This is a genomic window from Rheinheimera sp. A13L (genome assembly GCF_000217935.1).
Taxonomy (GTDB): Bacteria; Pseudomonadota; Gammaproteobacteria; order Enterobacterales; family Alteromonadaceae; genus Pararheinheimera.
Genome location: NZ_AFHI01000020.1, coordinates 1 through 57671 on the forward strand (window position 1 = coordinate 1; position 57671 = coordinate 57671).

Below are 57671 nucleotides of genomic sequence, written 5' to 3' on the forward strand. Positions count from 1 at the left end.
CGCAGGCTTGTCCCCGCCCGTCTCAAATTCCAATCCAATGTGGGTAAGCGCCAAGGATGGTCGCGAATAAAAAATCGTCTGGAACGATTTTTAACAACGCAACGCGTTGGCCCCTTGGGGTGAGCGCCAAGGATGGCAGCGAATAAAAAATCGTCAGGAACGATTGTTTCACCTGTAGGGGCGCGGGCTTGTCCCCGCCCGTCTCAAATTCCAATCCAATGTGGGTGAGCGCCAAGGATGGCGGCGCATAAAAAATCGTCAGGAACGATTTTTAACAACGCAACGCGTTGGCCCCTTGGGGTGCTCTGCAGGAACGCAGAGCATAAAAAAACCGGTCAGAGACCGGCTTCTTCGTATTCAAAGCAACTAATTAGTTAGTGGCTTGTTCCAAAGCAACTGAAGTGCGTGCTTTAGCTGCAGTACGGGCATAAGCATCAGCGGCCTGAACACGCTCTAACTCTAAAACTGCATTGCCGTTTAAATCAATTTTGCGCATGTAGGTTACGAATACAAAAGCGTTAACCATAAAGAATGCGATAGCTGCGATTAAAAATAAGTCCATAATTCACCCCGTCTTTACTACTGTTCATTTCAGCGTTTTGCTGAGCCTGCCGGTAAATTAGGTAAGAGTAACAACACCGTACCTCTTACCTAATTTACCGTTACGAACTAATAAATGCAGACTTCATGCCAAGGTTTTAAATTAATTTTTAATCATTTAAAATCAACAACTTGAACATAATTAATTTCGTTTTTTTCTGAAACTGAACAGAAACTCCAAAAGATCTGTCGCTAATTAGCAACAGCAAAATAGGGCTTAAATAAATACCTATATATTTCAATGACTTAATATGTATGCTTTTTGCGACAGTTTTATCAAAACTTATTGATAAGCTAAAATTAAGTTAATTTTCAATGACTTACACAAAGACAAAAATTCAGAATCTAGAGCAAAAAGGGAGCCGAACGCGGGGAGTATCTAATTCGGGTCAGAGTAAAGATTTAATTTTACTCTGACCCGAATGAAGCAGCTTAGTTAATAAAGCCGTATTTTTGTGCAACTTTATCGAAGTACTCCAAACATTGTTTAGCGTACTGGCGCTTTTCGACATAGCTGCCCGGAAAGAAGCTTTTCTTAAAACCGTAAGCCACCATGTCTTTTAAACGTTTCAGCGGAATGTCGAAGTTATCCAGCGCCAGTTTGTATTCGCGGCTGACCGTGGTATTTGATACCAGCCTGTTGTCAGTACAAATCACAGTGACAATGCGGTGATCCAGCATATCCCCCAGCTTATGCGCCTTAATGTCGCTAATACCTGGATTGGTTTGCAGGTTGCTGGTCAGACAAACTTCAATGGCAATACGTTTGTCGGCGATGTAAGACGCCAGTTCGCGGATGTACTTTTGTTTATCTTTGATGGCCGGATCCTGGATCATCTCCGGCACAAACAACGAATAACCATGGCCTATACGATCGGCATAACATTCGGTGATGGCCTCAAACACACTCTCAGCGCCATAAGCTTCACCGGCATGCAGGGTTTTCAGTAAAAAGTGCTGATGAGCAAACTCATAAACTTCTTTAAATTTGCTGGCCGGATAACCAGACTCCTGCCCTGCTAAATCCAAAGCCACTATAGGAATACCAGCTTCATCACGCAGCCGCACGCTGGCGCGCACTAATTCCATAGCAGCCAGCTTAATAACTTCAATAGGGCTGAAGTCGCGCATCAGCTGGAATAAGTTGGTGTAATAAGGAGAAAAACCTTTGTCGCCAAACATCCGCATAGCACAGTTGATAATGCCGTAGGCAAAAGGCGGTTTGTCACCGCTCAGAATAGCAGCCTGACTGTTGTATTCCTGCTGCGCTCTTTTCAGGCCATTGTTTACCGCATGCATGACACGGTCAAAATCTATGCCCGTTGGCAGGTCGATTAATAACTGAGGAGCAAAACGCACTTCGATGTAATTCACGCCTTCAAGCTGGTTGTCGATGGCAAGCTCATAAGCAGCACGCTCCAGATTGTCCATGTCGCGCAGCACTGCACAGGTGTATTGGAAACAATGCAGGTATTCACCCAGGTTCTGATAGCTGTCTTTAAACACCAGCTCTTTTAAACCTTCCACTGTCTGACTGGGTAGTTTCACACCGGCTTTGGCAGCCATTTCAATCAGGCTGTCTAAACGTAAGCTGCCGTCTAAATGCAAATGCAGATCGGACTTGGGCATTTCTTTAATAAAATCAAGAGAGTAAAAATGCATAACAGATAAACCTGCAAAATAAGCAACATGTTTTAGTTATAGCAGTTTAGTGATAGAACAGAAATTTAAAAGGGATTGAGTAAGGTATAACAGAAGAGAAATGGTGCCCGGGGCCGGACTTGAACCGGCACGCCCTTTCGAGCGAGGGATTTTAAATCCCTTGTGTCTACCGATTTCACCACCCGGGCATGAGCAGAGCGTGTTTGACAACACTGGCAGAACGGGGCGCATTTTATGCTGAATAACAGGCGTTCGTCATGTGTTTTTCATAAAAAAACTTAAAAAATGCATCAACCGCCTAATTTTTCAACAAAAACAACTCTATTTCACTGTTATTGTCGCAAAAAACATCAGGTAGTGACTCTTACTCAAACAAAAATACTTAGATATTTAGCCGTCTATACTGTTGCAAAGCCAAAAGTGCCGTGATATTACTAATAGCAGTTGTATAAATTAAACCCAATGAAGACTTAAACAACAATGAATTCAAACCAGCGTTTCGCTAACCTGCTCACTCTCCTCGTGCTCCTCAACAGGCCACGGGGCTTTGTGCATTGGTAAAACGACTGTACCAGTAAACCAAAAACCCCGTGCCACAGGCCGGGGTTTTTTGTTTTAACCAAGGCCACCAGAACGGGTTTAAATCAAATAATGAGGAATATGTGATGAGTGGTCAGGACAAAATCTGGATTTTTGATACCACCTTAAGAGACGGCGAGCAGGCCTTGCGTGCCAGTTTAAGCCATAAGCAAAAAATTCAGCTGGCTCATGCTATTGCCCGCTTAAATGTTGATGTGATGGAAGTGGGTTTTCCTGTGTCGTCCCCTGGTGATTTTGAATCGGTGCAAAGCATAGCCACCCAGGTTAAAGGCCCTATTATTTGTGGTTTAGCCCGGGCTGTCAGCGCTGATATTGAAGCGTGCGGCCAGGCCTTGGCTAATGCAGAACGTCGCCGTATTCATACTTTTATTGCCACTTCGCCTTTGCATTTACAGTACAAATTACGCCGCACTTTAGAGCAAGCCACTGAACAGGCGGTTGCAGCCATTCAACTGGCGCGCCGTTATACAGACGATGTCGAGTTCTCTTGTGAAGATGCAGGCCGCACTCCTATTGATGATTTATGCCGTATTGTTGAAGCCGCCATTAAAGCCGGTGCCCGCACTATTAATATTCCGGACACTGTGGGCTACACCATTCCAAATGAATTTGCCCGCATCATTACTGAACTGCGTAATAAAGTGCCGAATATTGATCAGGCCATTTTAAGTGTGCATTGCCATAACGATTTAGGTTTAGCTGTGGCAAACAGCATCACAGCGGTTCAGGCCGGTGCCCGTCAGATTGAATGCACAGTCAACGGCATAGGTGAACGTGCAGGTAACTGTTCATTAGAAGAAGTGGCGATGATTATCAAAACCCGCCCTGATGTGCTGCCTTTTTACACCGACATTAAAAGTACTGAGATTTACCGCAGCAGCCATTTGGTCAGCCAGATTTGCCATATGCCAATTCAGCCGAATAAGGCGATTGTCGGTGAAAATGCTTTTGCCCACTCTTCCGGCATTCACCAGGATGGTGTATTAAAGGCGCAAAACACCTACGAAATCATGTCTCCTGAGCAAGTCGGTATTCGTCAGAACGAATTAAACCTGACCTCGCGCTCTGGCCGCGCTGTGATCCAGCATCGCTTAAGCGAAATGGGTTACACCACTGAAGATTACAACTTAGACGAGATCTACCAAGCTTTTGTCACTTTAGCCGACCAAAAAGGCCGCGTCTTTGATTACGACTTAGAAGCGCTGGTGTTTTTCCAGAACTTACAGGACACCAACGAGCCGTACAAACTGGAGTTTTTAAGTTCTTCCACTCATACAGGTCATGTCGCCAGCGCTACTGTTGGTATCAGCATTAATGGTGAAACCCGCACTGAAGCAGCTACAGGCAATGGCCCTGTAGAAGCGTCTTTTCAGGCCATTCAGCGTATTGTTGGCTCTGACGTCAAGATGGTCGACTTTAACTTACAAGCCAAAGGCAGTGGCGAAGATGCCTTGGGGCAAGTGGATATTATTGCCGAACATCAGGGCCGCCGTTACCACGGTGCAGGTTTAGCCACCGACATAGTGCGCTCTTCGGTATTGGCTTATGTGCACGTCTTAAATTTAATTGAACGCAGCAAACAGGTAGACGCCGCCAAGCAGGCCCGCCGTTTATCTGAATCACAAACAGAGAAGTAATAATGAAAAACTATAAAATTGCCGTGTTAGCCGGAGATGGTATTGGCCCTGAAGTGATGGTTCAGGCGTTAAAAGTACTGGATGTAGTGTCAGCAAAATTTAACTTCAGCATTCAAAGCACAGAAGCTTTAATTGGTGGTGCTGCCATTGATGCGACAGGCGTGGCCTTACCTGAAGAAACACTGGCTCTGTGTAAAAACAGCGATGCCATTTTATTTGGTTCAGTAGGCGGCCCTAAGTGGACCAGCCTGCCACCGGCTCAGCAACCAGAACGCGCCTCTTTATTGCCTTTGCGTAAAACCTTTGATTTGTTCTGTAACTTACGCCCAGGCCAGATTTACCCTGCTTTTGCCGAGTTATCGCCTTTGCATCCAAAAATCAGCAGCCAGGGCATGGATATTTTATGTGTGCGTGAACTGACAGGCGGTATTTATTTTGGTGAAAAAGGCCGCACCGAAGACGCAGCTTTTGATACACAAAAATACAGTGTCAGCGAAATTGAACGCATCAGCCGGGTGGCTTTTGAAGCAGCCACTAAACGCCGCAATAAAGTGACCTCGATCGACAAAGCCAATGTGCTGGCGACCAGTGTGTTATGGCGTGAAGTGGTGGAGCGTGTCGCCAAAGACTATCCGCAGGTGCAGCTGGAACATATGTATATAGACAATGCCGCTATGCAGCTTATTCGGGCACCACAGCATTTTGATGTGTTGCTTTGCGACAACCTGTTTGGCGATATTTTGTCAGACGAAATTGCCGCCATTGCTGGTTCTTTAGGTTTATTGCCTTCAGCCAGCTTAAACGGCTCCAACTTTGGTTTGTATGAACCAGCAGGTGGCACAGCACCAGATATCGCAGGCAAAGGCATTGCCAATCCAATAGCGCAGATTTTAAGTGCAGCTTTAATGTTACGTTACAGTTTTGCTGAAGAAGCAGCAGCCCGCGCTATTGAACAGGCTGTGGCCAGCACCTTAGAGCAAGGCATAGTAACGCGGGATATTAATTCAGCATCCAGTTATGGCACAGCAGATGTAGGCGCAGCAGTCATTGCCGCCTTAAACGCTATTGATACAAAGAGAGCTTCATGATGGCCAAAACCTTATATCAGAAGATTTACCAAAGCCATATAGTGGCTCCGGTTAATGGCAGCACCGACTTGTTATTTGTTGACCGCCATTTAATTCATGAAGTCACCAGCCCTCAGGCATTTGCTGGTTTGCGCCAGGCCGGCCGTACTGTGCGCCGTCCGGATTTAACTTATGCCACTATGGATCATAATGTCTCTACTCAGCTGCGTAGCATAGATGCAGCAGGTGAAACCTCACGCAAACAGCTGGAAGCTCTGGCGACGAACTGCAAAGAATTTAATGTGCCTTTGCTGGATTTAATGCACCCGGATCAAGGCATAGTGCATGTGATTGGCCCTGAACTGGGTTTAACTCAGCCGGGTATGATTATTGTCTGCGGTGATTCCCATACCTCTACTCATGGTGCTTTTGGCGCTATTGCCTTTGGTATTGGTACTTCTGAAGTAGAGCATGTACTGGCGACTCAAACCTTGCAGCAGCAAGTGGCGAAAACCTTAAAAGTGGAAGTCACAGGCTCTTTATCACCTTTTGTCACACCAAAAGATGTGATTATGGCGGTGATAGGCCAGTTAGGCACAGCGGGTGGTAATGGTTATGTGGCTGAATTCTGTGGCTCTGCTATTCGCGGCATGAGCATGGAAGGCCGCATGACGCTGTGTAATATGAGCATCGAAATGGGTGCTAAAGCAGGTTTAATAGCACCGGATGAAGTGACTTTTGCGTACTTAAAAGGCAAACCTCATGCACCACAAGCAGAGCATTGGGATGCGGCCGTCAGCTACTGGCAAAGCCTGTATTCAGATGCGGATGCCGTCTTTGATAAAACAGTGACTATTGCCGCAGAAAACATCAGACCCCAAGTGACCTGGGGTACGAATCCTGAGCAGGTGATAGCTGTGGATCAGCCTATTCCGTCTCCAGAGTCGTTCAGCGATTTAATTAAAGCCGATGCAGCGCGCCGTGCTTTGACCTATATGGGCATTGAAGCGGGCCAGAAATTAACTGATCTGAAAGTCGATGTGGTCTTTATTGGTTCCTGCACCAACAGCCGTATTGAAGATTTACGTCAGGCTGCTGCTGTGGTGCAAGGCAAACAAGTGGCTTCCGGTGTACGTGCTTTGATAGTGCCAGGCTCTGGTCAGGTCAAACGTCAGGCTGAAGCCGAAGGGTTAGCCGATATTTTTAAAGCCTCTGGTTTTGAATGGCGTGAGCCTGGCTGCTCTATGTGCTTAGGCATGAACGACGATCGTGTTGAAGCAGGCCAACGTTGTGCGTCCACCTCAAACCGCAACTTTGAAGGCCGTCAGGGCCGTGGCAGCCGCACTCATTTAGTCAGCCCCGCTATGGCCGCAGCTGCAGCTATTGCCGGTCGTTTTGTAGATATTTCTTATGTAGAGCGCGCTGAAGGGAGTTACTCATGAGCCAGATTTTCGCAGAAGGGCTGGTCTGCCCTTTAGATAAAAACAATGTCGATACCGACCAGATTATTCCGAAGCAATTTTTAACTTCAGTCAGCCGCGACGGTTTTGCCGAAGCTTTATTTTATGACTGGCGTTATCTGGCGAATGAACAACCGAACCCTGACTTTGTATTAAACGAGCCAGCCTATAAAGGCGCTTCTATACTGCTGACCCGCGCTAACTTTGGCTGTGGCTCCAGCCGTGAGCATGCGCCCTGGGCTATTCAGCAGTATGGTTTTAACGTAGTGATTGCCGAGAGTTTTGCCGATATTTTCTTTAATAACAGCATCAACAACGGCATGTTATTAATCAGCCTGAGCGCATCCAATATCGAGTTTTTATTCAGCCGTTGCCAGCAAGGCACACAGGAATGGAAAATTGATTTAGCAGGCCAGCAGATTATTCTGGGCAATAACGCCGCTGTGGGTTTTCAGATAGACCCTGATATTAAGCAGCGTTTATTAAGTGGCCTGGATTTTATCGGTGCCAGTGAGCAGTTTGAACCGCACATCAGCGGCTACGAAAAACAACGTGCCACAGCACAGCCCTGGTTAGGGTAATACCGCTGTTGTTCAGACCCTAGGGGTCGCGGCTTGTCCCGGCCCGTCCATGGGCACCGCAACATCCTATAAACGGGGACAAGCCGACTAGCATCTGATAGGAATTTGGAACGGGAGGGGCAAGCCCCTCCCCTACACAACACCTTGTTTCATAACCCAATGTTCACATAACCAACACAACGCCTTCACCTGCCAGCCATCTAGCCGTAAACTACTGATTTATATCGACTACTTGCTTATCAGAAAATGCAGGTAATACTTGGCAAAGCAGTATCAGACAGTATATAGTTTCATTATTATCAATTTTACCAGTTCACCTATTAACCTCTAAGGGGTATTTTTATGAAAAAGCTCGTTACATTAGCAGTAGTAGCAAGTGCGTATTTCGCAGCAGCACCAGCAGCTGTAGCACAGGATCAATGGGCCACCTCTTTATGTGAATACACTAAAGCAGACGATAAAAACCGCGTTCGCAAGGTACTATCAGATAACAAAGTAAACGTTCGTAAAATTTATGATGCGATTCAATGTAATGGCGACTCACTAATTAAGTTTGCTATGCGCAGCGATGCTTATGAAACAGGGTCATTTTTTGTAAAACAGATGCCAGCTAAAGCTTTAGTGGCTGAAGATTTGGAAGCCTGGGCAGCAGCAAATGGTTTAGGCTCATCTCCATTAATTAACGATATCAAAGCCCGTATCGGCCAGGATTAATATATAGCCTTCGTACGTGAAACGTTCGGGCAGGGATAAACCCAGCCCCTGCGTTTCCTGCGCTCTTCGCCCGACATCGGTTTGATGCCGAGACGGGCTGAATAAACCCCGCCCTTACAATTGAAACCTACTTTTACCTCTGTCAAAACTTTAGCTACCGCTTCTGCAGTTCACAACGGAAATGGCAAAGCCAAAGCTAACACCAGTCTGGACAATTTCATCATTACACTCAAAAGAATAAGAATGGATCGCATTTGTGAGTGCGAACTATTCTTATGTCAAGTTGAATAAAACATGAGTCTGGTTTTAGTTTGAATTTGCTTTCAAAGTTAAACTGGCGAAGCTGATGAAATCTTCTGCCGTATCAATTCCAGCCATGGCCGAACCATCCTGCATTTGAGAAAAGCTGGGAGGTTGCTGGAACTGGAAGCTGAGTTTTAAACGTTGAGGTTGCTGCAAAAAGCTCAGTACGGGCGTACTAATCTGCTCCGGAATTTGTGGGTTTTGTTGCAAAGCAGCAGTTAATTGCTGTTGTATTCCGGCATAATCAGCCGTTATTTGTGATTGAGCTAGTTGATCAAAAAATTGCTCTAAGAAGGCTTTGTTTTCCAGTTCAACAGAACCATTGGCTATGCTTATCAGTCCTACCTTTTTCATTAAGTCAGGTAAATAGTCAGGATGCTCAGATCGTTGTTGTTGTTGCTCAGGAGTCAGTTGTTTCACTTCTTCAGCAAAATGCCACAGATCCGTTACCCCGGTTAAAGCAAAACGGTAGTTCAGGCTAAAGTGATGATTAACACGTAATTCTTGCTGAAAAGACAGCTCTCCCGTTTTTGCTTTGTATTTGTACTGATAACTCAGCTCCATCAACAAAGTCCCCAGATAGGTCGCTAACTCAGGTGGTAAAGAAGCCAGAGCCTGTGGAGCCAGTTTTAAGTCTTTTAAGCGGGCGGCACCATCTTCGGGTAAACCATCACGCTGCAAACCAATAAGCTCAACCTGACCTATAGTGACTAAATCTCCCATACCAGCAATGCCTATATGCAAATTCTGGATTTTATAACTTGAGGTAATAATGTTGGCGGACAGTTTGCTGTAACTCATATGGATAGGCGGCATATCGCCATGTTCAGCCAATTGCAGGTACTGCTGATTACTGCGCTCTATATGCCCAGCCATCAATTGCTCCGCATGATGGTTAGCATAAAAAAAACCTGCCAAAGCACTGACCGATACACAGAATGCAGTCCCAAGCCAAACCTTTTTACCCATATTCCCTTTTCCTTCCACAAAACTAACGACGCCATACTAGCATGAGCAGAAAATAAAACACCTGCCTGAAGCTGTGATTCAGTGTAAAAGCCTGTTAATTTGACGTTATTCATCTCATTTTTTAGGTGTGCTATGGAGCTCTATTTCCATTGGTTTGATTTATTGGGTATAGCTGTATTTGCTATCTCCGGCACTTTAGCGGCGTGGCGAAAACAAATGGATGGCTTTGGGGTCATAGTGCTGGCTACTGTAACAGCCATAGGGGGCGGCACTTTACGCGATCTGATCCTCGACTCTCCCGTCATTTGGCTGACTGACAACAGTTACTTTTTAGCTATTTTTTCTGCCGCTGTTTTGACCATTCTATTGGTACGTAACCGACTGGTGATCCCGAACAATACCTTACAAATTGCAGACGCTGTAGGTTTGGCATTTTTTGTCATTATGGGCACCCAAAAAGCACTGGATCACGGCACTTCTGGTTTTGTCGCCATTATGTTGGGCACTATGAGTGGTGTTTGTGGTGGCATGATCCGCGATGTGTTGTGTCGGGAGATCCCTATGGTATTCCGTGGCGAATTGTATGCTATCACCTGTATTTTTGGCGGCCTGGTGTATGTACAACTCCTGGGATTTGGTATAGAACAAATGCCCGCTATGTTGGCAGGTATGGTGGCCTTACTGGCGTTGCGTCTGGCAGCCATTCGCTGGCATCTGACCATTCCGGTCTTTGGTAAAAAAGCCAACGACCTACGCTGAAGAAGCGGGTGATGGATAGAAGCTGTCCATCACCCAAAGCAGCTTTATTCTGCTTTTTCTTCCGTTATCGCTTTGTGTAACTTCACCGCATTACGACTTTTACGCATGCGGATATTGATCATCTCCACTGTCATAGAGAAAGCCATGGCAAAATAGATATAGCCTTTTGGTACATGCACATCAAAACCTTCAATCATTAAGGTCACCCCCACCAGAATAAGGAAAGACAGCGCCAGAATTTTGATGGACGGATGTGCGTCGACAAATTCCCCAATAGACTTAGCTGCAAACAACATCACAAGCACAGCTGAAATAATAGCTATCGCCATAATTTCAATGTCGTTTACCAAACCCACAGCTGTGATCACAGAATCCAGCGAGAATACAATGTCTAAAATTGCGATTTGGATCAGCACCATAAACAAGCTATTCGCCACTACCTTAGGGCCAGTTGTTTCTTGTTCAACACCTTCCAAACTATGGTGAATTTCCTGAGTAGATTTAGCCAGCAGGAATAAACCACCGCCTATGAGGATCACATCCCGACCTGAAATATCGTTACCAAGCACAGTAAACCAATTTTCGGTTAAACCCATTACCCATGAAATAGAGAATAACAATGCCAAACGGGCGAACATAGCTAAACCTAAACCGACACGACGGGCAAATTCCCGTTGATGTGCAGGTAAACGCCCCACCAGAATAGATAAAAAGATAATGTTGTCTATACCCAACACTATTTCCAAAGCAGCAAGAGTACCTAAGGCAATCCAGGCCTCCGGACTTGCGATCCATTCAAACATACAACCTTCCCGAAGTTTAATTCATTGTGGCTAGTCTAACGACTTTGCTGGCGAACTTCAGCTGTGAGCTCTGATATATCTCAGGGCGTTGGCAATTGTTCTTTATATTCAACCAGACCATAACGTTGTTTTAACTTTTGGATCTGATCTTGTTGTTCAATCAGAAACTGATTAAAGCGACGGATTTGCTCCGGATGTTTTTGACTGGATAAGTGAAATGCCAGATTGGTAAAAGGTAAATGTTCCGCCATCACTAATGCGCCCGGCAACTGCATTTGTTTTAAATGGTACTGTGCCACATTGTATTCAACATTAGCAGCATCCACCCTGCCCCGGATCGCCATACGTAAAGCCGATTCAGCATCAGGTACATCCAGTATTTTAAACTTATGTGTTTGTTTCAACTGAAGCCAGAGGCTGGGCGAAAATCCATGAATATTGGCTAACACCTTAAAGTCAGTCAGTTGCATTAAACGTTTTTCCGGCAAAACCAGTGTGGAGCCCAAAGTATAAATCACCGGAGCGCTGTAGTATTTGGCTTGGTTCTGATCGATATCTAAATGAGGTTGCCATGCAAGGTTATCCGGGTAAACAAAGTCGGTCAGCTCTGCTGAGTCTTTGTACAAGCGTTTGACCGGTAAAGCCTTAAAGCTGAACTCGTCACCGCTCCACTTGCTGTAAAGCCCGATCAAATCAAAAAAATAACCACGCGGCTGAGGCGATAAAAAATCGTAATGTGGATAATAATCCAGTTGCTCTATACCTATCACATAGGTTTTAGCCTGCAGGCTCCAACAAAAACAGCTACTGAACAACAACATCAGGACAAGGCGCATGCAACTCCAACTTCTTCAATGATACTTTTATAAGCCTAGTAGATTCAGAGCTTATTTACCTGCATACCTTTGTTCTGGTGGCAAATAACCCGGAATACTGTTCAGATCGATGTGATCCATCTGACCCGGTTTTAAAAATTGCTCTGCATACTGCAGATACACTTTCTGATCGATAAAAATATCAAACAAGTCCGGATCTATATGCTGGTTCTCTTTCATTCGTCCCATAATCATCAGGCATTCACTTAAAGGTTTACCCTCTTTGTAAGGACGGTCAGAAGCGGTAAGGGCTTCAAAAATATCAGCTATTGCCATCATACGGGCTGGCACTGACATTTGTTCTCTGCTTAATCCTTTGGGATAACCCGTACCATCCATTTTTTCATGATGACCACAAGCAAACTCAGGCACCCTTTGTAAATGTTTAGGGAATGGCAAAGATTCCAGCATATCAACCGTAATATCCATATGGCGGTTGATGATCTGCCGCTCTTCAGCGGTTAAGGTGCCCCGGGCTATGCTCAGGTTATAAATTTCGTTTTCCGATAGCAGATCCTGTAACTGATCTGCGATGCGGATCTGTTGCTGACGACCAAAATCAGCAACACGCTGTTGATCGTTTTTATCCATAAACTCGCCGCCAATATTGGCTTTACGCAAAAACTCGCGTTGAGCATCCAACTCAGCCAGACCTTGCGCCAGTTGTTGTTGCAATCTGGCAACTTGCTCCAGATCCTGCTGATGCGAGGCCAGATACAAAGGACCAGCCAGACTCAGTTCCAGATCTCTTTTGGCAATCTCTATTTTGGCGTCGACCAGTTCTATCCGATCAAAAATAGTCTGTAACTTGCTGGCTTTATCCATCACATATTCAGGAGTCGCTATTTTTCCACAGTCATGCAACCAGCCCGCGACACTTAATTCATGCCGATCAGCTTCAGTCAGATTAAAGTCAGCCAAAGGCCCGCTATTGTGACGATGCACAGCATCTGCCAGCATCATGGTCAGTTCAGGAACCCGCTTGCAATGACCGCCGGTATAAGGAGATTTTTCATCTATAGCTTTAGCAATAAGCCGTGCTATGCCCTGAAACAATTCCTCCATGTTTTCAATCAGTTGCTTATTAGTTAATGCCACAGCGGCCAAAGAGGCAAGTGAGCGCACTAATTCCATTTGCTGCGCGGAAAATGCACTTACTTTTCCATCCACTGTGGCGTTAATCAGCTGTAATACGCCGTTCAGTTCACCCTCATGATTTTTCATCGGCACAGTCAGAACCGACTGAGTGTGATAGCCGGTGCGCTGGTCCATACTGCGGGCTGCACTTAAGTCATACTTCTGACAGGCATAGGCATCCGGAATATGGATCATTTCACCTTCAGCTGCGGCTATAGCCACTATAGCGTGTTGATTCACTTCGCCATCTTTGTAGATAGGAATAGAAGGGAAAGGAATAGGTTGGCCTGAACTGCCGCCCATATACATATTCAGCGAATTGTTGATCAGGGTTTCAAATTTCAGACTTTTGTCGGCGGTGATTGAATAAATGGTGCCGCCATCGGCCTGAGTTAAGGTTTGAGCACTGGTGAGAATACGTTCCAGTAAGCGGGTAGTATTCCGCTCCACCGATAATGAAATACCAATTTCAATCAGATGCTTTAATACTGAAGGTTCAGTCATTTGTCTTCCCTGCCCTATTTTTCCGCATGGGTATATACACCATCCCAATCAGCGCCTGGTGGTTGCTGACGGTAATAATTTATACGATCCAGATACAAACTATACAACTTATGGCCGGAGTCTTGTTGCAACCTGATCCAGAGCGCTTCAGCTTCAGTCCAGTGTTGCTGCAAATACAGAATCAGCGCCTGCTCATGCTGCTTCAAAGCGGCAACATAATGTGGATTCTCCAGCTGCTGTGGGTCTATAGGTTCATATATAGTGACAGCTTCAGTTTTGCCTTTTACTTTGACTTTATCCACAGTACGGAAGCTTAAAGTCGGGCATTGCTGCACTGTCACCTGACTGACTAAAAACCGGACCCCATAATATTTGGTCAGACTTTCCAGCCTTGAGCCTAAATTCACTGCATCGCCCAGTACTGTGTAAGCGCGGCGGTATTCAGATCCCATGTCGCCTACATTCATTTCACCTGTATTAACGCCAACACCAATATCAATAGCAGGCAGACCATCAGAGACAAAATTCTTACTCAGTTCATCGGTGATTTTTAGCATAGAAAAACCAGCTTTCACTGCCAGCTCAGCGTGAGCTTTTACATCCAGAGGCGCATTCCAGAATGCCATCACCATATCACCCACATATTTATCTATGGTGCCCTGATGTTCAAATATAGTTTTAGTGATAGGCGAAAAGTAGCGATTTAATAAAGATTTTAATTCTGTGGCTGTCAGCTTTTCTGACAAAGTAGTAAAACCACGGATATCAGAAAACAACACTGACATTTCCTTACGTTTACCATCCAGGCTAACGCTTTCAGGGTGATTCAGCATTTCATCAATGTGAGCAGGAGGCACATACTGGTCAAAAATAGATTTAATCCGCGCTTTTTGCCGTGAAGCACCAAAAAAACCATAGATTAAATTCAGCAAGGTCAGACCTAAAATCAGTAACAAACTGGAGGTCAGTGGTAAATCCAATTTTAACACCTGCCAGCAGTACAAATTGCCCCCCAGGGTTAACAGCAACAGACTGCCGCCTGTTAACGCCAGACTGACAGGACCAAGCACAGGGAATAACACACTCATAATTAAACCCAGCACAATTAAAAACAAAAACACCAAAGCTTCAGCCCAATCCGGATGGGAGTGAATCAACTCCGGATAAATTAAACCTTCAAATACATTGGCATGCACTTCAACACCTGGGTATTGCACCCCAACAGGAGTGGAACGCAAATCCGCATGGCCAACCGCAGAAGTGCCCACAAAAACCACAGCATCTTTGAGCAAGGTTTTATCCACCATGCCATGCAACGCATCTGAAGCGGAAATATAAGGGAAACTGCGGGCTGGCCCGCGATAAGGGATAAGCACCCTGCCGTATAAATCTGTATTGATGCGGGTATTACCCACAGTGACACCGACTATGGTATTGATCTGCTCCAAAGGCGCAGTTTCCACTATTAGCTCATTTGCCAGCGCATACAAGCGGGCGGCTTCCAGCGCCAGCGAAGGGTAAACTTTGTCCTGATAACGGATCAGTAAAGCCGCCTGACGGATAAAACCATCGGGATCAGGAGAAGAGTTAATAAAACCTGTACCTGAACTTTGTTGTTGCAGCACTGCAGTATTGGCGACATAACCTGCAAAATTGCTGGCTGAACTTTGACTGGCCTGACTGTCCATAGCGACATAACTTTCAGGCAACTGACCTACAGCCAGTTGCTCTTGCTGGAACAAAAAACCCAGCACCACATCTTTATTTTCCAGACTCCTGGCAAACTGCTGATCGGCGTCCAGAGCCGGGGCTAATTGCTGCAACTCTTCCGTCATTTCTGCCGATAACTGCTGCTTTCCCCCCTGTAATACTTGCTGTACCGGGTTACGCTCGGGCTCGGAGAAAATCACATCAAAAGCCACCACAGAAGCACCTGCCGCAGTTAACTGCTCAAGCATTTGCGCTACCATCTGGCGACTCCAGGGCCAACGGCCCACCTGCTGCAAACTTTTTTCGTCTATATCCACAATAACGACAGGCAGGTCGGTCGAGGCTCTGTAAGGCAGAGTCAATTTTAATCTGCTGTCATACAATAACCCATCAAGCCGCTTTAACACCGACTGCTCTGAATAGACCGCACTGAGCTGAGCCAGCACCAGCCCCCCACTAAACAACAGACTGCACAGCAGTACCCAGTGATGACGACGCCAGTAATTCAGCACCACAACTCCATTCCTTCCAACGCCATCACTACTTCAGGCTGCTGGCCGCTCCATTGCTGCGCCAACAGATCCAATTGCTGATCGCTTCGGGCCGGATCATGGCTGAAGATCACCAGCTTTTTCACTTTAGCTTCCACAGCTAAAACCACAGCTTCAGTCACCAGCGAGTGACCCCAGCCTAATTTGTGAGGCATATCTGTTTCCAGATACTGACCATCATGGATCAGCAGATCAACTCCAGCGACAAACTCCAGCCATTGTGCTCTGGGAGTCAGCTCTTGTTGTGGCGGGAACAGTTCATTGTCTGTGACATAGGCCAGGCTCTGCCCATCTGCAGTAATACGATAAGCACTGCCGGAGCCGGGATGGTTCAGCCGGCAACGCCGGATATGAAAATCGCCAAGTTGCCACTGATCTTCTGCCATAGGGGTAATGCGTATAACAGAGGGTAACTGATTGGGCGGTACAGGAAAAAACTCACCACACATTTGCTTTAAAATAGCGTCGTGCTCACCATGCAACGTATGACCCGGAATAATGCGGATCTGCCGCCCGGCCTGATAGGCTGGTGCAAAAAAAGGAAAACCCTGAATATGATCCCAATGGTTATGGCTCAGCAGCAACACCAGTTCGGTATTGTCAGCCATCAATTCATGGCCAAGTTGCCGGATACCAGTGCCTGAATCAAGAATTAATTGCTGACCACTGTGGCTGGTCAGCAACACACAAGGCGTGTTGCCACCATAGCGCTGTGTATCCGGCCCAGGCGTGGGAATTGAGCCACGCACACCATAGAATTTAATCTGCATAATGACTCACTAAATTGTATTATTTTGGTATTCATACAGTTGGTATTGCCGCAGTGTTGCCTGGTACCCCCCGCCAGAGCCATAGTTACTCCAGCCTAATGTGACTTTGCTGCTGGTCAGCTCCATAAATAAGTCATAGGAGAAACTAAAACCAGTAAACACATAAGCACCATAAGTCGCAGAATCAGGTTCAAATGCGGGGTCCCAACGGCCAACATCAGAGCCACTGCCATCCAGCAGTACCCTTCCTACCCACGCATCAATACCTGAAGTCCCGGCCATCAATAACCGCCCCGCAGCATCAACATGGATAGTTTTGATCTGCAGATCTGCAGGCACAAGATTGCTGAAACTGTTATAAAGTCGCGGCATAGCCGAATTAAACGAATTATCCGCCAGGCCGTTTTGCAATACCCTGTACAGATAATGCGCTTGATCCCCTTCGTAATTACTCGATAGCGCCAGAACCAGATTACGGCCTGCATCAAAATCCAGGCCATTGATATACTCAGAATAGTGGTATTGGTCATTACTATTATCGACCAGATTAATCAGGCTATAACCCACACCTGCTTCACCAAAAGTATCTGAAGGGCTGTTGGCTGTATTCATCAGGACACCGTCTTCACTAAAACGTGCGACATAAAGTTGAGGGTCAGTGCTCAGATTGTATTGGCCTGCAATCACCAGGCTACCGTCCACAGGGTCCAGTTTCATTTGACTGAGTCGTTCTTCAGTTGCTGCACTGGCATCTATTTGATTGAATACGGTAAAGCCCGCAGCTGAATAACCAAAAGAACCAAGGTCCAGACTTCCATCGGTATTGAGTTGCATAACCACAACGTCTACATTGTCATAGATGTAGCCATATTCAGCTCCAATCAGCAAATGGCCATCAGCCCTGAGTTGCAGTTTCACAGCCGAAGAATGGTCATAACTACCCACAGCAGCCGGAGCTAAAGTAAAAATTCCATTCGCAAAACTGGTATCCACAGAGCCATTTTGATTCAATCTCAATGCAAAACCTGTCAGGCTGTCATTACCATCAAAGCTTTCACCAGCCAGATATATCTGATTTGAATCTGCTTCAGCTATGTCTCTTATAGTCATGTAGTCAAGCTGGTCAGAGCCCAGGAGCACCAGACCATGATTACCAAAACTCTGATCCAGAGCTCCACTGGCGGTTAAGCGGCCGATAAAAGTCTGGTAATAGTAGCCGTTCAGATAAGAGTAACTATAACCATAAAACAGAGTTTTATTGACCTGACTTCCCAGTAGCAATCTTTGACTGCCAAGCAAAATATCTTCACCAAAGCCAGCATTAAACCAGCGTTGTCCATCGCCGGAAAATGCTGTGTCCGCAGCTAAAGTATTGTGCTGATATTTACCGACCCAGTTGAAGCTGACACTTCCAGCAGCACCGTAATTTGGATTACTGAAATGATTGAGCAACCACAAGCCTGCACCATCACTTTGCAGATCCACCGCTTTTAATTGTCCATCCACCGCAAGAGGCTGATCGGACATAAAGTCTCCAATCAGATTGTATTGACTAAGCGAGACCATATCACCGCCACTCTCTGCTGTACTGGTCAGCACATAGAATCCACTCTGATCGACCGCCAGAGATTGGTAATGCAATGGATAACCTGAATGACCACTGACCTGAATAAATCCGGCAGCATTTCCAAAGCCAGGGGTCAGACTGCCGTCGTACGTCAGTTTAAAAAACACCCCATCCGGACTTGCAGGAGCAGAGGACTCAGTCACGCTGCCCACCACATACAACTCATCGTTGTGCATCACAGCATCATAAGGTTTAGAAGAAGCTAAAGAGAAATCATACTGCCGGTAGCCAACACAGCCTGGAGTACAACCAAAGGTGCTGCTGTCTGGTACAAAAGAAGAGAGGAATCGGGCGATCACTATATGATCGCCAGACGATTGGCCTATACCATAGTAGTTATGGTCGCTGTCCTGACGCACCAGGTCAAACTGCTTAATAGTACTGAGTGTACTTACCCAGCCAGACTGATAGCCGGAATCAGCAAACTCAAACAGGAAAGCAAGATCATCCTTGCTGCCAGACACCACATAATGTCCAAGATGATTCAGGATCAGATCGGTTGCCTGCACATCACCACTATCACATGGAGTGTATTCACACAGCACATAACCCTGCATATTGCCAAAGTTATAATCCAGAACTCCGTCTTCACTGAGCTTAATCAGGTAAAAACCTGAACTTCCACTCTCAAAATAGTTGGCCAGTATCACCAGTTCATTGTTGCTGGTGACTACCCCAGCTACAGCTTGCTCTGTGGCATAGACAGAAAACACCTTACTTCGGAACACACCTTTGTCCGCATAACTGGGGTCAACAGAACCATCCGGGGTTAGTCGTACGACAAAAAGCTCCTGCTCATAAGAATTGCTGACGTTACCAATCACCAGACTACTGCCGTCACTTAATGGAATTATTTGTACCGGGTCGTTGTACTCGCCGCTGAGCATCATATCTAATGACAGGTTGGCGCCGCCGGCAAAGGTCGTGTCAGGACTGACCAGCGTCTCATAGGTCTGGGCTGCAATGACTGTAATGACCACTGTGGCTGTATCCACCAGATTGGCATCGCCATTTTCTGTCACTTTAACAACCAGGCTATAAGAAGGGGTAGTGTCAGCATTCAGTAAAGACGAATCTGCAATCTGAATACCGCCACCTGAGGTAATAGCAAAAACCCCTGCTGTGTTCCCTGACAAAATTTCAAAACTGTAACTGCCCGGATCCGGGTCAGACACCGTCATGGTCAGCACATGCTGTGAATTAACATAGTCATCATAAATAGTAGCAGTTGCGTCTTGCAGAGTCGGGGGGGTATTAACAGGAAGGATATTTAGTTCCACCTGTGCATCAGAAGTTAAATTCCCCTGAGTCAGTCGATAGGTAAAATAATAGGCACCGTAGGAGCCAGTTGCAGGCTGATAGGTAAAAGTACCATCTGTGCTTAAGCTCAACGAGCCATAAGGTGGCGCCTGCACCAGACTAACACTCCGCTGTTGGTCTGGATCAAAAATATCATTCTTTAATAAAGAGTTAGCAGCAGTGACAGTGAGCAGCGTATCTTCATCCAGAGTGTAAGCATCAAAGTTTGCTAACAAGGCGGGCAACACCTGAGCCACAGTGATGGTCACAGTTGTACTGGCAGTTCTTACTCCATTTGTGACCTGATAATGAAAAATATCCTGCCCATAAAAGTGTGTATTAGGTTGATAGCTAAAGCTGCCATCCGCGTTAATACTAAGCTGCCCATAAAAAGGTCCTGAAGTGACAGAGGTGACAGTTAACCCTAATCCTGAAGGGTCTGTGTCATTGCTAAGCACACCAGCAGCGGCATTCACCTGCAACAGACTGTCCTGATTTACTGTATAGGAATCGGCATTGGCAACAGGCAAGGCAGGTATCAAACTCAGCGTAATTAAAGCCGTACCTGTAGCACCGGCGCTGTCGGTGATTTGTATAGTTAAAACCCCACTGGATCCGCCTCTGGCCTGCAAGGCACTTGCACTGGCAACCACAAGCTGGCCTTGATTGGTCACAGAAAATGCTTGAGTGTAATCTCCATTCAGAATGCTAAAGCTGTAACTCTGATTGGTTTCTGCATCTTGCCAAATTAGTTGCCCCACTACAGTTCCCTGAGCCACAGCCTCAGAAAAAGTAAAAGTAGCAGGATTTAATACAGGCGCATCATTCACCGGAGTCACAGTAATAAGCACTGTAGCCTGTGCTGACCTGGTCCCGTTGCTGGCACTGTAAACAAAACTGTCTTGTCCATAAAAGTTCAGATTTGGACTATAGCTAAAATGACCGTTGGCATTGAGGCTTAACACACCATGAGCAGGTGCTGTCACCAGACTGGCTGTCAAGCCAACCCCTTTAGGATCCACGTCATTGGCGAGCACACTGACAGTTGACGTCAGCACCTGGTCTTCCGCCACTGAATAGTTGTCATTCTTTGCAGTAACCTGAGTACTTTTAACCTTGACAGTTACGGTGGCTTGCGCTGAAAGTCCTGCACTATTTTGTGCTTTGACCGTCAGTAGTACAGAGGTCCCGGCCAACTGAACCAAAGGTGCAGGGTTTGCAACGCTGAGTATACCGGCAGCTGTCAGATCGAAAATACCTTGTGCATTACCAGCAATAAGGCTGAAGCTGATGCTTGTATCAGGAGCAGTATGAGTCACAAAAAACTGGGCCAGACCAAAACCTGGAGGGACATCATCCCAAACCTCAACCATCAAATCGGCGAACACAGGGGGGGTTGGAGCGGCAATTATAGTGATGGTCACTGTACCTGTACCCACTGCTCCTGCAGGATCCGTGACCTGATAACTAAAACTGTCTGTCCCTACAGCTGTAGCATGGGGTTGATAACTAAAAGCCCCGCTCGCTGACAAGGTCAAGACCCCTTTGGCCGGTGCAGCAACAGGGGTTGTCACCAGACTCAGGTTGTTATCATCCACATCAAACGCATGCGCTAACAAACCTGGAGCGGAAACAGATAACAAAGCGCCCTGATTCACAGAATAAGCAGATGGCTGCACCACTGGCGGATCATTTTGCGCCAGCACAGTCAGCAGCACGGTGGCAGTGCTGACCAAGCCGGCCGGGTCTTTAATCTGGTAGCTAAAGCTGTCAGTACCAAAAAAATCCTGATTAGGGATATACAAAAAACTGCCATCGGATGCCAATACCAACTGGCCATTTTTGACTGTAGTTGGCAGCTCTGTCACCAGCGTGATAGCGTCACCATCCGGGTCAAAGTCGTTAGCCAAAATGCCATTGGCAGCATCAACTACCAACCTTGCATCTTCATTCACCTGATAACTGTCATTTCGAGCAACAGGAGCAGCATTCGTCATTTCAATGCGCAGGCTGACCCTGGCCTGGGCTGAACCGCCCTGACCATCAGTTACCTGATACACAAAAAAATCTTCGCCTGCATAATTGGTTTGTGGTGTATAGCTAAAAGAGCCATCTGCATTGAGCTGCAAACTGCCATGGGCAGGTGCTGTTATGGGTGCAACCTCGACAACCAGCGTATCGCCATCCAGATCAAAATCATTATTTAATACACCAGGTGCAGCGATATTCAGGCTGTTGTTTTTATTCAGGCTATAACTGTCATCCTGAGCTACCGGCGCATCGTTCACAGGCAACACAGTTAAACTGACCAGAGCCTGAGCTGTCAGCCCTTGGGTGTCGACGATTTGATAAATAAAACTGTCATTACCAAAAAAGTTGGGCGCAGGCTGATAAATAAAAGAGCCATCGGTATTCAGTACCAAAGTTCCGTTGTCCGGCAAACGCACAGCTTGTGGGTCCAGACTAAAACTGCGGTTATCAGGATGACTGTCATTGTTCAGTAAAAAGCCTCTGAATTCAGTATCTTCGTTCAGGCTAAACTGATCAGGGGTAGCAACAGGAGCTGAAAATTCAGGTGCCCCCAGTGGTTGCACTACATGTTGCTGTGAATATAAGCTTTCACCGGACGAATCAACTCCGGTAACGAGGACAAAATAACGTTGATTTGCAATTAACCCAGGCACAGCAACAGCGGGTTGCGACAAAGCTAAAAACTGGCGGCCACCTGTTTTAGTCAGGACATTTTCTGGTGTGATACCGGGCTGCTCAGCAATATACAGGTTGTAACGGCGGGCGTTGTTGTTTGCTGCCCAATTGATCTGCGCAGTCGTATCAGTTCTGCTGGTGTTTAGCCCTGTTATGGCCTCAGGTAACCATTCAATATCCCGGGCGTCAAACATAATACGGTTACCCAACACATCTTCCAGCCACAGCTCTAAACGCAAGGAACCAGGAGTCAGGCCGAAATTACGTGGGTTCACACCGGTCACAGTTTGCGAGAAGCTTGTACCACAATTGCTGTCACATAAAACCAATGCCTGTTCACTACCGCTGAACCCCACCAATACACGGGCTATACCATCGGGATCAGCCACATCCACAGCTATGGTCAGATTGCCGCTGATGCTCTCGCCTGAACGCGGGAAACGATAATTGGCAGTACCATTACCTACCGCCAGATTTTGCACCAGATTAGTACGTAAAGGAGAACCTGCTGCCAGCGAGTTGTAGCCAAAAGCCACCATCAGGCCCATTTCAACCGGAGTGTCACCCACCGGAGGGACAACAGGAATAGTGACAGGTGGAGGCACAACAGGCCTGTCCCCTGAGGGGGTATCCGACCCACTATCCCCACCAGAGCCACCACAAGCAGTCAGCACCAGACAAAGGGTTAAGATGAACCAGCGCCGGAAAAACTCACGAAACAGAGCTACACGCATAACTTTATCCTTCAAGGCGGCGCTATTTAATCAAAAAGATACCGCCAGCAATGACCGCCGGGTTCTCAATTTCACTCAATACAAACTGCCCGAGGATCTGATCAATACCATTCACAAAAAGCGTATCGATTTGCCCCTGAGCTCTTTCATTACCGTGGCTGGCAAAATTAACACCTAATTCCAGCTGGTCCACATTCACCACACCGTTAAAAGCAGCAAACCATTCACCGCCAGCATCGTTAAAAGACAATTCGCCTTGAGGTACTGTGCCATTATCAAAATCTATGGTCAGACTGACCTGAAAGTCAGATACTGCGCCTTCGGTACTTTGTACGCTGAACTGCTCAAGAGTGTTGTATTGGTAACTGCCGGTACGCGCTGCGATCAAGTCAGCAACTGGAATTTGCTCACTGCTGCCCTGATAGGATTGCGCCGCAATAAAGGACGTATCTTCTGAACCTTGACTTGATACTGAGTTTGTAGCCTGAGTGAGCACAGTATTTGAGCCTGTATCTGTGTTGCTGCCTGATCCAATGCTGCTTTCCTCGCCACCAGCACCTGTCTCTCCTGCAAATTCAGCTGGGGGTGATAACAAAGGAGTGACTTGTCCTGCAGCGCTGATGCTCGCAAAGGATGCACTTTCACCACCACCAAAAGTGACATTTTCTACAGTGCCGTCTGCTCTGGTAACTTGTAATTCAATCTGACCATCCCAAACCCCAACCAACATAATTTCGTTGATGTAGGACAACTGAAAGGTAGTACCTCGTATCCCTATACTGCCGACAGGAGTTTTCAGTTGATAGTTACCCGCATCGCCTTTAATAGAGCCTGTGACAGTACGCAGACTGCCTTTCACCAGCTCCATCACCACTGAGCCTTGTTCTGTGCCTGAACCGGCCTTGTATTCAGAGATCAGCAGTTCTGTATCGCTTTGTAAGGCTAACAGAGCGCCATCAAGCATTCTGAACTGGGCCTGGCTTTGCGCTCCGGTACTGACCTGATCAATATTAAAAACCGGCGCTTTACGATTCAAATCACGGCTTTGTTGGGTATCAGTTGCTGTTGCCGTCACATTACCTCTGGCCATCAATGTCAGGCCTGCATTTCCCGTTTGCTCCTGCGCCGACAGAGCAAGACTACATAAAGCCAGCATTGGCATAACAATCACACTAAGGTTAGAACGCATAGCTGGCTCCTAGCACACATTCTGTGCGGTCATATTCATACAAAGTTACAGGGCTGTTTTTATTAGTGTAGCTGCATCTGAGCTCAGTGCCGAACGAGGCCGAATACTGCCAAATCCAACTGCCCGTGAAGGAGAATAATGCTTCATCCCGCACTACCCTGAATAAGGGATGAGGCGCTTTATGACTGATGTCTTGTAGTTCAGCTCTGGCGATAAGAATATGGGAAGCACTGGCCAGCCAGATGGTGCTGTAACTTAAAGAACTGACCACTCTGCTGTTATAGTCAGCACTTTCAAGACGGCTGCGCTCATTGGACACGCTGATATTGGCCTGATTGATCCAGCGGCTGCCTTTGCGCTCCCAGGACGCGCTCAGAGCGTGCAGGGTCAGGTTTAGTCTGTCATCTATTCTGTTGTCTGAACGACCTGATACCCACTGCAGACCCACAGAATTCAGCGCATTCATCTGATATTTTCCGCTAATTTGGCCGCCCCAGTCATTACGATACAACTGTCCGTCCAAACGCAAAGGCCTGCTGTAAGCGCGCATGCTGTAACTGTACTGCTGATAATCAGCCTCAAAACCCGCGCGGACCGCCAGGGTTTCCCTGTCAAACTCGGACAACTGATTAAACTTTGTAGCACCCAATTGTGCATCGGCCAGCCAGGCATAACGTTGGTCCTGCTGCCAGCGGCCATCGAAGCTGTATCCAAGCTGGTGAAAGTTATCACTGCTCGCCTGGCTTTGTGGAAACACATCAATTTCCCCTAAAGAAGGGATAAAAACTCTGTCTTCAGCAGTACCACTGTTGACGTTGTCATCATGGCCAAAGCCGTACCTGATCTTATGCCGCTGATGGCCTTTTAACTTAGTTTGTTCCCACTCTGCTGCGCTGCGTAACTTAGAGACAGGTTCAACCAAATCTGCTTGTGGCTGTTTCTCAAGTTGATCCAACTGACGTAAAGCCGCAGGATAATTTTTTGTTTTGTAATAGGCCTGAGCTAAGGTAAAACGAGCTTGTTGCCATTGTGGTTTCTCAGCAACAACACGTTCAAGCGCAAATACAGCTCTGTCATTTTGACCTACATGCAAGGCAATACGACCATAAGCCATATCAAAATCCGGGTCGCCCGCCAGCTCCATTTCTAAAGCTTCAGCCAACTGATACGCCTGGTCCAATTGACCTGCTTTGACCAGTTGAATAAATTCAGCCTTTTGTTGTTCTGTATTTTGCGCTGCGGCAAAGAGCGGAGAAACCGCCGCACTCAACAAAATAAAAAGGCCTATTTTTAAAAGAGGCGTGCGGTTGGCTTTCACTTTGGGTCTCCCTACTTTATTCACTGCAACCTCTTTTTTCTGGTGGTGGTCAGACAGGTGGAGTATTTGATTGAAAATTTTTTATTCTGCTGTAACAGGAATAGCAGGAAATGAAAAAAAGGAAAGTCCAAACTTTGGATTTTATAGTTGAAACGAAAAATAAATAGTCTGCATAAACATAGATTTAGCAGTTAATTTATGCTCCTAAATCCCCACTTTTATCAATTCGGCAACCGAACTGGCTAATTCAGATTCCAAGGTTAAAATTAAGTAAACAAATTTATCTGAGGATGGATCATGGCACTGGCCTTAGTCCATAGCAGAGCTCGCTGTGGTTTAGAGGCACCGCTGGTGACAGTAGAGGTGCATTTAAGCCGTGGTTTGCCTGGTTTTCAGCTGGTAGGTTTACCTGAAACCTCTGTCAGGGAAGCCAAAGACAGAGTGCGTAGTGCACTGATTAATAGTGGTTTTGAGTTTCCGGATCATAAAATCACTGTCAACCTGGCCCCTGCTGACTTACCTAAAGAAGGCGGTCGCTTTGATTTAGCTATAGCCCTTGGCATACTGCATGCGAGCGGTCAGTTACAGGCTGATTTATCAGCTTATGAATTTTTTGGAGAACTGGCATTATCTGGCGAAATCCGCAGCATAACAGGAGAAATCCCTCTGGCTTTGGCCTGTAAAATTGCCGGACACACAGCGGTATTTCCTTTGAAAAATGCCATACAAGCTCAACAAGTGCCTGATCTGAAGGTTTTTGGCACTGAGCATTTATTACAGGTGCATGCCTTTTTATTAGATCATCAGGATTTACCCGCTATTCCGGCTATCCCTGATACTCAGGCTGAACCTTACCCGGATCTGGCCGAAGTACGGGGCCAGGCTCAGGCCAAAAGAGCATTGGAGATAGCAGCAGCTGGCGAACATAATCTGCTGATGTTTGGCCCGGCAGGCACAGGAAAATCAATGCTGGCTCAACGTTTACCCGGCATACTTCCCACCTTAACCGATCAGGAAGCTTTGGAAACCGCAGCCATTTATTCAGTAGCAGCACAGCCCCGTACTTTGCAGCAATGGCATCAGCGCCCCTTCCGTCAGCCTCATCACAGCTGCTCTGCTGTTGCTTTGGTCGGAGGTGGTTCTGTGCCCCGCCCCGGCGAAATTTCCTTAGCCCATAGCGGAATCCTGTTCCTTGATGAGGTACCTGAGTTTCCGCGTATGGTGCTCGAATCCCTGCGCCAGCCGCTGGAAAGCGGTAAAGTATTTATTTCAAGAGCGGCCCGACAGGCTGAGTTTCCAGCCAATTTTCAGTTGGTAGTGGCGCTGAACCCCAGCCCTTCAGGGCATCATAAAGATGGCCGTTCCAGTCCGGAACAGATCAGGCGTTATTTAAGCCGCCTGTCAGGTCCTTTTCTAGACAGAATAGAATTACAGGTAGAAGTGCCTTTATTGCCCAAAGGCAGTTTAAGCCAGACGAAAAGCGAAGAGTCCAGTGCTCTGGTGAAACAACGGGTGGAGGCAGCCAGAATGCTACAATGGCAACGCCAAGGCAAAGCCAATGCGCGTTTAAATCTGACGGAACTGGAGCAGCATTGCCGTTTACAACCAACAGATGCGGATTATTTTGAAACTTGCCTGACTCAGTTAAAGCTGTCAGCCCGCAGTTATCATAAGCTATTAAAAGTAGCCCGTACTCTGGCCGATTTAGCACAGCGGCCACAAATAGAACGTAACGATTTACTCGAAGCCCTGAGTTACCGCTCTTTTGACCGCTTACTGAATTATTTACAGTCCTAGAATTATTTAACAGCTTTGGTCTGATACACACCAAAAAACTGACTTACAGCAATAGCCACTACGCCAGAAAACATCAGTACAGAAAACGGCAATGCAGTACCAGTGTATCCCAACGCCAATAAGGGGCCTGCCAAAGCACCACTGCCAAAACGTAAAGTGCCAATCACAGCTGTTGCTGTACCGCTATGCTCTGGAAACCGCATTAAAATCATGGCATCGGCATTGGTGGCTATCAGCCCAAGACTTGCCATCAGCGGCGCTATACTCAGCACAGTAAAAAGCAAACCCAATTCAAACCAGTTGGCCAGACAAAGCACAACAGAGCTGAACAAGGCCAGCATCAGTCCCAAATTCAGCATTCGCTGCGGGCCAAATCTGCCGACATATCTGCTGTTACAAAAATTGGCCAGCATCAACATCCCCACATTCAGCGCAAACAGCAGGCTAAACAACTGCTCGTTGACGCCATAATATTCAATGTAAACAAAAGGTACTGCTGTTAAAAAACAGAAAAAAGCAAAAGAGGCAAACATTGAAGTCGCAATTTGTGGTCGTGCCGCCACATTGGCAAAAACAAAACGGTACCCTGCCAGAAACTCCAGCTTTCGCCCTTTAATCACAGGCACAGGATCGGGTAAAAAGCGCCAGGTCAACAGCAGTATGAAAGACGAATAAAGCGCCAATACCAGAAATATATCCTGCCAGTGGCCAACCCATAACACAGCGCTGCCAATGGCAGGCGCTATTAAAGGTGCCATCATCATAATCATCGAAACATAAGACATGCCTTTAGCAGTATTTTCCTGATACAAAGCGCGGATAATACCAGGCACAACTACAGTGGCTGCGCTGCCGGAAAAAGCCTGAAAAGCACGCAAACCCAACAACCACTGTGCATCCTGACAAAAAACCAGAGCAAAACTGGCCAGACTAAAAAATAACAGACCACAGAGCGCCAGTGGACGCCGGCCTATGGCATCTGCTAAAGGACCAAAGAGCAACATCCCCAGACCATAAGCGGCCAGATAGACACTTAAGGATTGCTGGATCAGGCCAATATCTGTGCCCAGTTCATCAGCCATCACTGGCATAGCAGGCAAATACATATCAATAGCCAAAGGCGTAGTTGCAACTATACTGGCAAGCAGCAGTAACAACCCAAAAGACACTGTTTTACTCATGATCATACTCAGGCAGGAAGTAAAGAAATGATAACTGATCTCAATAAAATTATTGCAGGCTAAATCGCAAAAATTGCGACACTGGTCCTGAACTGTGCTAAATAATCAGAGTCTTCCCGGAGTTTTGCTATGAAATGTCTAGTTGTATTGTTAAGCCTGCTTTGCGCCCTGGTGCAGGCTGCGCCATTAAAAGTAGGGTTGCATGACTCTGCGCCCTGGGCTTATCGGAATGCTCAGGGCGAAATTACCGGGCTGGATTATGAAATAGTCAAAACCATTTTACAGCGTGAAGGCATTGAAGCCGAATTTGAGCTTTATAGTTACAGCCGTTTATTAAAACTCTTCTCAGAAAAAAAGCTGGATATGGCCAGTCCAGTCGGCGTGCCTTATCCCGGCGCATTTTATAGCCAGCCTTACTTTACTGTGCTGGATGTTGTGGTGACCAAAAACAGCAGCCCTTTGTCGATTAATAGCCTGAAAGATTTGGAAGGGAAAACTATAGTCGCCTACCAGCAAGCCAGTGAAGTACTGGGTCCGGATTTTGCTGCAACTGTTAAAAAAGCCCATTATCTGGAGGAGGCTGACAGAGTACAGCAGTTTGAATTATTGATGAACGACAGGGTCCAGTTGATGATAGGTGACGCCAAAGTGCTGGCTTATTACGCAACCAAACATTATGGAGCCAAAAGCATCAAGAGCCACCAGATACTGCCCTCTGTAGATTACCCTGCAGCCTTCTGGAATGCAGAATTACAGGCAAAGTTTAACTCAGGTCTGCTGCACCTGACCGAGTCAGGCGAGTTTGACCAGATCCACGCTAAACCCCGGCTTTAATTCAGGCTGTTGATGCGAGTTTGACCGGGTCCACACTCAAACCCAGTTTCAATTCAGGCTTTTAATGCGAGTTTGACCGGGTCCATGCTAAAACCCAATTTCAATTCAGGCTGTTGATGCGAGTTTGACCGGGTCCAGATCAACACTAAACCCCAGTTTCAATTCAGGCTTTTGATTATTGTTGCCGGATTACCCGCCACTACTTTATAAGCTGGTACATCTTTCGTCACCACAGCACCGGCCGCGATTACAGCACCTTCACCTACCTTAACGCCAGGCAAAATAATAGCGCCACCGCCCACCCACACCGAATGACCTATAGTCACAGCTTTGCCTTGTTCGAGCCCAGTTTTACGCTGAGCCGCATCCAACGGGTGAGTCACAGTGTAAACTTGTACTCCAGGCCCAAACAGCACATCATCGCCAATACTGACTTTTGCCGCATCTAAAATAACGCAGTTGTGGTTGGCATAGAAATTCTGGCCCAGCTCAATATTCTTGCCATAGTCACAGAAAAAATTCGGCTCTATATAACAGCTGCCCACTTTGCCAAATAGCTGCCTTGCTAACTCTTGATGAGCTTTAAAAGGCAAAGGGCCTTGCTGGTTAAGCTGAGCACATAAAGCCTTGGCCTGTACCCGCTGCTTGGCCAACACTTTATCTGCCGGATTAAACCATAAAGCTGCGGCCATTTTTTCCTGTTCAGTCATCTGTTACTGCCTTTGTTTAACTTATAGATAAGTGAGTGCTGCTGGCAGAGCCATTAACACAAAGCTTCAGGCTTTTTATAGTCTTATGCGTTGGAATAGAGATATACTAAGGCTAATGTCGTTGTTTAGCCGGGTTTATCAGATGAAAAAAACTAAAGTAGTGACCACCGAAGAAATATTACTCACCCTCTGCCATTCCGTTACTCAGGTATTAGCTGCAGCAGGCAACGATAAAGTTGCCTATTCACCTATGGTACAAAAAATCCAAAAAACCTGCCTGCGCCCTGATCTTGGCTGTTTTGTGTTATTTGACGGTGGGTTTTCTGGTTTAGTCATTATCAACTTTACGTCGCAAGCAGCGATGGAAATTTACCGTAAATACATGATGAGCATGGGTATGCCAGAATCTGAACTGGCTAATTTCCATACCTCAGACGAAGTAGGTAATGTGATGGGCGAACTGATGAACCAAATCGTCGGCGACTTCACCAACAGAGTCCGTATGGAGCTGCAAACCTCTATTAATCAAAGCCAGCCAAAAATGATGGCGATTAATAAACAAGTGCAAATCATGATCAATACTCAGTTGGATCAGCCTCAGGCCCGACGGGTCACCTTCAGCACACCAAACCATGCAATTTTTTATATGGAATTGTCGATGGATAAAACTGAATTTATCCAACTGCACGATTTCATCCCAACACAGGATGAAAATCCGGACGATATTATTGCCAATACCAATGCGGCAGAATCAGAAGCGGCAGAAGCTGTTGAAGTATTAACTTCTGATGCGGATGATGATTTCCTGAAAAATCTGGGGCTTTAAGGTCTACATTCTGCCATCGGAGCGCGGCTCAGATGGCAGTTTTATCCGGAAGCTGGCGCCACCTAAACGACTTTCACCCACTTCAATACTGGCTTTATGCCATTCAAGCACACGACAGACAATAGCCAGCCCTAAACCAAAACCACCAAAACCTTTTTGTCTGCTGGGGTCTAAACGCACAAAAGGTTTAAGTATTTCCGCCCTTTTTTCTGGCGCTATGCCAGGACCATCGTCTTCGACACCTATTTCAATACCAGATGCAGCAGGCTCTACTACCAGTAACACTTTGCTCCTGGCAAAACGTTTGGCATTCACCAGTAAGTTTTGTACCGCCCTTTCCAGATAGTGGCCATCACAGATATAAACACAGCTGTTGCTCAGGTGCAGTTCAATGGCAGCACCGGGCAAAGGAGATAACTTCTCCACTAAATTTTGCAGCAACTCAGACAAGTCTACCTGCTGCATCTTCAACTGAGGTTGCGTGGATTCAAGACGGGCGTAATCCAGCATCTCGTCCACCAGTTGCTCCAGCTCTTTGACATCATTCAGCATCAACTGTTTTTCGTCCTGGGCCAAAGCAGACAGCTCCAAAGCAAAACTTAAACGGGCTAAAGGCGTACGCAACTCGTGCGAAACGGCCTGCGTCATTTCACGCTGTAAACCAAGCAATCGCTGGATTTGTTGTCGCATTTGTTCAAAGCTAATGGCGATTGGAGCAATGAATGAGCGAACAGGAACAGCAGCTGTGCCTGTCGGATCCGATAATTGTTGTTTTAACTTCTGAATATCACGGGCTACAGGCCAGAGCCATAACCAGACAGCTATAGCCAACAGACCCAAAAACAACAAACTAAACCAATAAGAGGGCACTGTACTCTCGCTCAGATCTGTAGGCCCCAACTGCCATAATTCGCCCTGCTGCATAGTGTAAAAAAACACCTGATCCCGGGTGAACAAAGGCACAACCTGCCCCGCCTCTAATGCAGCTTGTTCAGCTTCAGACCATAAAATACTGCCTGCAGGCAACAAAGTGACAGGTAAAGCAGAAGAAAGCTGAGCTTGGGGTAAAGACTGTGTCCTGAGTTGACCGGCAAGATTGTCTGCCACCAGCATAACCCAAGGCGGGACCTGGCTTTGTGTTTCCTGCCAGATACGCTCTACTGTCCAGCCAACACCAATCAGTACCAGCGAAATAAACAAGTAAAAATGCAGAAATAATCTGGACACTTACTAAAACCCAAAGCAATTGGAATTGCAGCGCGACGACAAGCGCATCAAACCGCAATCGCATAGGTGCGCTATGTGATTGCGGCGAGACTCTTTACCATAACAGCATGCAGTCAACAAAGCTGCGGCTTCAAGTGAGCAGGGTTTATGAGTTCCAGGCATCAGCAACAAACAAATATCCTTTGCCCCACACAGTTTTGATCCGGAAAGGCGTTTCAGCATTGTCATTTAACTTTCGGCGCAAATGCGATACCCGCACATCGACAGTGCGATCCAGACCATCGTATTCACGACCAATAATTTGTTTGTGAATAGCCTCACGTTTGACGGTCTGGCCGGCATGTTTAGCTAACATCCATAACAAATCAAACTCGTAGCTGGTTAATTCAACCAGTTGTCCGTCAAAGTGAGCTTCGCGGGCACTGTTGTTCAGATTCAGCTTGCCGAAGCTAAGCTCCTGATTTTCAGTTTTCTGAACTGGATTGCCGCGTCTTAATAACGCATGAACCCGAGCCAGTAATACACGAGGCTCCACAGGTTTAATCACATAATCATCAGCGCCCAATTCCAAACCCAGCACCTGATCGATATCACCTTGCTTGGCCGTTAACATCAGCACAGGAGCGGTAAACCAGGGGCGTATAGCCCGGCAAATGCTAAAACCATCCATACCAGGCAACATCAGGTCAAGAATAACCAGATCAGGCTGCCAGGTCTGGCAAATAGCAGGCACAGTATCACCTCTGCTTTCCTGTCTGACGTCAAAACCATGTTGCTGCAAAAAACTCTGCACTAAAGCCGCCAGACGGGCATCATCTTCAACTAATAAGATTTTTTGCATTAAAACACACTCCAGGGAGCCACCAGACGGCGTCTTTTTTCCGGCTGACGGCTTAATACAATTAACTCTTTTTGCAACAACACTTGCCTGTCGTTTTGCAATCTCACTTCCGTTTTACCTGGCCAGTTTAACTCTTGTTGCCACTGTCCCTGTTGTGCCTGTTGCCAACACTGCATCTGTTGTTGTGCAAAATACAGACATAAATTTTCCGCCTTACTGCTGCTCCAACTGACGGTCAGCTGTGCTTCACAATTTTGTTCCACTGTTGCAGCAACGCAAAAAGCCGGACTTACAGACCAGCATAATTCAGCATTGCATTCAGGGACTTGAGCGGTCGCCAGCAGCATATTACCGGCGAATAACAGCCCGAACATTCCCTATCCTTGCGTCAATAAAAGCGATAACTTACACCTACAAACCAGGTCTGCACTGAATCATCCTGCACTAACGGACTATCCGTCATTGCATCATCCAAATGCAGATATCTATAAAAAGTCAGCAATGACCAACGCTGGTTCAACGCTTTTTGCCAGCCTAACCTTAATTCAGGTTGCCAGCTGGCACTGCCCTGATAACGCTGCAGATAATAGAGGTCATCCTCGTCGACACCATAATAGGTCTCGATGAGTTTGGCGCTTTTCCAGTATAAACTGGTACTAAGGTCAAACTGTCCTCCAGCAAAAGGCCAAAACCGTGACCAGCTCAGGCTGGCGTTCTGACCTTTGTACTTTGAACTGATGTCCTGCCACAGGTTCAATCGGCTTTGCCATTGCTCACCAAACCAGTTGAACTGTATACCAGCGTCTACTGCTGTGGGCCGTTTTTTGACATCTGTAATAGACACTGCAGCCAGAGATTTTTCAGTGCCAGTGTCGACTTCCGGTGGCAGCAAGGATCCTGAAGTCCTCATACTGACTACATTGCCGGCAAACCAACGCTGGAAATAGCCTTTTTCTGAATTCAGCCGCATCACCATACTGACGGCAAATTGCTCATTTTGCTTTAGGCTATATCCCAAAGTACCATTATCAATAAACCAGGAGTCAGTGTAATAACTAAAGTCAGGTAAAAGCAGCATAGGAAAGCTGTCGCCGTCATACAATGGATTACTGCGTTGCCCTGCCCCCAAAGCCATAGAAAGCTGAAACTGATGGGGAGCTACGCAGCCTTCTTCATCAGTAGCGCATGCGAATGCAGTACTGCTGCCTAAAAGACAGAAAAGAAAAAGCCAAGCCACTGATTTCATCAAAATACTACCCAAAGCATGAATGGCCTTCACTTTAGCATTGAAAGCAAAACAGCTTAAGTAAAGTTAACAACTTCACACAAATTGCCGCATAAAATCACAGCAAAGCAGCAGGCTTTTTCTGACCCGAAGCACAGGAGCTAAAGACCTTTTCTCTGCAGGGGTGAAAAGGATCCAACAGGCTAATTTAATGCTATGATGCCGGACGCTCACAAGAACAATCAGCTTGTAGCAGCAAGGCAACAACAGAAAGAGTCCCTTTGCACATAGTTGTCTTATGTGATGAGGGTGAGAAAGCGCAGCCAACGCAGCTGCAGCTTCAAGTGAGAAGGGTATATGAAGTCAACAAATCAGCCAGGAATAGCCCCGATGACACCGTTGAAAGGAAAAGCGACCTCCTTTGATATCGCCTATCTTGCCGGTGTATCCCAATCTACAGTTTCCCGTGCATTGCGTGACAGCCCAGCTGTAAATCAGGAAACCAAAGACAAAATTTTTGCCATCGCCAAGCAGTTAAATTACAAGGTGGATAAAAACGCCAGTAATTTACGAAAACAAACCACTGGTACCCTGGCGCTGTTGCTGTTTGAAGACCCTACTGTGGATGAATCACAAATTAATCCATTTTTTCTTGCTATGTTGGGCAGTATTACCCGCGCCTGCAGCCAGCGTGGCCATGATTTATTAGTCTCCTTTCAACAACTCAGTAATGACTGGCATGCCGACTACGAAGACAGTAAAAAAGCGGATGGCATCATTCTGCTGGGTTATGGCGATTACAAAGACTACGAAGAAAAACTCAATACCCTGTTAGCCCAGCAAACCCACTTTGTTTGCTGGGGCGCTGAAGTGCACGGCCATCCTGAATTCACTATCCGCAGTAATAACCTGCAAGGTGGTAAGTTGGCCGGACAGCACCTGTTGCAACAAGGCAGAAAACGTTTTGCATTTCTTGGTAATGCGTCGGACCACAGCCCTGAATTTTTGGCCCGGTATCAGGGCATGGTTCATGCTTTAGAACAGGCAGGTATATCAGAAAGCACTGTGGCACAACTGGACGCTATTTCAACAGAGCAGGCAGGTTTTGATGCTATCAACCAATTACTTGCTCAGGGCAAAAGCTTTGACGCCTTATTCTGCGCCAGTGATCTGATAGCTATAGGTGCTATTCGCGCTTTGCAGAAAAAAGGCCTGAAAGTACCGGAAGATGTTGCCGTTGTTGGCTTTGACGATATTCCGGTTGCTTCCTTTGCTTCTCCTGCTTTAACCACTATTCAGCAAAATACCTCGCTGGCTGGTGAGATGCTGGTGGTCAATTTATTAAAACTGATTAATCATCAGGCTGTAGAGCTGACAGAAATTCAGCCAAAAATCATCGTCCGTCAATCTTGTGGTGCTGCAGAGCGTTAAGCTGCAGCCCAGGTTCTTTTTATGACTCCCACTTCCAAAGGCCTTCATCCTCGTAACAAGCACCAGCAAGCTTATGATTTTGAAGTTTTATCCGCTGCAGTACCGGCTTTAACTGCCTTTGTGCGCGACAACGGCTATGGCACAGTTTCGATTGATTTTGCCAACCCTCAGGCTGTTAAAACCCTGAATCAGGCTTTGTTAAAACACTTTTATGCGATACCCCACTGGCAATTGCCCGAGCAGTTTTTATGCCCCGCAGTGCCGGGAAGAGTGGATTATCTGCATTATCTGGCCGATCTGTTAGCGCCTCTGAACAAAGGTAAAATTCCAACAGGTTCGAAGCTGCAACTGCTGGACACCGGCTGTGGTGCCAATCTGATTTACCCTTTGCTTGCTCAGGCTGAATATGGCTGGAAAGTTACAGCCTCAGAACTGGACCCGGAAGCACTGGCTGCAGCTGTGTTATTGATAGACCAAAACCAGCTGCACCATAAAATAGCGTTACGGCAGCAGCACAAAAGCGAACTGATATTTCAGGGTATTATTCAGCCTGATGATCTGTTTGATTTAACCTTATGCAATCCACCTTTTCACAGCTCCGCTGAGCAGGCTCAGGCGGGCAGTGAACGCAAAGCGAAAAACCTCGGTCAGAAAAATACCAGACTGAACTTTGCTGGCCGTAATCATGAACTCTGGTGTGAAGGCGGAGAAGCGGCTTTTATTCGCCGTATGATCAACGAAAGTCAAAGCTATGGACAACAAGTGTTGTGGTTTAGCAGTCTGGTTTCTAAACAGGAAAATCTGCCAATATTGCAGCGACAACTGACAACACTGGGTGCACAGCAGCAACTGATTGAAATGCAACAAGGCAATAAACAAAGCAGGCTATTGGTATGGTCTTTTATGCAGCCAACACAACGTCAGTTGTGGGCAGACTATCGCTGGCGTTAAAGCACAGCAGAGGAAGGCCCTGATCCAGCATAAAGCCGCGGATCAGGACGGACGCCATGACCTGCAGGCCATGGCGTTATGGATCACTGTTGTGCTTCCGTGGTTTCTTGTTCTTTGACTAACCACACAGACAAAGCCCCCAATATCATGGCAGCACCTGCCAGCATCACAATATACAGCGCTTCATTTTTAAAGACGGAGCCAAGGATCCAGCCCGCCAGTAAACCTGAAACAATCTGCGGCGCTGCTATAGTGAAGTTGAAAATTCCCATGTAAACGCCGGTTTTATTCGCTGGTAATGCACCTGCCAGAATGGCATAAGGCATCGCCAATATAGCGGCCCATGCTATACCTATGCCTATCATAGGGATCATTAAAGACAAAGCGCCTTGTGGAATAGTGACTTCAGTGATCAGCAAATCCACCTGAGTCAGGGTCGGATCGTTAAAGAGTACAAAACTCAGATAACCTACACCACCACAAGCTAACGCAAAGGAATACACCAGTTTACGGCCAAATACATTGGCCAGCTTTGCCATGACCATGGCAAAAAATACCGCAAACAAAGAATAACCGGCATACAGAATACCCACCCAATCGCCTGCGGCACCTTTGGCGGCGGCTATCTCTGCAGGTACACCACCCATTTGTTGAATATAAACAGGATCAAACCAGTGCACTGCAACACCCCAGTTGTTCTGCGCTACCGCAGCCGGAAAATAAGTCCACATGATAAACAAAGCAAACCAGGAGAAAAACTGCACCAGAGCCAGCTGTTTCATAATGCCAGGCATAGACAGCATAGTGGCCCAGAATGACTTCATCTTCTCAGCAAAGCTGGTTTTTTCGCGCTGTTGCTGCAGTTTTTCAAGGTCCAGCCCTTTGTACTGGCAATATTGTTCAGGGTTGTATTCGCGGGTTCTGAACGCAGTCCATAACACGCTGCCCAGCAATACAGTAGCACCAATGTAAAAGGACCAAATAACTGAATCAGCCACCTGACCTGTTTGTGAAGCATTATCCAGACCAATCACGTTGGTCAGAACAAAAGGTAAAATAGAGCCAAAAACTGCACCAATGTTAATCAACAAGGTTTGGACTGAGAACCCCAGATTACGCTGTTCGGCCGGAACCATATCAGAGACCAGTGACCGAAACGGCTGAAAGGTGACATTAAAAGCCGCGTCTTTAATCGCAAAAATCACCAAACCAAACAACATAGGCGGAATAAAGGCAACCACCATAGAAGAATTAGGTAACAACACCATAGCGCCAGCGGCAACTACTGCACCACCCAGCATAAAAGGAATACGACGTCCGAATCTGTTCCAGGTACGATCAGAAGCAGCACCTACTATAGGCTGCACCAACAACCCCATGATAGGAGCAGCTAACCAGAACAATGACAATGACGATAAATCAGCGCCAAGATCGGAAAGAATGCGGCTGACATTGCCATTTTGCAAAGCAAAACCAATTTGCACCCCAAGAAAACCAAAACTGAGGTTCCATATCTGCCAGAACGATAACTGCGGTTGTTTCATCTGTTGTCCTATTATTTTTATGTGAATGTCAGGTGAGCGCTCACCTGAAACCGGCTCCTCTGTCATCTAATCCGGCCTTCAGTTCACCTGCAATGGACAACGCTGACGACGCCTGTTAGAGCGTTGGAGAAGAGATCGATTAGAACAGCCTTTGCCAGAGCCAGCAACCAGCTGAATACGTATTCAGCTGCTGCACAGAGTATCAAAGACGATCTGAATCAGTATGGCTCAGCCTGAAGCAGATGCCCATTTTTTCCAGATGACGATAGCCTGGCAGGGAATGACGGCTTAACGCTTTTCCCAGCTGTAAAAAGGGACGCCAAAAGACGTCCCTGTAAAGCGTTCACTAGTTACCAGATTTTGACCCGTACCGCATCATCACGGTACATACCATCACCAGGTTTCACATCAAAGGTCTGATAAAATTCAGGCATATTCGACAGCACACCTAACACACGGTACATGCCAGGGGAATGAGGTCCTGTGATGACTTGCTGACGTAAGGACGCATCACGGAACTTGATCCGCCACACCTGAGACCAGCCCATAAAGAAACGCTGATCACCACTGAAACCATCAATCACAGGCGCTGCTTTGCCCTGTAACGAGGTTTGATAAGCTTTAAAGGCAACAGTTAAACCACCTAAGTCGGCAATGTTTTCACCTAAACCTAAAGCACCCTGCAGTTTTAAATCATCAATAGGATTAAAAGCACTGTACTGGTCAATCATCAACTGAGCACGTTTCTGGAACTGCTCTGCATCTGTAGGTTTCCACCAGTCCGTTAAGTTACCATTGCCGTCTGAACGACGACCCTGATCATCAAAACCGTGGGTAATTTCATGTCCTATCACACCACCAATGGCGCCGTAGTTCACCGCATCATCTGCATTCACATTAAAAAATGGCGGTTGCAAAATTGCAGCAGGGAAAACAATTTCATTCATCGTAGAGCTGTAATACGCATTGACAGTTTGAGGTGTCATGCCCCATTCAGTGCGATCCACAGGCTGTCCAAGTTTAGCCACCATACGGTCAAACTCACACTGGCTGCTGCGCTGTATATTGCCCACTAAGTCGCCGGCTTTTACTTCTAAACAGCTGTAATCACGCCATACATCAGGGTAACCAATTTTGGCATTAAACTTAGACAGCTTTTCCTGAGCCGCCTTTTTAGTTTCAGGGGTCATCCACTCCAGACCATCAATAGCCTCTTTAAAAGCGACTCTCATATTTTTGATCATCTGATCCATGCGCTCTTTGGCTTCAGGCTTAAAATGACGCTCGACATAAATTTTGCCCAGCATAAAACCTAAAGAGCCTTCAAGAGCAGCCACAGCTCGTTTTTCGCGTTCACGCTGAGCTTCTAAGCCAGACAGAGTTTTACCGTAAAATTCAAAACTGGCCTGATCAAAGCCGCTGGCCAATAACTCACTGTTGGCACGCACCAGATGGAATTTTAAGTAACTTTGCCAGTCAGCAACCGGGATTTCTTTTTGTAACTTAGCAAAAGCGGTCAGGTAAGTAGGTTGACGCACTACTACTTCTTTGACATCAGAGAGTTTAGCTGCACCTAATAAAGCAGCCCAGTCAAAACCAGGCGCTGTCTCAGCAAGCTGAGCCAGAGTTAATTTGTTGTACGTGGCATTACGATCACGGTTTTGCACCCGGCTCCATTGTGCTTCTGCCAGTTTGCTTTCTATCGCATAGACAGTGGCAGCCACTTTCGCCGGGTCATCCCAGCCAGCTAATTCAGCGACTTTGCTGATATAAGCCTGGTATTTCTGCTGAATTTCTTTCGATTTTTCATCAGTGTTCAGATAATAATCACGGTCTGGCATACCTAAACCTGACTGGTTCGCCAGGGTAATATACTGATCGGACGCTTTTTGATCCTGACTAATAAATAACACCACTGGAGTGCCGGTACGTGCGGCCTGTAATTCGCCCCAAAGTGTGGCTAAATCGGCATGAGAAGCCAGTGCTTCTATTTTGGTAAAGTCTGCTTTTAATGGCTCTAAACCTAAGGTATCCAGTGTTGCTGTATCCATATAAGAGCGGTAGAAGTCAGAAATTTTCTGAGTATCAGTGCCTTGTTCTGCCGTTTGGCCCGCCAGCTCCTGCACTATGGCCAGTACTTGTTTATCAGCGTTTTCACGCAATTCATCAAAACTGCCCCAACGGCCTTTGTCGGCTGGTATTTCAGTTTTTGCCAGCCAGTTGCCGTTTACATAACGGAAAAAGTCCTGAGCTGGCTTTACGCTGGTATCCATATTGGACAGCTCAATACCTGAAGTTAAAGTTTTTACTTCAGCCACTGCGGCTGCAGGGGTTTCAGTGGATTGAGTTGGGGTTTGGGCTTTATCACAGCCTGCCAGTGCCACAAGCACAGCGAGGGCCAGGGTAGATTTATTTAACATGGGCTTTCCTGAATTTGATTTTAGTTATCAGTTTTTACGCAAAACCAGTGTAGAGAAAAGGAGGGTATTGTCCAGTTTTAAGATTTTGGCTGCGACTAGTGGCAAATCAAACCAGATAAGTCTCTGGTCTGCCAAATAATGAGAGGCGGAATTGTAAGTCAGGCTTCTAAGCCCTCGGCAATTTGAATGCTCACCTGAACCAACCATGGCCTGTCTTGTTCAGCCACAGGTAAATCCAGTTCGCGAAGCACGGCCACCGCCAGTTGTTGCAGATTGCCCTGCAGCGCAGCAGGCAGATGATTATCCGGATCGCTGACTAAACCTGAAACCGTCAGCCACAGCACCCGAAGATCGGCCAAAGCTTTGATTTGTTCCAGTTCAGAACCCTGTTGTGCCAGTTCAAGCTGATAGAGTACACGACGAAACACCTGAGCCTCGAGGGCTTTGGTGTTTGACGCTAATAAGCGGGTATGACGATATAAATCCAGTGGTCTTCGCATCAGAAGGGCTTAATTAAATAAACTCAGCAAAGAGCGAGCACCTTGATCTTTGTTGCCTATACCCATGGCTTGTTGTTTTAATTGCTGACGGGTTTCTTCAGCCTGCTTTAACAAAGCAGCTCTGCTTTCTTCATCTGGTGCAGCCCGGGCTGAATTACGGCCCCCTGTACGTTCGGATTCCAGACTATTCGCTGCTTTACTGACAGCTGTTGCTGTCTCTAACTGAGCTTTCAGCTTTTTATCTTCTTTTGCCAAGCGTTCTGCGCTGTCGGCTGCTGCAGTCTCAGCCGTCGCCAGTACACTGGCTTTGCCATCTTTACCATTTAACAAGTCACGGGCTTCGGCTGCTGAGCCTATTTTTTCCGGCAGACCCAGACTTTTATCCAGGGTGCTGCTGCGCAGTTCAGATTGACTGCCATAACTATTGATCGTCACTTTGCTGCTGTCTTTATCGGTTAGCAAATTTACGCCCTTACCACCATCAGCGCCTTTATAGCTGGCACTTTCCAATGATTTTTCAATGCCTGTACGCAGTTCAGCATACTGTTTTTGTAACTTTTCACGATCAGGAGCAGCTAACGAATCATCCGCCAGTTGAGTGGCTACTTCCCGTACTTTCACCAGTGAATCTTTAATCTCTGTTGTGGCGGCCTGAGCACTTTCCACAGCACCTTTGCCCTTCGCCAGACTTTGCTGGACAGCAGAATAGTCTTTAGCCGAGTTACGACCAGGGCTAAACTCCAGTTCTGCTTTTTTGCTGGCAGACGCTGTAGTCTCTGTGTTGGCCACATTGGAACCCGCATTGGCTGTAGCAGGATTAACCACAGGGTTTGACGGAATAAAACCCGGGCTGATGTTGTTGATCATGACAAACTCCATCTGGACTGGCGACCAGAAATTAGACTACTTACTAGTTTAACCCTGTGACACAGTTTCGCCAGTTAAATCTGGCTATTTTATCGCCAGTTCACCATGCAGAAAGGCTTTTGCTTTAGACTAGCCACTGTTTCACTGAAAAGGATGGCTATGCAACAGCTACTGCTGATTTACGATGGAGACTGCCCTCTGTGCCGCAACTATGTGGCGGCGCAGCGGCTGCAAAAACAATTCGGCGAACTGACGCTGCTCAATGCCAGAGATTTGCCTGAACAAGCCCCGCTTTTACTGGCTGAATTGCACCATCTGGGTTTGATTGTGAATCAAAGCATGCTGTTGAGGCTGGACGGCCGCTGGTTAAAAGGAGCTGAAGTATTGCAGCTACTGGCTTCACTGAATGAAGCCAGTTGGCGCAACAGGCTTTGGTTATATTGGTTTCAATCTGCAGGCCGTGCCCGCTTTAGTTATCCACTGCTGCGGGCCGGACGCAATCTGTTATTAAAGCTGCTAAAAATACCGCCTTTGCCTTACTGAAGCTCCGGTTCCAGTTCCAGCATTAAACTGCCACGCGCAGGTAGTTGCAGACTTCCTTCGGTGGTGATGCTTTTGCCTGTCAGCACCTCAGTAAAGCCGGCATGGGCTGGTAATAGTTCAGCATAACGCTTTAGATCCACGGTTTTGGCATCGGCATTTTTATTAAAAAACACCCACAGTTGTTTGTTGTCCTTATAACGCACATAACTGTAAATACCATCGACCGGGCTAAAATGTTTCATCTTTCCTTGCTGTAACACAAGGCTGTTCTTACGGTAATTCGCCAGGGTTTTGATCAGTTGCTGTGCCTGTAGCTGCTCCTGGCTTAAACCCTTGCCGGTAAAGGCATTCACTGCGTCTCCTGCCCAACCACCGGGAAAATCACTACGTACTAAACCATCGTCACGCTGTTTAGGGCTTTGCGCCAGAATTTCAGTGCCATAATACAGCTGCGGAATACGAGGGGCAGTCAGCAGATAAATCATCGCCATCTGATACAAATCACTGTCCTCATTGAATAACGAAAATATCCGTGCTGTATCGTGATTCCCCTCAAACAACACCAGGTTGGTTGGATCCGGGTAAATCACATCGTTGCCTAAAGCTTCATAAAGTTTGATCCAGCCTTTATCCCATGACTCTTCTTCAGTCAGCGCAGCCAGCAAAGCGTAATACAGCGGAAAATCCATCATACTGGGTGTAAACGACTGATAACCATCAGAGTTCTGTTTGCCTTTTTGCCAATAGGACACCACAACAGGGTTAGCGCTCCACTCTTCACCGACAATATTAAAATTCGGGTATTCGCTCATCAGGCGTTTAGACCACTGAGTCAGAAAATCTTTATCCGCATAAGAGTAAGTGTCTTCACGAATGCCGGACAAACCAGCATATTCCACCCACCACACAGAGTTCTGGATCAAATAAGTCGCCAACAATGGATGACGCTGATTTAAATCCGGCATAGTGTCGACAAACCAGCCATCGACAAAAGCTTTGGCGTCAACCTCTGCGGCATAAGGGTCCTGCACTGTAGTGCGGGCGTGATTGGTTGGATGGAAACTGGCGTTGTAATTCAGCCAGCTTTTTTCCGGTAAATCTTTCAGCCACCAGTGGTTGGATCCTATGTGATTTACCACTATGTCCTGGATCACACCTATGCCCTGTGTATTGGCCTCAAGTACAAAGTTTTTGTAACTTTCATTGCTGCCAAAACGTGGGTCTATTTTGTAGAGATCCGTAGCTGCATAACCGTGATAGGAATAAGCCGGACTATTGTTTTCCGTCAGCGGCTGAGGCCAGATCTGCGTCACACCCAGTTGCTGTAAATACGGCAAAGCCTGCTGCATACCGGCAATATCACCACCATGCCGGCCGCCCGGATTCGCTCTGTCTACCCCTTCGCTCATGCCTTTCACTTCATCGTTGGTTGGGTCGCCGTTGACAAAACGATCCGGTGTGATGAGGTAAATTAAATCTTTTTGACTAAAACCCTGGCGCTGAGCCGAACCCTGCTGCCGCGCCAATAAGCTGTAGTGATACCGCGCTACTGTCTTACCCTTTTGGCTAAAGCTCAGCTCAAAACTGCCAGGTTTTACATCAGCACTCAGTTCCAAATCGACAAAAAGATAATTTGGGTTTTGTACCTTCTGTACACCCAAAAGCTTCACGCCCGGATAACTCAGCGCCACCTGAGTGTGCTGAATATCTTTGCCATGCACCATCAGTTGCAACTTCGGCTCTTTCATTCCAGCCCACCAAAAGGCAGGCTCCAGATGTTCGATGGGACTGGCTTGGGCCATGCAGCCTGTCAGCATAACTGCAAGCATTAAAACTATTTCTTTCATCAGACTTCCCCTTGCCAGTATCCAGAGCATCACTGTTTTTAATCTTTAGTGATCCGACAGTACAGTGAATCACAGAAGGCACCAAGCTGGTGCATACGTATTCTTTTACAGCAGTTGCTATGCTTTAGTATCTTGTCAAAACACAGGGTAAGGCTAGTCTTTAACAAGCTGGTTATAACAAGAGATAAATAATGTTGAATACAAAAAAAGTTCTGATCCTTGGCGGTGGCACCGCAGGTTGGATGGCCGCGAATTTGATGATAAAAAAATGGGCTGGCCAGAACATCTCTGTCAGTTTACTGGAATCAGAAGAGATCGGAATTATTGGTGTTGGCGAAGGTTCGACCCCTTCATTGAAAGACTTTTTCGCTTATGTCGATATACCAGAACAAGAATGGATGCCTGCCTGTAATGCGACTTACAAAAACGGCATAACGTTCAAAAACTGGTCATCTAAACCGGGCTTTTCCAGCTACTGCCATCCTTTTCCGTCACAACTTGATGACTATACGGCAGATGCATTTATCTACAACGCCTTTGTACGTCGTAAGGGAATTGACGTAGAAGCTCACCCGGATCAGTTTTTATTTGCATCCCATCTTTGTCAGCAAGGATTGGCTCCTCAGGCCGCTTTTCATTTCCCTTTTAATGTCAGTTATGGTTATCACTTTGACTCAGTACTGCTCGGGAAGTTTTTAAAAAATAAAGCGAAAGAACGAGGTGTCACCCATATAGAAGGTACTGTAGCTGCTGTTGAGCAACATCCTAACGGCGATATATCCCGTCTGGTGACCAAAGATGGTCGGGCCATAGAAGCCGATCTTTTTGTCGATTGCTCTGGTTTCCAAGCCGTTCTTATCCAGCAATGTCTGAAAGAACCTTTTATCAGTTTCGGTAATAACCTGTTTAATGATAGCGCTGTGGTCATGCCTACTGCGGCAACAGCGCAGGTGAATTCACAAACTATAGCGACGGCCTTAAAAGCAGGTTGGGCATGGGACATTCCGCTGACTAACAGAACAGGTAACGGTTACGTCTTCAGCTCAGCCTTTTGCAGTAACGATCAGGCTGAAACAGAGCTCAGAACAAAACTGGGTTTACTGGATAGCGCTGAACCTGTGCGTTTTCTGAAAATGAAAGTGGGCCGCTTGCAACAGCACTGGGCTAAAAACTGTCTGGCTGTGGGTTTGTCTCAGGGTTTTATCGAACCCCTGGAAGCCACAGCCTTGCATTTAGTGCAGGAAACCCTGTTGGCTTTTATTGAGGCTTACAGTGCCGCGGGCTTTACCGACAAAAATCGGGATAAATTTAATCAGATCATTAATCACAGATTTGAATCTGTGCGTGACTATATTGTCTGCCACTACAAAGTAAACTCAAGAACGGACACGGACTACTGGCGGGCGAACAGCAACAATAACGATATTTCGGAGTCGTTAAGACAGGTATTACAGTGTTGGGTGGGAGGAGCAGATCTGAGGCAGGAAATTGATCGACAACAGATAGGTCGATATTTCCCTTCTATATCCTGGCATTGTCTGCTGGCTGGTTATGGCCTCTTCCCTGAACAATCGCAGCTAAAACCAGGTAATGCCGAAGCTCTGAAATACAACCTAACAAGTATCAGAGATTTTGTCGAACGTTGTGCCCTGAATTACCAACCACATCAGAACATTCTGCAGAAACTTCATCAGGTCTGATGAAAAAAGCTAGCGCCAGGCATACAGACAGAATCTGAAAAAGCCAGTCTGATGAAGACTGGCTTTTCTTTTTAACACGGCATCACATCTAGTTCAGTTGAATTCTGGCTTGGGCTGTATTCCAGTCCAAGGTTACCTTTACTACTTTGCGTTCTGCATCATAATAGGCGGTTTGAGTTGCGTCAGCAGCAGTTTCACCCAGTGCTACATTACGGCCATTAACAGTCACTGCGTTGGGTTTGTCACTTTGATGCACGACCAAAGTGACATAACGTTGTTTTGGCATACCCAGATAACCCAAACCTGTGCGATTTAATTCAAAAGCCAAACTTTGACCTTTTGCTTCTGCATTGAAGGTCAGCAGTTCATACTGGCCTTTGCTCAATGAATCCGGTGATTTTCCATCATCTTCATACATTTGGCCTTTGGCCTGACGGATGGATTGATCGTGGTAATAATGCAGCTCTAACTGACGGCTGCTGTAGTCTTTTAAACTTTGAACAGCAGGCACCATAGGCACAAAAGAGCCGGCACGGACCAGCACAGGCAAGGTAGTTAAGTCGGTCGGTTGTTCAATAGTTTTTCCGCCCTGATAAACCTTGCCTGTCCAATAATCCAGCCAGACACCAGCAGGTAACTGCACTGGTACCGACTTCACGCCAGCAGCAGTCACTGGAGTAACTAAAAAGGCATCACCCCATAAGTAACTGTCTTTATTTGCAATTAAACTGGTGTCTGCTTCGTTTTCAAAAAACAGCGGCCGCATTAATGGCATACCAGTGCTGCTGTTTTGATACGCCAAAGTGTAGTTGTAAGGCGTTAAGCGGTAACGTAACTTGATGTATTCCCGCAAAATGTCTTTGGTTTCTTTGTCGTGCAACACAGGCTCTGGGGCTATTTGCTCCTGGGCGTGAGGGCGATACACAGGCTGGAACACACCGTACTGCAACCAGCGGATATACATTTCTTTATCAAAAACTTCGCCACCGGCAAAACCACCTAAATCGGAATGGGTATAAGCCAGGCCTAACAAACCCATTTGCAGCGCCAGTTCCACCTGAGGTTTTAAACCATCCCAGCTGCGGCTGACATCTCCTGTCCAGGGGATCATGCCAAAACGTTGTGAGCCAGCAAAACCCGAACGCATCATAATCATAGGGCGCTGTTCTGGTTGCTTTTCTAAGCGGTTCTGATACACCAGTTCAGCCCAACGATGACCATACACATTATGAATTTCGTCCGCAGAGCCTATGCTGTGAATTGCATCAGAAGGATGCACTTCAGGCTCGCCTAAATCGCCCCACCAGCCCGCTACGCCATACTCAGCCAACTCGTTATAAATTCCTTCAAACCAGCTTGTGCCCTCTTTTGAAAACACATCCACTAAGCCTGTGTTACCAAAATAAAAATCGAAGGTTTTGGCTTTTCCCGCTAAATCAGTGGCTAAAGCTTTGGCCTGGACGGCTTCATCCCATCGTTTCGAGGTACTCAAAACAAAAGGTTCAGTGATCAGTACTGTGTTCACTCCTTTAGCTTTAAAGTCGCTGATCATGCTTTTAGGGTTAGGGAAGGCCTTTTTATCCCAGGCTAAGTTGCCCATATGGCCTTGAATATCTGGCCCAAACCAGTATAAATCCAACACTACCGCATCCAATGGAAAGTCTTCAGCGGCAAATTTATCCACTATGGCGCGGGTTTCGGCCTCGGTACGATAGCCAAAACGTGAAGCAAAATTCCCCAAAGCCCAACGCGGTGGCAGTGGTTGCTTGCCCGTTACTGTCACGTACTCTTCAATCAGTTTTGGATAAGTGGGCGCTGCCATCACAATATAAGCAGTACGGCCTGCCACAGCTTCAAATTGCAGCACATTTTTTTCAGTTTTGCCTAAATCAACAAAACCACTGGCGCTGTTATCAAACAGCAACAGATACTTTTCGCTCGACATCACAGCGGGTAAACCAAAATACATTTGCTGTGCTTCAGTGGTGTAGCCGTAGCTGGCTTTATTGTACAAAGGCAAACGCTGACCACGTCTGTCCATGCCCACCACCCGCTGGCCTGTACCTAATAGTTTTTCATCATCCTGTAGCTTAAAGCGGAAGCCTCTCATCGTTTCATGAGCAAAAAAGCCCTTTTCTTCCGCCAGAATAAGTTTTCCATCACGATAATAGCTGACTGAAAATGGTGATTTATGCAGCTTTGCGCTCAAGGTTTCGGTTTTAAATTCAATGCTATCCGCAGAGTCAACCACTTTAGCTTTCACCTGAGTTGCAGGGTCAACAAGAGCAAAAGATGGCTGTTGTTTGATGCCCTCCTGTTGATAAAAAGCCTCAATAGCATCAGGTGTTAAAAAGCGAAACAGCACCAGCCCTTCATCAGTTTTGACTTCCAGCCCTTGCTCTGTCACCTGGTGAGACTGATAGTCTGCAGACCACAACACCGAAGAGCATAACGATAACAGCAGCAGACCAATTTTCGTGATTGGATTTCTCATGGTTGACCTATTTGATAACGTACAGATTTCAGCTTTTATACTGGATTTTCACCCACAAAAACCAATAAAAAAGCTGCCTGACTACAGATTTTCATCTTCATCATGGCAGCTTTGTGTTCAAACCACCTCAGGCAGTTTGATCCCTATTACATAGAATAGTTAACGCCAAAGTAATATTGACGACCGAAGTACTGTAATGTTCCGGTTTGAGCTTCATTACCGAAGTAAGTTTTGGTTGGTTCATCTGTCAGGTTGTTCACCTGGAATAAAACATCCAGATTTTCAGTCACTTTATAACTGGCCTGATAATCCATCACTGTTTCATCCGAGTAATAAGCCAACTGAGTTTCTACGGCAACCTGCTCACCGATAAAGGCATCGCGATAGCGCGCTGACACACGGGTTGAGAACTTATCGTAATCAAAGTACAGAGTAGCGCTGATTACTTTAGGTGATAAACCCGGCAGAGAAATAGTTCTGCTGCTACCACTCAGGTTATTAGTCTGCTCAATTTCGCTCTTGGTGTAGGAGTAACTGATGTTAGTACCTAAACCAGACCAAATACCAGGTAAAAAGCTAAACGTTTTAGTGACCGCAGCTTCGAAACCACGAATGTAACCGCCTTTAGCATTATTCGTTTTGGTCTCATAAATACCAGGAACTAAAGCCTGACCCGGGTTGTTTGGATCAAACTCCGGCATCGGAATACCTAATGCATCAAAATCAGGATTATTGATTACAGTAGTTTGCACAAAACTATCAATATCTTTATTGAAAATAGCGAAGCTGAAAGCGCCATCGTCGTTTTCGAAATAATGCTCGTAAGATAAATCAAACTGCTTGGCCATAAATGGTTCTAAGTCTGGGCCACGGCTCCATACGTTGAACTTGCCACCATCAATCCAGCTACCACCACCAGCAGCTAAGTCAGCAATTGGCGGACGCCCCATGACTTTAGCAGCAGCAAAACGAATTTGATCGTCATCTGTCAGGATAAAGTTCAGGTTCACGCTTGGTAATGATTTAGTGAATGTATGGCCACGGGTGCTTAATACAAAATTGTCTGTACAACGACCACCTTCGTCACACACAGTTTCAGTTTCAGGAGTATCTTGCCCTACGTTCAAGTAACCCGTTGAACTTTGATCGGTGCGAACAACACGCAGACCTAAGTTACCAGTCACTGGAACACCAAACATTTCAGTATCCAGATTACCTTGAATGTAAGCAGCTGTGACGTCTTCATTCACTGTATTGCTGTTTAAGAAAGTCCAATCGCTGCGTAAATCTTTTTGTGGTGTGTAGTTACCAGCACCGAGCCATGCATCTAACGCTTTATTCAGATCTATAGCTAAATACGAGGGTAAACCGGAAAACTCACCACTAAAATTAACTTCACGCACCATATCCTCGGTGAGTTTTAACGGTCCCTGACCTGGAGCGTAGTTACCAAAGTCGTTACCAAACTCGAACACGCTACGATCGTTGCGGGCTTCACGTTCGGAAATACGTACACCAGCTTCAACAGAAGAGAAGAACTCTGAATCTTGCAAATCGTATTTACCGTCCAGACGCAGCGCATTTACTTCATCTGAGTTTACATAGGGATAAATACCAATTTTTGCCATCATCACCGAATCGAGGTCGGTATAGTCACGGTTAAAGGCCACAGAAGGTACATTTAGACCGTTTAACAGGTAAGTAACTGATGCATCGTTAGCAACCACAGGATTTACGGCATTCGCATCAGCAAAAGCCAATGACCAGTTCACGCCATTAATAAAGTTACTGTCAGATTGCGATGTAGAAATATCACCAGTTAAAGTCAACTGGTCTGTTGCCATCCATTCGATGTTAAGACCAGTAGATAATACTTTGTCAGTATCGGTGTTGTCATCGTTAGTGGTCTGAACGAGAAAATCACGACCCGGAATACGGGAAACCGTACCGCCGATCATAGCGCCATCGGCTACAACACCATTAGTAATGTTACCGTTGTTCAGGCTTTTAACGCGGAAACCACGGGCAAACTCTTCAGATTTAAACTCTGAATAAAATACGTCACCTTTCACTGTTACCGCAGAGTTTGGACGCCACTCTATAGCAGTCATGTAACCATCACGGGTCTCTTTACCGCCCAAATGCTGCAGTTCAAAACCTTCACTGATCACTTCTGAAGTACCATCAGCGTTGGTGTCCATAGAACCACCGTTGTACGCCAAACCAACAAATTGAGTGGCGACACTCGGCTGGAATAAGCGGGAATAACCCACAGCAAAACCTAATGTTTCATCCAGAAACTTACCAGAATAAGAACCACTGATCCTGTTGCCGTATTCTGTCGCATCAGGAACTTGATCAGCGCGATCGTTGAAGCTGCCTCGAAGGTTCAGATTCACAGAGTGATCTTTAGTTTTTGATAAAGGACTGGCAGTCTTCATTTCGATAGAACCCGCCACACCACCTTCAATCAGGGATGCTTTTGGCGACTTATATACGGAAGCCTGAGAAATCAGTTCGGATGGAAACTGGTCAAATTCAACAGTACGGCTGCCACTTGGAGAAACCTGTTCACGGCCATTTAAGGTGGCAAACACAAAATCACCTGACAGACCACGAATGTTTAATGCACCAGCCTGACCACCGGTGCGCACTGCAGTCACACCTGGTAAGCGGGCTAATGCATCGGCAATAGACACATCCGGTAATGAGCCAAGATCATCTGCAGATACGGATTCAGAGATTACGTCTGAATAGCGCTTTTCATTAAGAGAATCATACAAAGAACGACGGAAACCTTTAATTTCAATAGTTTCAATAGCGGCATCAGCTTTTGCTTTTTCGCGCGCTTCCGTTGCTGATAATTTAGTTTCTTGTTCCTGCGCGTAACTATATGAACTTACACCTGCTGCTATAGCAACGGTGAGTATGCTCAATTTAAATTTATTCATGCCCTTATCCCCGGATAGTGTGTTTTTTTTGTTTCAGACTTATATCTGTCTGGTAGTTGATATTAATCTGACCCTACTAGTTAAACTTATCGCCGCCAATGTTCAACATGAATACGTATTCACCTCCGGGTATGTCGCCCCTTTGCAGGGCATTGCTGAAATTTTGCATTGTATTGGTGCAGGCAGGCCGCTGGATCAGCTGATTTATTTGGCTCACCGGAGCAGAGCTTACGCTCTAACTTAATGCAAACTTAGCTGAGTTCAGCGAAGTTGCAAGCGGACAGGCAGTGATAAAATGCATAGCTGCGGCATCAGACCCTTACAGTTCAGCTCAAAAATGGCAGTATGACCACAGTGCTGTGATCCTTAAGTTATGACAAAAACTCTATAAAAAAAGGCCGTGATCTAAACGGCCTTTTTACACCAGGTTTTGAGTCCTTTTATTCGACTTTGCTTACCCTTAACACAGGGGCTTCCGGCTCTGTCGCTGTGAAGCTGACCTTATAATCCGCCTGTTCGGTAATTTGCAGTTTCAGATTTGAAGCACCTCTTGTCAGCGCCTTGTCTGTGTTGAGCGTGACATTTTGATCGGCAGAGCCAAAATCAACGGTAGACCAATCGGCCGAAGCAATTTTGAACTCATGTTCAGCTACAGCCAGATTCACTGTGACGCTATACACGCCATCACCTTCGTATTGCAGAGGGTTATTTTCACTCCAGCCATTCAAACTGCCGCGCAAAAACACAGTGGTCTCGCCATAAGGCACATATTCAGTCACAGTAATAACCGGAGCTTCAGCAGAAGCTGCGTTGACTGTAAAAGTGTAACTGGAGCTTTTAGGGATAGTAATTTTCAGGTTAGAACCACCACGGCTTAAGGTTTTGGCTGCACCTAAAGTGACTTGCTGATCAGCAGAACCGAAGTCAACTGTGGACCAGTCTGCTGATGCCACTTTGAACTCGTAGTCACCCGCTGCAATAGTGATAGTAGTGCTGTACACCCCATCTCCTACGTAGCTCATAGCGTCAGTTTCACCCCAGCCATTCATAGCGCCACGCACATAGACTGTGGTTAAACCATAAGGAGCAAAGTCAGGAGCCCCCATAGTCGCATCGGCTTTTAAACCTTCGCCCTGAGCACCATTCTGAGGTTTCACAAAAACCGCTGCTGTATAGGCCGGAACAGTGAAAGTACCTTCTGTTGCTGCTTCACTGAAGCTGGCGTCCAGCAACATCAGGTCCGCCGAAGCGGCCTGCACCGGATGTAACACAAAACCTTTGGCCGTAGGCACAGTATGAGAGTGTTGTTCTGAGGTGCCGTTGATCACCACCACCAGAGCGTCATGTTCAGGGTCCACGTCGGTCAGGCCAGTACCATCATCTATGCTCATCACAATTAAACCCGGCGTCAGATTTTTACCAATGTTATGGAAACCTAAGCGGTCCATCACGTCCTGAGCCGTAGTCAGACGGAATAAATTGCTGCTTTTACGAATTTGCAGGAATTCATTAAATACATCAGATGAAAAATGGATCTCATCGGCACCAGCACTGGTATTGGATTTGGTCGACACTTCGGCAATAGTTTCCCAATTGGCACTGTTGTCCTGAGCCATGGGCAAACCTACATTCCAGTTATTTGTTTCTTTGCTGAAATCAACAAAGTTAAACCAGTCGCCTGAATCATAGCTGTTACGGTCTAACGACTTGGAACGCAACAAGTCATCACCCATTTGCAGAAACGGAATGCCCTGACTTAACACCGGAATAGCCAAAGCAATGTTATTCACTCTGACCCGGTTTTCCAGTCTTAAATCAACGCCTGCATTATGCAATTCCAGCTGTAATTTATCCCAGATCGCTTCGTTGTCGTGTTTAGATACATAGTTGATAATATCAGCAGGATCTTCAGCATAACCAGCTGGCTGACCGTTCCAGGTGACACCTGATGCCACACCCGTATTGCCGCGGTAATCTTCCAGCACAAAGTCTTTTAAGGTGCCGGCTAAACCAATTTCAATGTAGTTTTGCTGCTGACGCTCGCCGTCTTCACCTTTGTCTGTGAATAATGCCGCACTGCGCACCGAATCCCGGATACGGTCGTTAAAAGAACCTACTTCTGTACCCGCCATATTGGCCTGACGCGCTTGTTCAAACAAGCGATCATCCGCCACTTCACCAAAGTTCCAGCCTTCGCCGTAGAAGTAAGTATCAGGATCAACAGCACGCACCAGCTCCCGGGCCGCTAAAATATCAGCTTTCGGATGGTGTCCCATAATGTCAAAACGGAAGCCATCAAAGCCGTATTCACGGGCTAACAGCACCAGCGAGTCTTTGACGAATTTATCCATCATTTTGTGTTCAAGTGCAGTGTTTTCACAGCAAGTCGAACGCTCAATAATGCCAGTGACCGGATTGTATCTGTGGTAATAACCCGGCACCATTTTGTCGAACACTGAGTTATCAAACAGAGCAGAAGAGTTGGTATGGTTGTACACCACATCCAATACCACACGAAGACCTACGTCCTGCAGAGCCTGGTTCATAGCACGCATTTCTTTAATGCGGGCCACGCCTTCAGCACTGGATGCATAGCTGCCTTCAGGTACATTAAAGTGGTGTGGATCATAACCCCAGTTAAAACCGTCAGTCGCGCGCATATCGGCCACTAACTGCTGAGCCAGTTCACCGGAAGGCTGATAGGATTTCAGCAGGTCCAGTATCACTGTGGCTGCGTTTTCCTGACCACAGACTTTAGCGCTGGCATTCACAGCACATAAGTCGCCCACCGTATCGGTGATTTCAACTCTTTTGCTTACGTCTTCATTCACTGTGGCCATATCAGTGGCAGGCAGCATATGAAAATGCGTTACACCACTTTCAGCCAACTTTTTCAGGTGCAACACAGGCGCACTGTCCATTTCAGTGAATGCCAGATATTTACCTCTGTTTGCTTCGCTAACCGTGGTATCACGAATACTGAAATCACGAATGTGACCTTCATAAATCACTGTATCTTCAGGATTTTCAACAGTTGGAATAGTTCGGGTTGCCCAACCTTCAGGTTTTAAATCTTCGTCGGCCAAATTCACAAACTGACTGAAACGACCATTGGTGGACAAACTGACGGAGTAAGGGTCGGTACTTTCCACTGTTTCTACTTTTTTAGTGGCAGGATGATACACAGTCACTTCAAAGCGGTAGAAAGTACGGTCCAGATTGGCTTTGGTGCCACTGTAACTCCAAATCCCGGTCTCAGCATCTAAGGTCATCGCCTGAGTCGAGGTCAGTGTTTTTGCAGCGTTGTAGAGTTTTAATGCCACTGTGCGGGCAGTGGGCGCCCATACAGCTACAGTCACGGCATCCCCTTCATAGCTGACACCTAAAGTTGCTTCGTCGGCGTCTGCATCACCGCTGGTGTACAAATCGTCCAGTACTTTGGCCGCTTGCACATAACTGGCTGCTGCCAGCTTGTTTTCTGCATCATGGGCTGACAACACCAGCTGATTTTTTACAATGGCTTTCGCCTGTTCCGCTGTCATAGTGCTGCGGTACGCTGGCCAGTCGGCCAAATGCGGAACCTTGGCTTTTTGCGCATCTGTCAGTTCAGTTTCTTCCAGCATCAGGGTTTCACCGTTTAGCTGATCATCGTCATCAATGGCTAACTCTGCACTGGCGGAATGGTGTAATTGCACTTTAGTGGCAATAGCACGGTCCACATTCCAGACAAAGGTATTGGTATCCAACCAGTGCGCAGCTGAGTTGGCAATAGAAACCCCCAAGGCAAGTAAAGGGAATTCAAACACTGAGTTCACACCAGAAAAAGTAAAATTCATCCGGGCAAACTTTTCATCGGACTTAGGCCCTAACAACAACTTCTGATCGCCGCCGCCCATCTCTTTGCCTGCGTCATCAGTGCCTATATGGATCAGGAAGTTACCACAAGCACCTTCCACACCAGCCACACCGTCTTTTAACTCCAGCACCCAATAAGCGCCGTAGTTTGGATCTACCGCTGTATGCACCAGACCATTGTCCCAGGACGCTGCCAGAGAACTGTCTTTGTAGGCGTCACAGGCATCGTTATTCCAGGTGTGTAAGCGGTAACCTTCATAATTGCCGTCTGCTCTTTTATAAAAAAGTGCAGCCTGACCAGTTGCTGGGAAAAATGCAGGTTCAGGTGCATTGGGGTCAACCCCAACTATACAGCTTTCATTTTTTGCATCCGGCACTGTAGGTGCTTTACATTTTATCGGCGGTGGATCAATACAGGCTGTGCCTGCCGCGTTCGGAATTTGTGGCACATTACAGGTCAGCAGTTTAGTACCGCCTTCCACAGAATCTTCGCCACCACCGCCGCAAGCAGCCAGTGTCAGCGCAGCCAGCCCCAAAAGGACCAGCTTTAAGCTATTTGTGATCTGAAACATAGTTATCGAACTCCAATCAATTCTTGTTACGAGCACCCGCTCTGAGGCTGAGTGCTGAAGCTGTCACTCAAGGTCAGAACGTATAGTTCGCACCAACAAAATACTGGCGGCCAAAAAACTGGATAGTGCCGGTATTGGCTTCATTGCCAAAATAACTTTTGGTCGGTTCATCCGTCAGGTTGTTCACCTGAAACAGCACACCAAAGTTGTCGTTAATCTGGTAAGAGGCCTGATAGTCAATCACCATCTCGCCATCGAAGTTCACGGTCTGAGCTTCTACAGCCACCTGCTCTGACACAAAGTTGTCACGGTAACGACCACTGATCCGGGTTTCAAAACCTTCGTATTCCCAAAACAAGGTGGCCGTCATCACGTTTTTCGATAAGCCCGGCAAGGTGATATCTATGGTCTGAGCCCCTAAACTGACTTGCTGCTGGATTTCACTTTCTGTGTAGGAATAACTGCCGCTAAAACCTAAGCCTTGCCAGAAGGACGGCAGAAACTTAAACACCTGGGTGTAGGCAATTTCAGCACCGCGGATATAACCGCCTTTGTCGTTGTTAACGGCTGTGGAATAATCCCCAGGAGTGGTGGAAACCGGAGGTAAACCGTCAGGATTACCTGGTTCTGTGCCTGGCACATAGTCAGGAATAGGGAAGCCTGCAGCGGCAAAATCAAAATCGGTAATAGTGAAAGTATTGATAAAAGACTCAATATCTTTGTAGAACACTGCAGCCACAAAAGCGCCGTCTGTTTCAGTGAAATACTTCTCATAAGAAATATCATACTGAGTGGCATAAAATGGCTTTAAGAACGGGCTATTTGCGCTGGAACCATCCACCTGACCCGTCAGAGGATTAATGGTGTAACTGGTATTGGAGGCTAAACGGTCAATAGGTGGCCGCGACATCACTTTAGCTGCTGCAAACCGAAGCTGATCACTGTCGGTCAGGGCAAAGTTCAGGTTCATCTGTGGCAGATAATCCCTGTAGGTCTGACCAATAATACCTGGCTTGTAGCGGGTATTTACCAAACCTGCTTCATCGGTAATATTCTGTGCGCCTAAAGTAGGGTCCCCACCCACATCTGTTAAATCAGTGGCGTATTGTTTGGTTTCAACCATACGTACACCAATATTACCTGTGACAGGAATAGAGAATACTTCGGTATCCAGATTGGCCATCACATAAGCCGCCATCACATCTTCATAGACTTCGCCACTTTGCAAAACAGACCATGCTGAGTCAGGACCACCTGAAACACGTTGAGATTCCAGAACCCCTGTATTTCCTGTGCCCCAGGTTTGCACCGGTTGAGGTATGCCCTGTGGAAACCAGGCATTCAGCGCTTTGTTTAAATCAATAGCAAGGTAACTTGGGAAATGTGAAAAATTACCACTGAAATCCACAACTTCAACCATATCGTCCGTTAAACGCAGCGGCGGTTGTGAAGTTAAAAATGAACCATCGGAGCCATATTCAAACACCTGACGGTCATTGGTATATTCACGCTCGGAGTAACGCACACCAGCTTCAAACGAACTGAGCACAGAGTTATCCAGTTCGTATTTAGCATCCAGTTTGTAGGCATTCACTTCATCTGAGTTGATGTAAGGGTAAATCCCATATTTACTGACCATTACTCTGTCGATATCAGTAAAAGCGCCTTCCTGATTAAAACCTACGTCAGGCAGGTTTAAACCGTTCAGTAAATAGCTGATGGAGACATTGCCATCCAGTACCGGATTAGGCACAGTGGCGTCTTCAGCCACCAAAGCCCA

39 protein-coding genes and 1 tRNA gene (1 of these 40 running past the window's edge) are annotated in these 57671 nt (G+C 46.6%); 13 read left to right on the top strand and 27 right to left on the bottom strand.

Translation table 11 applies throughout. The features are described 5' to 3' along the window. Positions 1-370: 370 nt before the first annotated feature. The 3 genes from RHEIN_RS11700 to RHEIN_RS11710 form a co-directional block, all read right to left on the bottom strand. On the bottom strand, positions 371-562 hold the full coding sequence (locus tag RHEIN_RS11700) for a hypothetical protein (protein ID WP_008899183.1): 192 nt from the start codon (positions 560-562) through the stop codon (positions 371-373). 470 nt (positions 563-1032) lie between these two features. Then, the gene (locus tag RHEIN_RS11705) at positions 1033-2262 is read right to left on the bottom strand and encodes an adenosine deaminase family protein (RefSeq protein WP_008899184.1); all 1230 of its coding nucleotides are present in this window, start codon (positions 2260-2262) and stop codon (positions 1033-1035) included. 101 nt (positions 2263-2363) lie between these two features. Further along, positions 2364-2450, bottom strand: a tRNA-Leu gene (locus RHEIN_RS11710). A gap of 477 nt (positions 2451-2927) precedes the next feature. Between RHEIN_RS11710 and leuA the strand changes: the two genes are divergently transcribed. From leuA to RHEIN_RS11735, 5 genes are all read left to right on the top strand, one after another. Continuing rightward, the gene (leuA, locus tag RHEIN_RS11715; protein ID WP_008899185.1) at positions 2928-4499 is read left to right on the top strand and encodes a 2-isopropylmalate synthase; all 1572 of its coding nucleotides are present in this window, start codon (positions 2928-2930) and stop codon (positions 4497-4499) included. Positions 4500-4501: 2 nt separating this feature from the next. Continuing rightward, complete coding sequence (gene leuB / locus RHEIN_RS11720) at positions 4502-5587, top strand: 3-isopropylmalate dehydrogenase (protein WP_008899186.1); 1086 nt, start codon at positions 4502-4504, stop codon at positions 5585-5587. Beyond that, entirely contained in the window at positions 5584-7008 is a 1425-nt protein-coding gene (leuC, locus tag RHEIN_RS11725) for a 3-isopropylmalate dehydratase large subunit (RefSeq protein ID WP_008899187.1), read from the top strand. Before leuB ends, leuC begins: the two co-directional genes overlap by 4 nt. Beyond that, positions 7005-7607: a 3-isopropylmalate dehydratase small subunit gene (leuD, locus tag RHEIN_RS11730; protein ID WP_008899188.1), complete on the top strand. Its 603-nt coding sequence runs from the start codon at positions 7005-7007 to the stop codon at positions 7605-7607. The genes leuC and leuD overlap by 4 nt, the downstream gene beginning before the upstream one ends. A gap of 342 nt (positions 7608-7949) precedes the next feature. After that, positions 7950-8321 carry a DUF3718 domain-containing protein gene (locus tag RHEIN_RS11735; RefSeq protein WP_008899189.1) on the top strand — a complete coding sequence of 124 codons (372 nt, stop codon included), beginning with the start codon at positions 7950-7952 and terminating at the stop codon, positions 8319-8321. A gap of 306 nt (positions 8322-8627) precedes the next feature. Here RHEIN_RS11735 and RHEIN_RS11740 read toward each other — a convergent pair whose 3' ends face one another. Next, entirely contained in the window at positions 8628-9593 is a 966-nt protein-coding gene (locus RHEIN_RS11740; protein ID WP_008899190.1) for a hypothetical protein, read from the bottom strand. A 132-nt stretch (positions 9594-9725) separates the two neighbouring features. Between RHEIN_RS11740 and RHEIN_RS11745 the strand changes: the two genes are divergently transcribed. Beyond that, positions 9726-10352: a trimeric intracellular cation channel family protein gene (locus RHEIN_RS11745; protein WP_008899191.1), complete on the top strand. Its 627-nt coding sequence runs from the start codon at positions 9726-9728 to the stop codon at positions 10350-10352. Positions 10353-10396: 44 nt separating this feature from the next. On the opposite strand, the gene RHEIN_RS11750 is transcribed toward RHEIN_RS11745, so the two are convergent. From RHEIN_RS11750 to RHEIN_RS11785, 8 genes are all read right to left on the bottom strand, one after another. Then, the gene (locus tag RHEIN_RS11750) at positions 10397-11155 is read right to left on the bottom strand and encodes a TerC family protein (protein ID WP_008899192.1); all 759 of its coding nucleotides are present in this window, start codon (positions 11153-11155) and stop codon (positions 10397-10399) included. An 80-nt stretch (positions 11156-11235) separates the two neighbouring features. After that, positions 11236-11991, bottom strand: a complete 756-nt coding sequence (locus RHEIN_RS11755) for an amino acid ABC transporter substrate-binding protein (RefSeq protein ID WP_008899193.1) — start codon at positions 11989-11991, stop codon at positions 11236-11238. A 51-nt stretch (positions 11992-12042) separates the two neighbouring features. After that, the gene (locus RHEIN_RS11760; protein ID WP_008899194.1) at positions 12043-13671 is read right to left on the bottom strand and encodes an HD family phosphohydrolase; all 1629 of its coding nucleotides are present in this window, start codon (positions 13669-13671) and stop codon (positions 12043-12045) included. A 14-nt stretch (positions 13672-13685) separates the two neighbouring features. Continuing rightward, complete coding sequence (locus tag RHEIN_RS11765) at positions 13686-15893, bottom strand: CHASE2 domain-containing protein (protein WP_158005482.1); 2208 nt, start codon at positions 15891-15893, stop codon at positions 13686-13688. Continuing rightward, the gene (locus RHEIN_RS11770; protein WP_008899196.1) at positions 15887-16702 is read right to left on the bottom strand and encodes an MBL fold metallo-hydrolase; all 816 of its coding nucleotides are present in this window, start codon (positions 16700-16702) and stop codon (positions 15887-15889) included. Before RHEIN_RS11770 ends, RHEIN_RS11765 begins: the two co-directional genes overlap by 7 nt. A 9-nt stretch (positions 16703-16711) precedes the next feature. Further along, positions 16712-23068, bottom strand: coding sequence for an Ig-like domain-containing protein (locus RHEIN_RS11775; RefSeq protein WP_008899197.1), 6357 nt, complete (start codon positions 23066-23068; stop codon positions 16712-16714). 22 nt (positions 23069-23090) lie between these two features. Then, a complete protein-coding gene (locus RHEIN_RS11780; RefSeq protein ID WP_008899198.1) occupies positions 23091-24257 on the bottom strand; it encodes a FecR family protein in 1167 nt (388 codons plus the stop codon). Continuing rightward, a complete protein-coding gene (locus tag RHEIN_RS11785) occupies positions 24247-25599 on the bottom strand; it encodes a tetratricopeptide repeat protein (RefSeq protein ID WP_008899199.1) in 1353 nt (450 codons plus the stop codon). The genes RHEIN_RS11780 and RHEIN_RS11785 overlap by 11 nt, the downstream gene beginning before the upstream one ends. A gap of 273 nt (positions 25600-25872) precedes the next feature. Between RHEIN_RS11785 and RHEIN_RS11790 the strand changes: the two genes are divergently transcribed. Then, a complete protein-coding gene (locus tag RHEIN_RS11790) occupies positions 25873-27372 on the top strand; it encodes a YifB family Mg chelatase-like AAA ATPase (RefSeq protein ID WP_008899200.1) in 1500 nt (499 codons plus the stop codon). A 2-nt stretch (positions 27373-27374) separates the two neighbouring features. Here the strand turns inward: RHEIN_RS11790 and RHEIN_RS11795 are convergent, their stop codons facing one another. Continuing rightward, the gene (locus tag RHEIN_RS11795) at positions 27375-28553 is read right to left on the bottom strand and encodes a Bcr/CflA family efflux MFS transporter (protein ID WP_008899201.1); all 1179 of its coding nucleotides are present in this window, start codon (positions 28551-28553) and stop codon (positions 27375-27377) included. 129 nt (positions 28554-28682) lie between these two features. Between RHEIN_RS11795 and RHEIN_RS11800 the strand changes: the two genes are divergently transcribed. Continuing rightward, positions 28683-29387: a substrate-binding periplasmic protein gene (locus RHEIN_RS11800; protein WP_008899202.1), complete on the top strand. Its 705-nt coding sequence runs from the start codon at positions 28683-28685 to the stop codon at positions 29385-29387. A gap of 158 nt (positions 29388-29545) precedes the next feature. On the opposite strand, the gene RHEIN_RS11805 is transcribed toward RHEIN_RS11800, so the two are convergent. Then, positions 29546-30097: a sugar O-acetyltransferase gene (locus tag RHEIN_RS11805; protein ID WP_008899203.1), complete on the bottom strand. Its 552-nt coding sequence runs from the start codon at positions 30095-30097 to the stop codon at positions 29546-29548. A gap of 142 nt (positions 30098-30239) precedes the next feature. Here RHEIN_RS11805 and RHEIN_RS11810 point away from each other — a divergent pair, with 142 nt between their 5' ends. Then, complete coding sequence (locus RHEIN_RS11810) at positions 30240-30923, top strand: DUF3334 family protein (RefSeq protein ID WP_040555124.1); 684 nt, start codon at positions 30240-30242, stop codon at positions 30921-30923. Between the two features lie 3 nt (positions 30924-30926). Here the strand turns inward: RHEIN_RS11810 and RHEIN_RS11815 are convergent, their stop codons facing one another. From RHEIN_RS11815 to RHEIN_RS11830, 4 genes are all read right to left on the bottom strand, one after another. After that, a complete protein-coding gene (locus tag RHEIN_RS11815) occupies positions 30927-32150 on the bottom strand; it encodes an ATP-binding protein (RefSeq protein WP_008899205.1) in 1224 nt (407 codons plus the stop codon). Between the two features lie 145 nt (positions 32151-32295). Continuing rightward, a complete protein-coding gene (locus RHEIN_RS11820; RefSeq protein ID WP_008899206.1) occupies positions 32296-32991 on the bottom strand; it encodes a winged helix-turn-helix domain-containing protein in 696 nt (231 codons plus the stop codon). Beyond that, on the bottom strand, positions 32991-33365 hold the full coding sequence (locus tag RHEIN_RS11825) for a DUF3019 domain-containing protein (RefSeq protein WP_008899207.1): 375 nt from the start codon (positions 33363-33365) through the stop codon (positions 32991-32993). Before RHEIN_RS11825 ends, RHEIN_RS11820 begins: the two co-directional genes overlap by 1 nt. Before the next feature lie 14 nt (positions 33366-33379). Further along, positions 33380-34237, bottom strand: a complete 858-nt coding sequence (locus tag RHEIN_RS11830) for a MipA/OmpV family protein (protein WP_050801187.1) — start codon at positions 34235-34237, stop codon at positions 33380-33382. A gap of 369 nt (positions 34238-34606) precedes the next feature. Between RHEIN_RS11830 and RHEIN_RS11835 the strand changes: the two genes are divergently transcribed. Further along, on the top strand, positions 34607-35647 hold the full coding sequence (locus tag RHEIN_RS11835; RefSeq protein WP_008899209.1) for a LacI family DNA-binding transcriptional regulator: 1041 nt from the start codon (positions 34607-34609) through the stop codon (positions 35645-35647). Positions 35648-35668: 21 nt separating this feature from the next. After that, positions 35669-36598 carry a 23S rRNA (adenine(1618)-N(6))-methyltransferase RlmF gene (gene rlmF, locus RHEIN_RS11840; RefSeq protein ID WP_008899210.1) on the top strand — a complete coding sequence of 310 codons (930 nt, stop codon included), beginning with the start codon at positions 35669-35671 and terminating at the stop codon, positions 36596-36598. Positions 36599-36681: 83 nt separating this feature from the next. Here rlmF and RHEIN_RS11845 read toward each other — a convergent pair whose 3' ends face one another. From RHEIN_RS11845 to RHEIN_RS11860, 4 genes are all read right to left on the bottom strand, one after another. Beyond that, complete coding sequence (locus RHEIN_RS11845) at positions 36682-38142, bottom strand: MFS transporter (RefSeq protein ID WP_008899211.1); 1461 nt, start codon at positions 38140-38142, stop codon at positions 36682-36684. A 350-nt stretch (positions 38143-38492) separates the two neighbouring features. Continuing rightward, positions 38493-40562 (bottom strand): M13 family metallopeptidase, encoded by a 2070-nt coding sequence (locus tag RHEIN_RS11850; RefSeq protein ID WP_008899212.1) that lies wholly within the window; start codon positions 40560-40562, stop codon positions 38493-38495. A gap of 158 nt (positions 40563-40720) precedes the next feature. Then, entirely contained in the window at positions 40721-41062 is a 342-nt protein-coding gene (locus RHEIN_RS11855) for a flagellar biosynthesis regulator FlaF (RefSeq protein ID WP_008899213.1), read from the bottom strand. Positions 41063-41071: 9 nt separating this feature from the next. Further along, on the bottom strand, positions 41072-41929 hold the full coding sequence (locus RHEIN_RS11860) for a flagellin/flagellar hook associated protein (RefSeq protein ID WP_008899214.1): 858 nt from the start codon (positions 41927-41929) through the stop codon (positions 41072-41074). Positions 41930-42088: 159 nt separating this feature from the next. Here RHEIN_RS11860 and RHEIN_RS11865 point away from each other — a divergent pair, with 159 nt between their 5' ends. Then, positions 42089-42472: a DCC1-like thiol-disulfide oxidoreductase family protein gene (locus RHEIN_RS11865; RefSeq protein WP_008899215.1), complete on the top strand. Its 384-nt coding sequence runs from the start codon at positions 42089-42091 to the stop codon at positions 42470-42472. Here the strand turns inward: RHEIN_RS11865 and RHEIN_RS11870 are convergent. Next, a complete protein-coding gene (locus RHEIN_RS11870; RefSeq protein WP_008899216.1) occupies positions 42466-44319 on the bottom strand; it encodes a glycoside hydrolase family 13 protein in 1854 nt (617 codons plus the stop codon). The two genes, RHEIN_RS11865 and RHEIN_RS11870, sit on opposite strands and share 7 nt — an antisense overlap. Before the next feature lie 191 nt (positions 44320-44510). Here RHEIN_RS11870 and RHEIN_RS11875 point away from each other — a divergent pair, with 191 nt between their 5' ends. Then, on the top strand, positions 44511-46019 hold the full coding sequence (locus RHEIN_RS11875) for a tryptophan halogenase family protein (protein WP_008899217.1): 1509 nt from the start codon (positions 44511-44513) through the stop codon (positions 46017-46019). Positions 46020-46107: 88 nt separating this feature from the next. On the opposite strand, the gene RHEIN_RS11880 is transcribed toward RHEIN_RS11875, so the two are convergent. The 4 genes from RHEIN_RS11880 to RHEIN_RS11900 form a co-directional block, all read right to left on the bottom strand. After that, the gene (locus tag RHEIN_RS11880) at positions 46108-48513 is read right to left on the bottom strand and encodes a glycoside hydrolase family 31 protein (protein WP_008899218.1); all 2406 of its coding nucleotides are present in this window, start codon (positions 48511-48513) and stop codon (positions 46108-46110) included. 146 nt (positions 48514-48659) lie between these two features. Then, positions 48660-51464, bottom strand: a complete 2805-nt coding sequence (locus RHEIN_RS11885) for a TonB-dependent receptor (protein ID WP_008899219.1) — start codon at positions 51462-51464, stop codon at positions 48660-48662. A 440-nt stretch (positions 51465-51904) separates the two neighbouring features. After that, positions 51905-55891 carry a pullulanase-type alpha-1,6-glucosidase gene (gene pulA / locus RHEIN_RS11895; protein ID WP_008899220.1) on the bottom strand — a complete coding sequence of 1329 codons (3987 nt, stop codon included), beginning with the start codon at positions 55889-55891 and terminating at the stop codon, positions 51905-51907. Between the two features lie 73 nt (positions 55892-55964). After that, a protein-coding gene (locus RHEIN_RS11900; RefSeq protein ID WP_008899221.1) for a TonB-dependent receptor crosses the window boundary here: on the bottom strand, positions 55965-57671 show its 3' portion. The gene runs 1212 nt beyond the window's last position; only the last 1707 of its 2919 coding nucleotides appear in the window; its start codon lies beyond the right edge, outside the window — the gene reads right to left on this strand; the stop codon is at positions 55965-55967.

Bases quoted from the DNA above. Each gene is read 5' to 3' on its own strand.
- RHEIN_RS11740 (WP_008899190.1), bottom strand. From the start codon at position 9,593: ATGGGTAAAAAGGTTTGGCTTGGGACTGCATTCTGTGTATCGGTCAGT.
- leuB (WP_008899186.1), top strand. From the start codon at position 4,502: ATGAAAAACTATAAAATTGCCGTGTTAGCCGGAGATGGTATTGGCCCT.
- RHEIN_RS11745 (WP_008899191.1), top strand. From the start codon at position 9,726: ATGGAGCTCTATTTCCATTGGTTTGATTTATTGGGTATAGCTGTATTT.
- pulA (WP_008899220.1), bottom strand. From the start codon at position 55,891: ATGTTTCAGATCACAAATAGCTTAAAGCTGGTCCTTTTGGGGCTGGCT.
- RHEIN_RS11875 (WP_008899217.1), top strand. From the start codon at position 44,511: ATGTTGAATACAAAAAAAGTTCTGATCCTTGGCGGTGGCACCGCAGGT.
- leuC (WP_008899187.1), top strand. From the start codon at position 5,584: ATGATGGCCAAAACCTTATATCAGAAGATTTACCAAAGCCATATAGTG.
- RHEIN_RS11835 (WP_008899209.1), top strand. From the start codon at position 34,607: ATGACACCGTTGAAAGGAAAAGCGACCTCCTTTGATATCGCCTATCTT.
- RHEIN_RS11825 (WP_008899207.1), bottom strand. From the start codon at position 33,365: ATGTTCGGGCTGTTATTCGCCGGTAATATGCTGCTGGCGACCGCTCAA.
- RHEIN_RS11795 (WP_008899201.1), bottom strand. From the start codon at position 28,553: ATGAGTAAAACAGTGTCTTTTGGGTTGTTACTGCTGCTTGCCAGTATA.
- RHEIN_RS11805 (WP_008899203.1), bottom strand. From the start codon at position 30,097: ATGACTGAACAGGAAAAAATGGCCGCAGCTTTATGGTTTAATCCGGCA.
- RHEIN_RS11885 (WP_008899219.1), bottom strand. From the start codon at position 51,464: ATGAATAAATTTAAATTGAGCATACTCACCGTTGCTATAGCAGCAGGT.
- RHEIN_RS11880 (WP_008899218.1), bottom strand. From the start codon at position 48,513: ATGAGAAATCCAATCACGAAAATTGGTCTGCTGCTGTTATCGTTATGC.
- RHEIN_RS11750 (WP_008899192.1), bottom strand. From the start codon at position 11,155: ATGTTTGAATGGATCGCAAGTCCGGAGGCCTGGATTGCCTTAGGTACT.
- RHEIN_RS11810 (WP_040555124.1), top strand. From the start codon at position 30,240: ATGAAAAAAACTAAAGTAGTGACCACCGAAGAAATATTACTCACCCTC.
- RHEIN_RS11705 (WP_008899184.1), bottom strand. From the start codon at position 2,262: ATGCATTTTTACTCTCTTGATTTTATTAAAGAAATGCCCAAGTCCGAT.
- RHEIN_RS11865 (WP_008899215.1), top strand. From the start codon at position 42,089: ATGCAACAGCTACTGCTGATTTACGATGGAGACTGCCCTCTGTGCCGC.
- RHEIN_RS11755 (WP_008899193.1), bottom strand. From the start codon at position 11,991: ATGCGCCTTGTCCTGATGTTGTTGTTCAGTAGCTGTTTTTGTTGGAGC.
- RHEIN_RS11790 (WP_008899200.1), top strand. From the start codon at position 25,873: ATGGCACTGGCCTTAGTCCATAGCAGAGCTCGCTGTGGTTTAGAGGCA.
- RHEIN_RS11770 (WP_008899196.1), bottom strand. From the start codon at position 16,702: ATGCAGATTAAATTCTATGGTGTGCGTGGCTCAATTCCCACGCCTGGG.
- RHEIN_RS11700 (WP_008899183.1), bottom strand. From the start codon at position 562: ATGGACTTATTTTTAATCGCAGCTATCGCATTCTTTATGGTTAACGCT.
- RHEIN_RS11780 (WP_008899198.1), bottom strand. From the start codon at position 24,257: ATGCGTTCTAACCTTAGTGTGATTGTTATGCCAATGCTGGCTTTATGT.
- RHEIN_RS11830 (WP_050801187.1), bottom strand. From the start codon at position 34,237: ATGAAATCAGTGGCTTGGCTTTTTCTTTTCTGTCTTTTAGGCAGCAGT.
- RHEIN_RS11775 (WP_008899197.1), bottom strand. From the start codon at position 23,068: ATGCGTGTAGCTCTGTTTCGTGAGTTTTTCCGGCGCTGGTTCATCTTA.
- leuD (WP_008899188.1), top strand. From the start codon at position 7,005: ATGAGCCAGATTTTCGCAGAAGGGCTGGTCTGCCCTTTAGATAAAAAC.
- RHEIN_RS11845 (WP_008899211.1), bottom strand. From the start codon at position 38,142: ATGAAACAACCGCAGTTATCGTTCTGGCAGATATGGAACCTCAGTTTT.
- leuA (WP_008899185.1), top strand. From the start codon at position 2,928: ATGAGTGGTCAGGACAAAATCTGGATTTTTGATACCACCTTAAGAGAC.
- RHEIN_RS11855 (WP_008899213.1), bottom strand. From the start codon at position 41,062: ATGCGAAGACCACTGGATTTATATCGTCATACCCGCTTATTAGCGTCA.
- RHEIN_RS11870 (WP_008899216.1), bottom strand. From the start codon at position 44,319: ATGAAAGAAATAGTTTTAATGCTTGCAGTTATGCTGACAGGCTGCATG.
- RHEIN_RS11735 (WP_008899189.1), top strand. From the start codon at position 7,950: ATGAAAAAGCTCGTTACATTAGCAGTAGTAGCAAGTGCGTATTTCGCA.
- RHEIN_RS11850 (WP_008899212.1), bottom strand. From the start codon at position 40,562: ATGTTAAATAAATCTACCCTGGCCCTCGCTGTGCTTGTGGCACTGGCA.
- RHEIN_RS11860 (WP_008899214.1), bottom strand. From the start codon at position 41,929: ATGATCAACAACATCAGCCCGGGTTTTATTCCGTCAAACCCTGTGGTT.
- rlmF (WP_008899210.1), top strand. From the start codon at position 35,669: ATGACTCCCACTTCCAAAGGCCTTCATCCTCGTAACAAGCACCAGCAA.
- RHEIN_RS11800 (WP_008899202.1), top strand. From the start codon at position 28,683: ATGAAATGTCTAGTTGTATTGTTAAGCCTGCTTTGCGCCCTGGTGCAG.
- RHEIN_RS11760 (WP_008899194.1), bottom strand. From the start codon at position 13,671: ATGACTGAACCTTCAGTATTAAAGCATCTGATTGAAATTGGTATTTCA.
- RHEIN_RS11820 (WP_008899206.1), bottom strand. From the start codon at position 32,991: ATGCAAAAAATCTTATTAGTTGAAGATGATGCCCGTCTGGCGGCTTTA.